The 56,311-nt window shown below is 58.5% G+C and carries 58 protein-coding genes and 1 tRNA gene (2 of these 59 running past the window's edge); 34 read left to right on the top strand and 25 right to left on the bottom strand.

Annotated features, from left to right (window positions below; genetic code table 11):
- The 5 genes in view from cheR to G6L97_RS00815 are tightly spaced (at most 16 nt apart) and all read right to left on the bottom strand, a layout consistent with a single transcriptional unit that may run on beyond the window.
- Positions 1-125, bottom strand: the start of a protein-coding gene (gene cheR, locus G6L97_RS00835) for a protein-glutamate O-methyltransferase CheR (RefSeq protein ID WP_019564320.1). It extends 784 nt beyond the left edge of the window; only the first 125 of its 909 coding nucleotides appear in the window; the start codon lies at positions 123-125; its stop codon lies off the left edge, out of view.
- 13 nt (positions 126-138) lie between these two features.
- Positions 139-2,406 (bottom strand): chemotaxis protein CheA, encoded by a 2,268-nt coding sequence (locus G6L97_RS00830; protein WP_025592437.1) that lies wholly within the window; start codon positions 2,404-2,406, stop codon positions 139-141.
- A 16-nt stretch (positions 2,407-2,422) separates the two neighbouring features.
- The gene (cheY1, locus tag G6L97_RS00825; protein WP_003493773.1) at positions 2,423-2,788 is read right to left on the bottom strand and encodes a chemotaxis response regulator CheY1; all 366 of its coding nucleotides are present in this window, start codon (positions 2,786-2,788) and stop codon (positions 2,423-2,425) included.
- Positions 2,785-3,084 carry an STAS domain-containing protein gene (locus tag G6L97_RS00820; protein WP_013635450.1) on the bottom strand — a complete coding sequence of 100 codons (300 nt, stop codon included), beginning with the start codon at positions 3,082-3,084 and terminating at the stop codon, positions 2,785-2,787. Before G6L97_RS00820 ends, cheY1 begins: the two co-directional genes overlap by 4 nt.
- Positions 3,084-4,691, bottom strand: a complete 1,608-nt coding sequence (locus G6L97_RS00815) for a globin-coupled sensor protein (protein WP_111782823.1) — start codon at positions 4,689-4,691, stop codon at positions 3,084-3,086. Before G6L97_RS00815 ends, G6L97_RS00820 begins: the two co-directional genes overlap by 1 nt.
- A gap of 504 nt (positions 4,692-5,195) precedes the next feature.
- Between G6L97_RS00815 and G6L97_RS00810 the strand changes: the two genes are divergently transcribed.
- The 16 genes from G6L97_RS00810 to G6L97_RS00735 all read left to right on the top strand — a co-directional run bounded on the left by G6L97_RS00810 (position 5,196) and on the right by G6L97_RS00735 (position 19,180).
- Complete coding sequence (locus G6L97_RS00810) at positions 5,196-5,573, top strand: hypothetical protein (RefSeq protein WP_065703800.1); 378 nt, start codon at positions 5,196-5,198, stop codon at positions 5,571-5,573.
- Positions 5,574-5,679: 106 nt separating this feature from the next.
- Positions 5,680-8,598, top strand: coding sequence for a monovalent cation/H+ antiporter subunit A (locus tag G6L97_RS00805; protein WP_065658358.1), 2,919 nt, complete (start codon positions 5,680-5,682; stop codon positions 8,596-8,598).
- Positions 8,598-8,933 carry a Na+/H+ antiporter subunit C gene (locus tag G6L97_RS00800; RefSeq protein WP_003514993.1) on the top strand — a complete coding sequence of 112 codons (336 nt, stop codon included), beginning with the start codon at positions 8,598-8,600 and terminating at the stop codon, positions 8,931-8,933. The genes G6L97_RS00805 and G6L97_RS00800 overlap by 1 nt, the downstream gene beginning before the upstream one ends.
- Complete coding sequence (locus G6L97_RS00795) at positions 8,930-10,576, top strand: monovalent cation/H+ antiporter subunit D (protein WP_003514992.1); 1,647 nt, start codon at positions 8,930-8,932, stop codon at positions 10,574-10,576. Before G6L97_RS00800 ends, G6L97_RS00795 begins: the two co-directional genes overlap by 4 nt.
- Positions 10,573-11,061, top strand: a complete 489-nt coding sequence (locus G6L97_RS00790) for a Na+/H+ antiporter subunit E (protein WP_003514990.1) — start codon at positions 10,573-10,575, stop codon at positions 11,059-11,061. The genes G6L97_RS00795 and G6L97_RS00790 overlap by 4 nt, the downstream gene beginning before the upstream one ends.
- Positions 11,058-11,339: a K+/H+ antiporter subunit F gene (locus G6L97_RS00785; RefSeq protein ID WP_003514989.1), complete on the top strand. Its 282-nt coding sequence runs from the start codon at positions 11,058-11,060 to the stop codon at positions 11,337-11,339. The genes G6L97_RS00790 and G6L97_RS00785 overlap by 4 nt, the downstream gene beginning before the upstream one ends.
- On the top strand, positions 11,336-11,680 hold the full coding sequence (gene mnhG / locus G6L97_RS00780; protein WP_003514988.1) for a monovalent cation/H(+) antiporter subunit G: 345 nt from the start codon (positions 11,336-11,338) through the stop codon (positions 11,678-11,680). Before G6L97_RS00785 ends, mnhG begins: the two co-directional genes overlap by 4 nt.
- Before the next feature lie 264 nt (positions 11,681-11,944).
- Complete coding sequence (locus G6L97_RS00775; protein WP_174002628.1) at positions 11,945-12,643, top strand: hypothetical protein; 699 nt, start codon at positions 11,945-11,947, stop codon at positions 12,641-12,643.
- A gap of 653 nt (positions 12,644-13,296) precedes the next feature.
- Positions 13,297-13,809, top strand: coding sequence for a hypothetical protein (locus G6L97_RS00770; RefSeq protein ID WP_174002626.1), 513 nt, complete (start codon positions 13,297-13,299; stop codon positions 13,807-13,809).
- Positions 13,810-13,855: 46 nt separating this feature from the next.
- Positions 13,856-14,203, top strand: coding sequence for a hypothetical protein (locus G6L97_RS00765; RefSeq protein ID WP_174002624.1), 348 nt, complete (start codon positions 13,856-13,858; stop codon positions 14,201-14,203).
- The gene (locus tag G6L97_RS00760; protein WP_174002622.1) at positions 14,200-14,721 is read left to right on the top strand and encodes a hypothetical protein; all 522 of its coding nucleotides are present in this window, start codon (positions 14,200-14,202) and stop codon (positions 14,719-14,721) included. The genes G6L97_RS00765 and G6L97_RS00760 overlap by 4 nt, the downstream gene beginning before the upstream one ends.
- Positions 14,718-15,749, top strand: coding sequence for a head maturation protease, ClpP-related (locus G6L97_RS00755; protein ID WP_174002620.1), 1,032 nt, complete (start codon positions 14,718-14,720; stop codon positions 15,747-15,749). Before G6L97_RS00760 ends, G6L97_RS00755 begins: the two co-directional genes overlap by 4 nt.
- Before the next feature lie 12 nt (positions 15,750-15,761).
- Positions 15,762-16,136: a head decoration protein gene (locus G6L97_RS00750; protein ID WP_174002618.1), complete on the top strand. Its 375-nt coding sequence runs from the start codon at positions 15,762-15,764 to the stop codon at positions 16,134-16,136.
- 6 nt (positions 16,137-16,142) lie between these two features.
- Positions 16,143-17,177 carry a major capsid protein gene (locus tag G6L97_RS00745; protein WP_174002617.1) on the top strand — a complete coding sequence of 345 codons (1,035 nt, stop codon included), beginning with the start codon at positions 16,143-16,145 and terminating at the stop codon, positions 17,175-17,177.
- A 171-nt stretch (positions 17,178-17,348) separates the two neighbouring features.
- Positions 17,349-18,599: a hypothetical protein gene (locus tag G6L97_RS00740; RefSeq protein WP_174002615.1), complete on the top strand. Its 1,251-nt coding sequence runs from the start codon at positions 17,349-17,351 to the stop codon at positions 18,597-18,599.
- Entirely contained in the window at positions 18,596-19,180 is a 585-nt protein-coding gene (locus tag G6L97_RS00735) for a hypothetical protein (protein ID WP_174002613.1), read from the top strand. Before G6L97_RS00740 ends, G6L97_RS00735 begins: the two co-directional genes overlap by 4 nt.
- Before the next feature lie 164 nt (positions 19,181-19,344).
- On the opposite strand, the gene G6L97_RS00730 is transcribed toward G6L97_RS00735, so the two are convergent.
- Positions 19,345-19,716, bottom strand: coding sequence for a hypothetical protein (locus G6L97_RS00730; RefSeq protein WP_174002611.1), 372 nt, complete (start codon positions 19,714-19,716; stop codon positions 19,345-19,347).
- A 50-nt stretch (positions 19,717-19,766) separates the two neighbouring features.
- Here G6L97_RS00730 and G6L97_RS00725 point away from each other — a divergent pair, with 50 nt between their 5' ends.
- On the top strand, positions 19,767-20,270 hold the full coding sequence (locus G6L97_RS00725) for a hypothetical protein (RefSeq protein ID WP_174002609.1): 504 nt from the start codon (positions 19,767-19,769) through the stop codon (positions 20,268-20,270).
- Positions 20,271-20,567: 297 nt separating this feature from the next.
- Here G6L97_RS00725 and G6L97_RS00720 read toward each other — a convergent pair whose 3' ends face one another.
- Both G6L97_RS00720 and G6L97_RS00715 read right to left on the bottom strand, forming a co-directional pair.
- Positions 20,568-20,933 (bottom strand): type II toxin-antitoxin system PemK/MazF family toxin, encoded by a 366-nt coding sequence (locus tag G6L97_RS00720; RefSeq protein ID WP_174002607.1) that lies wholly within the window; start codon positions 20,931-20,933, stop codon positions 20,568-20,570.
- Positions 20,934-21,316: 383 nt separating this feature from the next.
- Complete coding sequence (locus G6L97_RS00715) at positions 21,317-21,676, bottom strand: Arc family DNA-binding protein (RefSeq protein ID WP_174002605.1); 360 nt, start codon at positions 21,674-21,676, stop codon at positions 21,317-21,319.
- Positions 21,677-21,773: 97 nt separating this feature from the next.
- Between G6L97_RS00715 and G6L97_RS00710 the strand changes: the two genes are divergently transcribed.
- The 5 genes from G6L97_RS00710 to G6L97_RS00690 are packed head-to-tail and all read left to right on the top strand — an operon-like array spanning position 21,774 to position 24,473.
- Positions 21,774-21,944: an Arc family DNA-binding protein gene (locus G6L97_RS00710; protein ID WP_174002603.1), complete on the top strand. Its 171-nt coding sequence runs from the start codon at positions 21,774-21,776 to the stop codon at positions 21,942-21,944.
- Positions 21,945-21,987: 43 nt separating this feature from the next.
- The gene (locus tag G6L97_RS00705) at positions 21,988-22,659 is read left to right on the top strand and encodes a hypothetical protein (RefSeq protein WP_174002601.1); all 672 of its coding nucleotides are present in this window, start codon (positions 21,988-21,990) and stop codon (positions 22,657-22,659) included.
- The gene (locus G6L97_RS00700) at positions 22,656-23,153 is read left to right on the top strand and encodes a hypothetical protein (protein WP_174002599.1); all 498 of its coding nucleotides are present in this window, start codon (positions 22,656-22,658) and stop codon (positions 23,151-23,153) included. The genes G6L97_RS00705 and G6L97_RS00700 overlap by 4 nt, the downstream gene beginning before the upstream one ends.
- Before the next feature lies 1 nt (position 23,154).
- Complete coding sequence (locus G6L97_RS00695; protein WP_236773607.1) at positions 23,155-23,391, top strand: helix-turn-helix transcriptional regulator; 237 nt, start codon at positions 23,155-23,157, stop codon at positions 23,389-23,391.
- Positions 23,391-24,473 carry a tyrosine-type recombinase/integrase gene (locus G6L97_RS00690; RefSeq protein WP_174002597.1) on the top strand — a complete coding sequence of 361 codons (1,083 nt, stop codon included), beginning with the start codon at positions 23,391-23,393 and terminating at the stop codon, positions 24,471-24,473. The genes G6L97_RS00695 and G6L97_RS00690 overlap by 1 nt, the downstream gene beginning before the upstream one ends.
- A gap of 73 nt (positions 24,474-24,546) precedes the next feature.
- Here G6L97_RS00690 and G6L97_RS00685 read toward each other — a convergent pair.
- From G6L97_RS00685 to G6L97_RS00665, 5 genes are all read right to left on the bottom strand, one after another.
- Positions 24,547-24,622, bottom strand: a tRNA-Phe gene (locus G6L97_RS00685).
- A gap of 285 nt (positions 24,623-24,907) precedes the next feature.
- Entirely contained in the window at positions 24,908-25,330 is a 423-nt protein-coding gene (locus G6L97_RS00680; RefSeq protein ID WP_111782825.1) for a hypothetical protein, read from the bottom strand.
- A gap of 169 nt (positions 25,331-25,499) precedes the next feature.
- On the bottom strand, positions 25,500-27,716 hold the full coding sequence (locus G6L97_RS00675) for a 3-hydroxyacyl-CoA dehydrogenase NAD-binding domain-containing protein (RefSeq protein ID WP_174002595.1): 2,217 nt from the start codon (positions 27,714-27,716) through the stop codon (positions 25,500-25,502).
- A gap of 187 nt (positions 27,717-27,903) precedes the next feature.
- Entirely contained in the window at positions 27,904-29,112 is a 1,209-nt protein-coding gene (locus G6L97_RS00670; protein WP_025592421.1) for an acetyl-CoA C-acetyltransferase, read from the bottom strand.
- Between the two features lie 32 nt (positions 29,113-29,144).
- The gene (locus G6L97_RS00665; RefSeq protein WP_111782828.1) at positions 29,145-30,941 is read right to left on the bottom strand and encodes an acyl-CoA dehydrogenase C-terminal domain-containing protein; all 1,797 of its coding nucleotides are present in this window, start codon (positions 30,939-30,941) and stop codon (positions 29,145-29,147) included.
- 376 nt (positions 30,942-31,317) lie between these two features.
- Between G6L97_RS00665 and podJ the strand changes: the two genes are divergently transcribed.
- From podJ to G6L97_RS00645, 4 genes are all read left to right on the top strand, one after another.
- Positions 31,318-35,091 carry a cell division protein PodJ gene (gene podJ / locus G6L97_RS00660; protein WP_111789078.1) on the top strand — a complete coding sequence of 1,258 codons (3,774 nt, stop codon included), beginning with the start codon at positions 31,318-31,320 and terminating at the stop codon, positions 35,089-35,091.
- A gap of 263 nt (positions 35,092-35,354) precedes the next feature.
- Positions 35,355-36,281 (top strand): sulfite exporter TauE/SafE family protein, encoded by a 927-nt coding sequence (locus G6L97_RS00655; protein WP_003514964.1) that lies wholly within the window; start codon positions 35,355-35,357, stop codon positions 36,279-36,281.
- Positions 36,278-37,102, top strand: a complete 825-nt coding sequence (locus tag G6L97_RS00650; RefSeq protein WP_013635439.1) for a TIGR02186 family protein — start codon at positions 36,278-36,280, stop codon at positions 37,100-37,102. Before G6L97_RS00655 ends, G6L97_RS00650 begins: the two co-directional genes overlap by 4 nt.
- A 160-nt stretch (positions 37,103-37,262) precedes the next feature.
- Complete coding sequence (locus G6L97_RS00645; RefSeq protein WP_003514961.1) at positions 37,263-37,700, top strand: universal stress protein; 438 nt, start codon at positions 37,263-37,265, stop codon at positions 37,698-37,700.
- Between the two features lie 18 nt (positions 37,701-37,718).
- On the opposite strand, the gene pdeM is transcribed toward G6L97_RS00645, so the two are convergent.
- Both pdeM and G6L97_RS00635 read right to left on the bottom strand, forming a co-directional pair.
- On the bottom strand, positions 37,719-38,447 hold the full coding sequence (pdeM, locus tag G6L97_RS00640; protein WP_111782830.1) for a ligase-associated DNA damage response endonuclease PdeM: 729 nt from the start codon (positions 38,445-38,447) through the stop codon (positions 37,719-37,721).
- A 34-nt stretch (positions 38,448-38,481) separates the two neighbouring features.
- Positions 38,482-41,073: a ligase-associated DNA damage response DEXH box helicase gene (locus G6L97_RS00635; RefSeq protein ID WP_236762562.1), complete on the bottom strand. Its 2,592-nt coding sequence runs from the start codon at positions 41,071-41,073 to the stop codon at positions 38,482-38,484.
- Positions 41,074-41,123: 50 nt separating this feature from the next.
- Between G6L97_RS00635 and G6L97_RS00630 the strand changes: the two genes are divergently transcribed.
- Both G6L97_RS00630 and G6L97_RS00625 read left to right on the top strand, forming a co-directional pair.
- The gene (locus G6L97_RS00630; RefSeq protein ID WP_013635435.1) at positions 41,124-41,627 is read left to right on the top strand and encodes an RrF2 family transcriptional regulator; all 504 of its coding nucleotides are present in this window, start codon (positions 41,124-41,126) and stop codon (positions 41,625-41,627) included.
- Between the two features lie 100 nt (positions 41,628-41,727).
- On the top strand, positions 41,728-42,189 hold the full coding sequence (locus G6L97_RS00625; RefSeq protein ID WP_111782831.1) for a carboxymuconolactone decarboxylase family protein: 462 nt from the start codon (positions 41,728-41,730) through the stop codon (positions 42,187-42,189).
- A gap of 26 nt (positions 42,190-42,215) precedes the next feature.
- Here the strand turns inward: G6L97_RS00625 and G6L97_RS00620 are convergent, their stop codons facing one another.
- The 3 genes from G6L97_RS00620 to G6L97_RS00610 all read right to left on the bottom strand — a co-directional run bounded on the left by G6L97_RS00620 (position 42,216) and on the right by G6L97_RS00610 (position 44,618).
- Positions 42,216-42,857, bottom strand: a complete 642-nt coding sequence (locus tag G6L97_RS00620) for a YitT family protein (RefSeq protein WP_003514952.1) — start codon at positions 42,855-42,857, stop codon at positions 42,216-42,218.
- Positions 42,858-42,930: 73 nt separating this feature from the next.
- Positions 42,931-43,542, bottom strand: coding sequence for a YitT family protein (locus G6L97_RS00615; protein WP_025592410.1), 612 nt, complete (start codon positions 43,540-43,542; stop codon positions 42,931-42,933).
- A 134-nt stretch (positions 43,543-43,676) separates the two neighbouring features.
- Entirely contained in the window at positions 43,677-44,618 is a 942-nt protein-coding gene (locus tag G6L97_RS00610; RefSeq protein WP_162686716.1) for a class I SAM-dependent DNA methyltransferase, read from the bottom strand.
- A 169-nt stretch (positions 44,619-44,787) separates the two neighbouring features.
- On the opposite strand from G6L97_RS00610, the gene G6L97_RS00605 reads away from it, so the two are divergent.
- Both G6L97_RS00605 and G6L97_RS00600 read left to right on the top strand, forming a co-directional pair.
- The gene (locus tag G6L97_RS00605; RefSeq protein WP_003514949.1) at positions 44,788-45,054 is read left to right on the top strand and encodes a DUF6460 domain-containing protein; all 267 of its coding nucleotides are present in this window, start codon (positions 44,788-44,790) and stop codon (positions 45,052-45,054) included.
- 1 nt (position 45,055) lies between these two features.
- Entirely contained in the window at positions 45,056-45,553 is a 498-nt protein-coding gene (locus G6L97_RS00600) for a CAP domain-containing protein (RefSeq protein WP_013635432.1), read from the top strand.
- 124 nt (positions 45,554-45,677) lie between these two features.
- On the opposite strand, the gene G6L97_RS00595 is transcribed toward G6L97_RS00600, so the two are convergent.
- Positions 45,678-46,769 carry a quinone-dependent dihydroorotate dehydrogenase gene (locus tag G6L97_RS00595; protein WP_013635431.1) on the bottom strand — a complete coding sequence of 364 codons (1,092 nt, stop codon included), beginning with the start codon at positions 46,767-46,769 and terminating at the stop codon, positions 45,678-45,680.
- Positions 46,769-47,122, bottom strand: a complete 354-nt coding sequence (locus tag G6L97_RS00590) for a DUF952 domain-containing protein (protein ID WP_003514946.1) — start codon at positions 47,120-47,122, stop codon at positions 46,769-46,771. The genes G6L97_RS00595 and G6L97_RS00590 overlap by 1 nt, the downstream gene beginning before the upstream one ends.
- Before the next feature lie 244 nt (positions 47,123-47,366).
- Here G6L97_RS00590 and G6L97_RS00585 point away from each other — a divergent pair, with 244 nt between their 5' ends.
- Positions 47,367-48,017, top strand: coding sequence for a response regulator (locus G6L97_RS00585; RefSeq protein WP_003514945.1), 651 nt, complete (start codon positions 47,367-47,369; stop codon positions 48,015-48,017).
- A gap of 111 nt (positions 48,018-48,128) precedes the next feature.
- Complete coding sequence (locus G6L97_RS00580; RefSeq protein ID WP_003514944.1) at positions 48,129-48,779, top strand: S24 family peptidase; 651 nt, start codon at positions 48,129-48,131, stop codon at positions 48,777-48,779.
- 74 nt (positions 48,780-48,853) lie between these two features.
- On the opposite strand, the gene G6L97_RS00575 is transcribed toward G6L97_RS00580, so the two are convergent.
- Positions 48,854-49,606 (bottom strand): polysaccharide deacetylase family protein, encoded by a 753-nt coding sequence (locus G6L97_RS00575; RefSeq protein WP_111782832.1) that lies wholly within the window; start codon positions 49,604-49,606, stop codon positions 48,854-48,856.
- A 27-nt stretch (positions 49,607-49,633) separates the two neighbouring features.
- Positions 49,634-50,929, bottom strand: a complete 1,296-nt coding sequence (gene uppY, locus G6L97_RS00570; RefSeq protein ID WP_111782936.1) for a Wzy-type polysaccharide biosynthesis protein UppY — start codon at positions 50,927-50,929, stop codon at positions 49,634-49,636.
- Between the two features lie 350 nt (positions 50,930-51,279).
- Here uppY and uppX point away from each other — a divergent pair, with 350 nt between their 5' ends.
- Entirely contained in the window at positions 51,280-52,506 is a 1,227-nt protein-coding gene (uppX, locus tag G6L97_RS00565; RefSeq protein ID WP_236759557.1) for a Wzx-type polysaccharide biosynthesis protein UppX, read from the top strand.
- Between the two features lie 40 nt (positions 52,507-52,546).
- Here the strand turns inward: uppX and G6L97_RS00560 are convergent, their stop codons facing one another.
- Complete coding sequence (locus G6L97_RS00560) at positions 52,547-53,308, bottom strand: transporter substrate-binding domain-containing protein (protein WP_019564339.1); 762 nt, start codon at positions 53,306-53,308, stop codon at positions 52,547-52,549.
- Between the two features lie 170 nt (positions 53,309-53,478).
- Here G6L97_RS00560 and G6L97_RS00555 point away from each other — a divergent pair, with 170 nt between their 5' ends.
- Positions 53,479-55,416, top strand: a complete 1,938-nt coding sequence (locus G6L97_RS00555; RefSeq protein ID WP_162686715.1) for a glycosyltransferase family 2 protein — start codon at positions 53,479-53,481, stop codon at positions 55,414-55,416.
- A gap of 135 nt (positions 55,417-55,551) precedes the next feature.
- Here the strand turns inward: G6L97_RS00555 and G6L97_RS00550 are convergent, their stop codons facing one another.
- Together G6L97_RS00550 and aqpZ are read right to left on the bottom strand one after the other, a co-directional pair.
- Positions 55,552-55,845 (bottom strand): hypothetical protein, encoded by a 294-nt coding sequence (locus G6L97_RS00550; RefSeq protein ID WP_065703781.1) that lies wholly within the window; start codon positions 55,843-55,845, stop codon positions 55,552-55,554.
- A gap of 90 nt (positions 55,846-55,935) precedes the next feature.
- On the bottom strand, positions 55,936-56,311 hold the 3' portion of the coding sequence (gene aqpZ, locus G6L97_RS00545; RefSeq protein ID WP_111782833.1) for an aquaporin Z. It continues 311 nt past the right edge of the window; the window shows 376 of its 687 coding nt (coding positions 312-687); the start codon falls outside the window, past its right edge; its stop codon occupies positions 55,936-55,938.

Below are 56,311 nucleotides of genomic sequence, written 5' to 3'. Positions count from 1 at the left end.
ATGCCCGCATCCGCGTAGATCATCGCAGCGATCTCCGACAAATCGCGTCTCGTCAGCGGATATTCGCCGCTGGCAAGAACGTCATCGGGAGACTGTCGCTGATCGCTGAGATTAAGTGCTGCCATTGGATATCCGCCTTCAACCCGTCGCCGCGAGTGACATTTCCTGTTTCAGTGGCTGCCCGCGCGAAGCGCTGACGATGGCGTCGACATCCAGAATGAGCGCAACGCGTCCGTCACCCAGAATGGTGGCGGCGGCAATGCCTGGAACATGGGTATAGTTGGCTTCCAAAGACTTGATGACGACCTGGCGCTGTCCCTGGATCGCATCGACCATCAGGGCGCGCTGGCCGCCGCCTTCCGATTCCACCAGAAGCGCCACGCCTTCCACAGGATCGGCCTGGGTCGGACGGAAGTTCAGAACGCGTCCGACATCGACCAGCGGGCAGAAAGAGTTGCGGATGGAAATCAGCCGCTGGTTGGCGCCGAAGGAGTGAATGTTCTTCGCTTCCGGCTGCAGGGTTTCCACGATTGCCGTCAACGGAACCACAAGCGTCTGCCCGGCCACGGTTACCACCATGCCGTCGAGAACGGCAAGCGTCAGCGGCAGGCTCATGGTGAAGGTCGAGCCAAGACCGGGGCGCGAGGAGATGTTGATGCGGCCGCCGAGCGCCTGAATGGAACGCTTGACCACATCCATGCCGACACCACGGCCGGAAATGTCGGAAATCTTGTCTGCGGTAGAGAAGCCCGGCGCGAAGATCAGATTGTCGATCTCCTCGTCCGTGAGGTTCGCATCGGCGGCGATGAGATCGTTGTCGATCGCCTTCTGGCGAACGCGCTCGCGGTTGATGCCCGCGCCATCGTCCTGAAGCTCGATCAGGATGCGGCCCGACCGGTGCTTGGCCGAAAGCTTGATGGTGCCTTCCGGGTTCTTGCCAGCGGCTTCGCGTTTTTCCGGCGTTTCGATGCCGTGGTCCACCGCATTGCGGATCATGTGCGTCAGGGGTTCGGCCAGCTTGTCGATGACCGTCTTGTCGACTTCCGTGTTCTCGCCTTCGGTAACGAGGCGGATCTGCTTGCCGATCATGTCGGCAACTTCGCGAACGATACGCGACATGCGCTGGAAGACAGGCTTCACCGGCTGCGCACGGATCGCCATGACGCTGTCCTGGATTTCGCGCGTCAATTGCTGGAGTTCGTCGAGACCCATGTTGACGGCAGACGTGCCGCTCGCATCGTTTTCGATGACGCTCTGCGACAGCATCGCCTGATTGATGACAAGCTCGCCGACGAGGTTGATCAGGCGGTCAACACGGTCGAGATCGACACGGATGGTCTGGCCGGCGCTTGCATTGGCCGCGGCATTGGCATTCGCCTGCGCTGCGGCCGGCGCTGCCGCAGCCTCACGCTTTTCGATGGCGGCGTTGACGCTCTGGGCGATCTGCGTCGTTGCGACGGCAGCCTCGACGACTGCGGCAACGTAGGGCTCTTCCGCCCCGGCGGTCACAACGGCCGGTTCCCCTTCCGCATCACCGTCGAGAGCCGACAGGTCGAACGGAACCGGGATCATCGGCAGCTCTTCCGCATCCGCGGCAGTTTCCGAAAGAATCGGGGTGATTTCGAGATCGCAATCCCATTCGGCGAATTCGAAGACGCTGCGGATACCCTCTTCACCCTTGTCGGTCGAGATCGAAACCGTCCAGGAGAAATAGGACGCTTCTGGATCGAGCTTGTCGAGCGAGGGCAGTTCCGACAGGTCGCAATTGACGCTCATCTCACCGATGCGCGAGAGATCGCGCAGGAGAAGGGCTGCTTCATTGCCTTTCGAATAAAGCGATGCGTGCGGCTTGAAGGTTATCTGGAAAGACGGCGTCTCCATCAGCGGCGTCGTTTCATCGGCAAAGTCCGAGAAGGAGAACGGGATCGGCTCGAAACCGCTATCGTCCGTCGGCTTTGGCGCAACGGGTTCCGGCATCTTTGCGACAACCGGCGCTGCCACCGGCGCGGATGCGTGGACGGTTTCGCCGTTGGCCAGGGCTTCCAGTTCCTTGACGAGGCCACGGGTGCGGCTTTCGTCGACGCTGCCGCCGTCTCTTGCCGCATTGGTCAGGTCCGCCAGCACGTCGGCGGAACGCAGCATGACTTTCAGGACGTCCTGTGTCGGTTCCAGCTTGTTGGAGCGAACGCAGTCGAGGGTCGTTTCAAAAACGTGGGCGAAGGCCACGAGATCATCCAGACCGAAGGCACCCGCCCCGCCCTTGATGGAATGAACGGCACGGAAAACGGCGTTGACGGTTTCCGGATCACGGTCACCGTCATTCAATTTAAGAAGCCCCGATTCCAGTTCCGCGAGTTGTTCCTCGCATTCCTGGAAAAAGATTTCCTTGATTTCGTTCATATCCATCGTGAAATGTCCCGTATCAGGCAGTTACGCGTTCAATGGCATCGATGAGCTTCGCAGGATCGAACGGCTTGACGATCCAGCCGGTCGCACCGGCCTGACGGGCGCGGTTCTTCTTCTCTGCGTCGCTTTCGGTCGTCAGAACGAGGATCGGTATGGCCCGGTACTTCTCGTTGCGACGCACACCCTCGATGAAGCCGAAACCGTCAAGACGGGGCATGTTGATATCGGTCACGATAACGTCGGGGTTGCTCTGCTCCAGCACTTCGAGACCCTCAATGCCGTCTTCGGCCTGAATTGTCTCGAAACCGGCATTGTTGAGCGTGACCAGGAGCATGTTCCTGATCGTTCTGGAATCATCCACGGTAAGAACTTTTTTCTTCACTTCTTGATCTCCTTCAGGAGCAAATGATCGATTTCGACGCCTATCAGTTTCATGGTCTTGTCGAATGCATCGGACACTCTGGCAAAACCGAACGGCTTGCCGTCCTCTTCCCAGGACTTCGCACCGGCCATCAGGACCTGGGCGCAAAGCGCACCGATACGTTCCACCTCGGACGCATCCACCGACAAAGGTGCTCCTCTCAGCGTCATCAGCTTGCCGTGCAGCGCCGATGCCTCGTTGAGATCCAGCACCGGTGACAGTTTCAGCGTCGCCTCAGCTGCTTTTCTGGCTGCCATTACATGACTCCTTGGCGTCTGAATTGTTGGTAATCCTGGCCGTAATCCGTGCGGTTATCCGCACGGGCCACAAATGATGTGTCCTGCCGAGCCGTAGCGGCGACAGCTGCCGCGTGTCCCTGACGGGCAATGCGGAATTCGCGAATGGTGCGGCCGAGTTCCAGAATGACAGTGTGAAGCGTATCGGCCTCCGAGGAGCCATTGCCCATATCGGCAAGGTTCCGGTCAGCCTGTCTTTGCTGTTCACCGATGTCGGCAGCGACTGATTGCAATTCGCCGGCGTGCTCTGCCGCGTGCCGGGAGACCTCAGTGATCATGTCGTTGATGCCGGATACCTGCCGGACAACACCGCCGATTGCGTCCTGCGTGCGGTTGACCATGTGCACGCCGCCTTCGACCTGCTTTTTCGTGGAGCCAACGAGGCTTTTGATCTCTCTTGCAGCGTCTGCGGAACGCTGGGCCAATGCCCGGACCTCCTGCGCGACAACGGCAAAACCGCGTCCGCTGTCACCGGCGCGTGCTGCCTCGATGCCGGCGTTGAGGGCGAGAAGGTTCGTCTGGAAAGCGATCTCGTCAATCGTGCCGATGATCCGTCCGATCTGCTCGGCGGATTGCTCGATATCCGACATGGCGTTTATCGCCTCGCCGATTGCCTTGCCGCTTTCGACCGCCGCCTCACGGGCATGGGAAACCGCCGTCTCCGCCGCCGAAATGCGGGCGCCGTTTTCGGCCACATCCCCGATCATCGTCTGGATCGCACGGGAGGTGTCGGCAAGGGCTGCGGCCTGCTGGCGGGAGCGCTCCGCCATGGAACGGCCAATGTCGGCAAACCGCGCGCTCAGCGCCTCGGCTTCACCGATGCTGTTTTGCGCCGATGTCAGTGACGCGCCAATCGTCTCGAGTGCCGCATTGAAAGTGGCAGCAACGTCGCGGTAGGCGTCGGGCACGTCGCCGCCGATGCGGGCCTGCAAATCGCCTGCGGCAAATGCCGTCAACGCTTCGCCCAGCAACCTTGCGGCTTCAGAGCGGTCATTGTCACGCTGTTCTGCCAGTTCCCGACCATGGCGCAGGCGCAATTCATTGAAGCGCAACGATACGGCAATCTCGGTATCGACCATCACCAGACGGACGACGTTCTTGACGGCTTCCGCCAGTTCGCGGCTCTTTTTCCGGTTGCCGGGCAGGATGGAGCGCGGCGCGTGCTCAGTCACCAGACCGCCCAGCAGATGTTCCAGAACGACGGCATGGCTGGCGATCTGCCAGCGCGGATCGAGACCCATGCGACCGGCATTGTCGGAAAGCACTTTCACCCGCTCGGCATAAAGCCCATCGAAACGCGCATCGGTCAGCACGCTCCAGTGCGAGGATTGCAAATCGTGCAGGCGGTCGAGCTGGTTTTCGCTTTCGAAAGACGGCGAACAGTCCGGCATAGACTGGAAACGGTTCATCACATCGCGCAGGCCGGCCTTAACGTAAGGCTCCAGCATGCTGCGATAATTGCGCAGGAAATCGGATTGCGTCTCGTCGAGGCCGGCAAAGCGCAACCGCCCCGCCAGGCTTGCGCCTGCCGATCTCCGCGCTTGTTCTGATGGCAAGTCCTGCCCCAACCGACGACCCCAATAATATGACGGCCGGTAAAACCCGGCCAAATGGCAAGGTTCAGAACGCCAGCACCCTTAAGGGGGATTTTTGAACGAACATACCCATCGCGGACGATGCGGCATCGACGCTTGCCTGACCTTCTTGAACCAAGAAACGAAATACCGGATCGGGCCCGGTACGGCAGTGCGGCGTCATGCCTGGAAGGGGAGATAACCCCATTCCGCCGTGGAAATACCATCAATCTTTATGGTTAATTCCTTGCTTGAAAGTTAAGAAACATCAGCACCGGCGTCAAACGGTAAAATTTGTAAAAGCTTTTAGCCATTGTCGCCCCTACTTTGCCGCAAACGGGCAAAAACGAAAAGGAATCGGACGCGACGGGCGGTTTTTCCAGCCTGTGCGCTGGACAAGCGTGTCCGCCTTCCCCTAAAACAAATCAACGGGATATTCGCTCAGCGGTGATGCTTTAGAGAGACCTTTACGATCAAGGAGACGCCAACTTGTTACGGATGGAGAAATGCCGCTGTTCAAGGCGCCATCCGCAAGTGTTGATCGGTCTTGTGGTTGCGAGCCTGCTCGTCATCATCGGCTTTCAGGCGCCATCCGGCATCAAGGCAATCTCAAAGATCAGCCGTCTGGAACGATTGCAGACGGCTGACCTAAGCCACTCCCCCTCGCTTCGCGATAAGGACTGCACCACCGGCGACGATCACGGCTGCAAGGCTCACAACGGTGCTCCGGGGCTTCGCCCCGTCGGTTTTCCCTCGACCATCCTGCGGATCGTGGCTGACGCCAAACCGGCCGTCACGCCTGTTGCCATCGCGCCACAAACTTTCCGAGACTTTGCGAACGTGGTTCCAAGAGCACCTCCGCATATTATCTCTTAGTCATTCCGGCGGTCCTCATCATTCGGTTCCTTGCGAACCTTGAGGGATCGGAGTCGTCGGAAACCCGCCGTAGGCTCCAATTCCAGAGAGAAAACCGCCGCCGCATATGACACTTGCAACCGTTCTACCATTTATTATCGCATTGCCGTTCGTCGGCGCTCTCATAACGGCCTTCATGCCGCGCGAAGGCGCGGCCGCAAGCGCGGCCTACGTAGCTAGCGCCGTAGCCCTCTTCGGCCTGGTCGGCAGCATCCTTCTTTATCCAAATGTCAGTGGCGGTGGCGTGCTGAAATACGATGTGGAATGGCTGCCGCAGCTGGGGCTTAATTTTACCCTGCGGCTGGATGGCTTCGCCTGGATTTTCGCGATCCTCATTACCGGCATCGGCCTGCTCGTGGTTCTCTACGCCCGATATTACATGTCTGCCCAGGACCCTATTCCACGGTTTTTCGCCTTTCTGCTCGCCTTCATGGGCTCGATGCTCGGCATAGTGCTGTCCGGCAACGTCATTTTGCTGTCGATCTTCTGGGAAATGACCAGCATCTTCTCGTTCCTGCTGATCGGCTACTGGCACCAGAACGCCGGCGCGCGCGATGGCGCCCGCATGGCGCTGACCGTGACCGGCATCGGCGGCTTCAGCCTGCTCGCCGGGCTTCTGATCCTCGGCCACATGGCGGGAAGCTACGATCTGGACAAGATCATCGCGGCCGGTGCCGATATCCGCGCCCATTCCCTTTATCTGCCCGCACTTATTCTCATCCTTGGCGGCGCGCTGACGAAAAGCGCACAGTTTCCGTTTCATTTCTGGCTGCCCAATGCCATGGCGGCGCCCACGCCCGTTTCCGCCTATCTGCACTCGGCCACCATGGTGAAGGCCGGGGTTTTCCTGCTGGCGCGGTTCTGGCCGGTGCTGGCAGGCACGCCGGAATGGTTCTGGCTGGTGGGTGCTGCAGGCGTCATCACCCTGCTGCTCGGCGCCTATTTCGCCATGTTCCAGCAGGACCTGAAAGGCTTGCTCGCCTATTCGACCATCAGCCATCTGGGGCTCATCACCACGCTTTTGAGCCTGGGCAGCCCGCTTGCGGCGGTTGCAGCGATCTTCCACATGGTCAACCACGCCACCTTCAAGGCATCGCTGTTCATGGCGGCCGGCATCATCGACCATGAAACCGGCACGCGCGACATGCGGCGGCTGAGCGGGCTTTACACCTATATGCCGGCAACCGCGACGCTCGCCATGGCGGCGAGCGCTGCAATGGCCGGCGTACCCCTGTTCAACGGCTTCCTCTCCAAGGAAATGTTCTTTGCCGAGGCCGTCGAAACCCACGCAGACTCGCTACTCGACCGGGCTTTGCCATACGTCGCGACGTTGTCAGGCGCCTTCGCCGTCGCCTACTCGCTACGCTTCATTCACACGGTCTTCTTCGGCCCCAAGCCGGTTGACCTGCCGAACCCCAATCCGCATGAGCCGCCGCGCTGGATGCGTTTCCCGATCGAGTTCCTGGTTTTCGCCTGCCTGATCGTCGGCATCGTTCCAAGCCTGTCGATCGGCCCGTTCCTGCATTCGGCCGTGCTTTCCGTTCTCGGTCCGCAAACGCCCGTCTACAGCCTGTCGATCTGGCACGGTTTCAACCTGCCGCTCATCATGAGTATTGCGGCACTCGGCGGCGGCGTTGCCATCTATGCCCTGCTCGGCGGCTATTTCTCCCGCTGCGACGACGGCCCGCCGATCTTCCGGCATCTTCGGGGACAGCGCATCTTCGAGCGCATTCTCGTCACCGTGTCCTGGAAGTGGGCGCGGTGGCTGGAAAGCACGCTCGGCACCCGGCGCCTGCAGCCGCAGCTGAGGCTTCTGATCCTCGTGGCGATTCTTGCCGGTTTCTCGCCGCTTTTCCTCTCGGAATTTTCATTGTCGCTGCCGCGCGTGACGTCCTTCGATCCGATCTTTGCCATTCTGTGGCTGATCGGCATGATCGCCGCGCTGGGTGCCGCCTGGCAGGCGAAATATCATCGTCTCGCCGCACTCATCATGCTCGGCGTCTCCGGCCTTGTCACCTGCCTCACATTCGTCTGGCTTTCTGCACCCGATCTCGCGATCACCCAGTTGCTGGTCGAAATCGTGACCACCGTTCTGATCCTGCTCGGTCTCAGATGGCTGCCGAAACGCTTCGAGAAGGTGGACAGCAGCGATGAATTGCCGGCGCAGCTTCGCCGCGCCCGTGACTTCCTGCTGGCCGCAGCAAGCGGCATTGGCATGTCCGTCATCGCCTATGCGGTCATGACCCTGCCCGTGCCGAACGCCATCGCGACCTATTTCCTCGAGCGCGCTTATTCGGAAGGCGGCGGCACCAATGTCGTCAACGTCATCCTCGTCGATTTCCGCGGCTTCGACACGTTCGGCGAAATCGCGGTGCTGGCGATCGTGGCGCTGACGGTCTTTGCGCTGCTTCGCCGTTTCCGCCCTGCGCATGAAAGCATCGGGGTGCCGGAACAGCAGCAGATGCAAAACGCCTTCGATGCGGAGCGGCCCGACCGCAGCAAGGGCGATACGGTGCGCGATTATCTCTATGTACCGTCCATCGTCATGCAATGGATGTTCCCGGTTATCGTCACCTTTTCGATCTTCCTGTTCATACGCGGCCACGATCTGCCCGGCGGCGGCTTTGCGGCCGGCATCACCATGGCAATCGCGTTCCTGCTGCAATATCTCGCCGGCGGCGCGCGCTGGGCGGAGGATCGCATCCGCATCCTGCCGCTGCGCTGGATGGGCTTCGGCCTTCTGATGGCGGCGGCAACCGGCATGGGGTCATGGTACTTCGGCTATCCGTTCCTGACCTCTTATTTCCAGTACACGGAGATACCCTATATCGGCAAAATGCCGACAGCATCCGCCTTGCTGTTCGACCTCGGCGTCTTCTCGCTGGTCGTCGGCTCCACCGTTCTTATTCTTATAGCACTGGCACACCAATCGTTGCGTAACTACCGCGTTCGCACGCCTGAAGCCGCAAAAGCGGAGGACGTGTAATGGAACTCATTCTTTCAATCGGCATCGGCATCATGACTGGCTCCGGCGTCTGGCTGATCCTGCGCCCGCGCACTTATCAGGTCATCGTCGGGCTTTCCCTGCTGTCCTATGCCGTCAACCTGTTCATCTTCGGCGTCGGCGGCATCAAGACCAATGCGCCGCCGGTGCTGGTAAACGGCGTCGACAGTTCCACGCTTGCCGACCCCGTGCCGCAGGCGCTGGTGTTGACGGCAATCGTCATCGGCTTTGCGACGACTGCGCTGTTCCTCGTCGTGCTTTTGGCCGCCCGTGGGCTTACCGGCACCGACCATGTGGACGGGAGGGAATCGAAATGATGTCGTTCCCCTTCCACATCGTCATCGCGCCCATTCTGGTGCCGCTGATCACCGCAGCCCTCCTGTTGTTCTTCGACGAGCGCCAGCGCGTGGCGAAGGCCGCCATCAGCCTTGCCTCGACCGTGATATTGCTTGTTGTCGCCATCCTGCTGTTTCGCGAGGTGAACTCGACGGTCAATACCGAGATCGCGGCGGTGGTTTCGAGCGGGGTCTATCTGCTCGGCAACTGGCCGGCGCCCTTCGGCATCGTGCTCGTTGCCGATCGCCTCTCCGGGCTGATGGTGCTTTTGACGGCACTGCTTGCCATTCCCTCGCTGATCTATTCGCTGGCGAAATGGCATAAGGCAGGCGCGCATTTCCATTCGCTGTTCCAGATGATGCTGATGGGCGTCAACGGCGCTTTCCTGACCGGTGACCTCTTCAACCTCTTCGTTTTCTTCGAGGTTATGCTCGCGGCATCCTATGGTTTGCTGTTGCATGGCTCCGGTCAGCAGCGCGTCAAGGCGGGGCTGCATTACATCGCCATCAACCTCGTCGCCGCATTGTTCTTCCTGATCGGCGTTAGCCTCATTTATGGCGTCACCGGCACGCTGAACATGGGTGACCTTGCCCACCGCATCGACGGCCTCAACCCGGACCAGCGCATGCTGCTTGAAACCGGCGCTGCGGTTCTCGGCATCGCGTTCCTGGTCAAGGCTGGCATGTGGCCGCTGAATTTCTGGCTGCCTTCCGCCTATGGCTCGGCTTCAGCACCTGTCGGCGGGCTGTTTGCTATCATGAGCAAGGTCGGCATCTATGTCATTGCCCGCCTGTCCTTCCTGCTTTTCGGGCAGACGGCCGGGGAATCGGCCGGTTTTGGCCATGATGCCCTGCTTGTCGGCGGGATCGCCACCATCATCTTCGGCGCAATCGGCGTACTCGCCTCGCAGGCGCTTGGGCGGCTGGCCGGGTTTTCGGTTCTGGTGTCCTCGGGAACGCTTCTCGCGGCCATGGGCACCGGCAATCCCACGGTTGCAGCCGGCGCGCTCTATTATCTCGTCAGTTCCACACTCACCATCAGCGCTTTCTTCATGCTGATCGAACTGGTGGAACGCGGGCAGGATGCCGGCGCGAACGTTCTTGCCGTAACCATGGAAGCCTATGGCGAGGGCGAAGAGGAGGAAGAGGAAGAGGAAGTCGGCGTGACCATGCCCGGCACCATGGCGGTGCTCGGGGCGTGTTTTGCAGCCTGCGGCATTCTCCTCGCCGGTCTGCCGCCGCTCTCGGGCTTCATCGCCAAATTCTCCATGCTGACCGCCATTCTCAACCCTTCAGGGCTGGGGGCCAATGACAGCGTCTCCACCCTTTCCTGGTGGCTGGTCTTCCTGATTGTCTTTGCAGGTTTCGCCTCGCTGATCTCGATGACCCGCGCGGGCATCCGCACCTTCTGGGCCTCCCTCGAAGGCACAGTGCCGCGTGTTCTCGTCATCGAAATAGCGCCCATCATGCTGCTGCTGGGACTGACACTCGCCATGACCGTGCAGGCGGGGCCGGTGATGCGCTACATGCAGGAGACGGCGCGTATTCTCGATCTGCCGGCCAGCTACATTCAGGGCGTCATTTCCGCCCCAAGAGCGGGAACCAATCCGGAGGCGCAGCCATGATAAGCCGTGTCCTGCCCTACCCGCTGCTGACGGTTTCGCTGATCATCTTCTGGATGACGATCAACAGCTTTTCAGCCGGACATCTGCTGCTAGGCACCGGTGTGGCCCTCATCGCCTCCTGGGCTATGGCGTCGCTCCGGCCGGCAAAACCGCGCATCCGCAACTGGCACAAGCTCGTCAAGCTGATCGCGATCGTGCTTTACGACATCGTCCTGTCCAATATTTCCGTCGTGAAGATCATTCTGTTCCAGCGCGAGAGAGATCGCAAATCCGGTTTCCTCGCGGTGCCGCTCGATATTCGCGATCCGATGGGATTGGCCGTTCTGGCGACAATCCTCACCTCGACACCGGGAAGCGCCTGGCTCGAATATAATTCCAGCCAAGGCACGCTTCTGCTTCATGTTCTCGACGATGAGGATGAGGCGGCCTGGATAAGCCTCATCAAGAACCGATATGAAAAACTTTTGATGGAGATATTCGAATGAGTTCGATTATCCTTTTCTGGTCCTTTTCGCTCGCGCAGCTGATGCTCGCCATTGCCATGACGATTTCCGTTTACCGCATCGCCATCGGCCCACGCGCCCAGGACCGGGTGCTCGGCGTCGACACGCTCTATGTCAACGCCATGCTGCTTCTCTTGACCTTCGGCCTGCGCACCGGCAACGACATCTATTTCGAGGCCTCGCTGCTCATTGCGATCCTCGGCTTCGTCTCCACCGTTGCCCTTTCCAAATTCATGATGCGTGGCGAGGTGATTGAATGAACAATGCCGCAGAATTTCCGCTCTGGGCCGCCATTCTGGTGGCGTTCTTCGTCCTTCTGGGCGCCTCGCTGACGCTGATCGGCACCATCGGCTTTGCCAAGCTCAACAGCTTCTACGAGCGCCTGCACGCACCGACGCTCGGCACCAGCTGGGGCACCGGCGGCATCGTCATGGCCTCCATCATCTATTTCTCCGTCTCCGGCGACCGTTTCGCCTTCCACGAGATCTTCATCGGCATCTTCGTGACGGTGACGACGCCAGTGTCGCTGATGCTGCTGGGGCGTGCCGCACTTTATCGGGACCGGGCGGAGCAGAATACGGATAACCGGGAGCATCTGTAGCACCGCGGACTCAGACAAGTTTTGCGTGAATTACCTTCCTGAAGGTCAAGGAAACTCTCCTGCGACGGGTCTTATCCGATGATCCACTTGCGGGCGGCTTTCCGATTGTTGGACAAGTAGGCAGACGTAACGCATCGAGTTACATCGTCCGCGCTAAAAAACTGATGACAACGGAAGCAATCTGATCTCGCCAGCGCGGGGGAGGCAACACGCATTCAATTCAGGAAAAAATGAAATTAAGAATAATGGTGCCCGGAGGCGGATTTGAACCACCGACACGCGGATTTTCAATCCCCGCGTGAAAAGCCGAAAACAAGAGCTTACCGGAAAAAAACTGTCAAACCCGACATCGGAAGTCAAGCACTTAGCGAGGATTTGTCAAACCTTCAGGAGCTCCCCGAAAACGATAGAGTGACCCTTTTTCCTTCCAAACCTTCGGTGGACACGCTGGACATGTTCACTGAAGCTGGCGTTTGTGACGCTGCGCGTGGGGTCCGGGGGAATACAAATCGGCCATCTGTATCAGATGGTGCTTCGCCTCAAGAGACAGGCGACGAGATGGGGAGGCCATTCCCTACACAATTCGACGCTGACAGCTTCAAGATTGATCTCGTGCGGCTCGCGCTAGACATCCATGGGCAAAAGGTCGCGCGAGCGCTTTGGCACGAAATGGGCTTGCCTATGCCAACGCCGCCGCCACCCCGCACACTGCCGACTTCCGAAGCAGCCGAGATGGTATCTGTGTTCCTCAAAGAGTGCACGATCCCGGACCCTCGGTGGCAAATGTCAGCAACAGAGCTTCATAGGCGATACGAGCGCTGGATGGCCGGTCGAGACGGCACACAATTAGGTCTGCACGCGTTCGGCAAGGTGGCGATCAGGTGCGGCGCGAAGCGGCGACGAAGCAACGGCTCAATGTACATCGGCATCCGTCTTTGTGATGAAGGCGGGTCTAATGGTTGAAACCCGGACCCTTTGCTTATACGATTATGCAAGACGCTGCATGTCTGTCTTTCGCTATGTGGCGAGTTGCGGGGGTGTTTGGACAGCTAGGACAGCAAGCTATTCGAGACGGACACGAAGCCGTTCCTATAACAATCCAGAATCGCCATATTTTCCAATATCTTATTTGCGCTGGACAGGAAGGACAGCAATTTCCGGGTTTTCCGTGATGCGCGAACATGCGCTAGTGATAACTCTAGAGTTAGCAATCTCCACCTCTTCTTCCTCGCGTCATATAAAACCCGGAAATTGCTGTCCTTACTGTCCTTCCTTTGATTTCATTGAAGAATATAGACCTGTTTCTGTCCTTCTTCATGTCCGTTTATTTTTAATCTCTGTCCTACCTGTCCAAAACAGCCTCAGAAGCATTGCTTTTTTAGTGAATGTTGCTTTTCCAACGGGGTTGGAAGGTAGAAATTGGAGAGGTTGGAGCCAAATACTGTCAATTCGGCTGACGGTATCGGTGGCGTGCCGTAAACCCACCCCCCTGGGTGTAGGGACCGTACCTGTTTCTTTCCCAGTGCGGGCCGGGACGACCCCGCGAAGTCGGCAGTCAAACAGCCCCAAAATTTGGGTTAACGCAGTTAACGCGGTTAACGGTGGAGTTAACGCCCATGGTTGATGTTAACGCGTGGACTGAAGAAGAGAACGCCGAGTGCTTTTCTGTAGCCGATCAGGTGGCGGCGCTACGGGCAGTTTTCGAATTCCTCGAACATGGAACACCGGTACCACCAGATGCGAAATCCCGTGTTTGTCCTGGCCTCAAAGTTTATCTTTCCGATCTAGAGCGTGGCTGCCCTGCCTCGCTGGATTTCGCACTGGGCCTTAAGAGCCATGGCGGGGTTACGGCTCACAAGGCGGTCGTAAAAGCCGAACGAGACACCCTGTTGCAATCGCTTGCCCGGAGCCATTGGCCTGGGCAGCCGGTCGCAACAGTCGGCCGGCAGATGTACGCGGAGTTTTGCCGGTACGAAAAAACCCGTTGGCAGCGAGAGCGCGAACGTCAGCAAGCCCCATCCTCAGAACCGCATCGCACGTTCTGGCAGTTGCTCCAGATGCGCTCCCGCGTTCCCGGCCCGGACCATCTTCGCAAAATTCTCGCCGTGGTTTTTCAAGACCCCATTTGAAAAACCACGACTCGGCGGGATCATCGCTGCATCACAGGAGTTTTCGATGCAGCAACCGACAATCGATCCGGGCCGACTGGATGCCCTTCAGACGATCAGCCATCGCGAGAAATCCGCGATGCAGGCGGCGCAGGATGAGGTTAGTGCCAAGATGGACCGGGCCGCCACGCTGCGCCGGGACATCCAGAACATCCAGCGTCAGATTGACCGCGCGCCGGGCGAAAACCTCGCAAAACGTCTCGTTGCGCTGAAGGCTGATCAGAAGCGCCTCGATAAAAAAATCGAAGAAGCGAACTATCAGGCCGAAATCGCCCGCGAGCGTTACGTGTGTTGTTCACGGCTCGCGAAAAACTGCGCCGACTTCCTTTCGAACCAGCAGGAGGCATCGCGTTGACCGCTGACGCCAAGAAATCCGTTTCCAAGTCCAAGCGCGCCGGCGCTGACCTGTTCGAAGGTCTGGAAGATATCCGCCTCAAGGTTGTTCTCACCCGTGCCGCCATCGGGGAGCTAGAGCGTGCGCCGGTGGCATTGTCCATCGCGAGCGATCGTGTGGATACCTGGCTTGCCGATCTGCACAAGGAAGAAACCCTGAAACTCTTCGTTCGGCGGTTCATGTTCCCGTCTTACCGCGCTCCTCAGCCTGCCGAGGCGCTGGATTTCATGATGGGTATCCTGTCGCAGATGGTGCGCGGCGAAATGCTGAAGCTGCTTACAGCCAACTATGGCGATATCGAGGGACTGACCGAGGCCGACCGCAAAAGCCAAATCGAGGCAAAGACAGCGGAAGCGCTGGCTTTGGAACTGTCAGAAGAGGCGATTATCCGTCATCTCGAAGATTTGGGCCTCGATATTCTTCGCCGCTTTGACGCGGATCCTCTCGCGGTTCTCGCCAGCAAGGAGAGCCTCGAATGAGCGCGTTCGTTTCCAATGGCAAGCTCTACCTCAACGGCATGGTTGGTGACTACACATGGTTCACCAGCGACTGTTTCACCTTCGAAGACGTGATGGCAGCGCTTGATCAGACCGACCGCAGCAAAAAACTGACGGTCCACGTCAACTCGGCTGGCGGCGATGCGATTGACGGCGCTGCGATCTACTCGGCGCTGGCGGCCCTGCCGAACGGCGTCGATATTGTCATCGAGGGGATTGCGGCCTCTGCCGGTTCCCTGATCGCCATGGCGGGCAAGACCGTCACCATGACGAACTCGGCGGTGATGATGATCCACGATGTCATGCAGTTCACGGATGGCAACTCCGACGATCACAAGCGGGCGCTCAGCGCGCTTGAGGCGATGTCCAACGTTTACGCCGGCGTCTATGCCGCCAAGTCGAAAAAATCCGTCACAGCCTGCCGCAACCTGATGAAGGCGGAAACGTGGTTCGAACCGGATCAGGCCGTGGCGGCAGGATTTGCCGACAAGGTTTCTGGCCCCGGTCGTGGCATGATGGTTGCCGCCTTCGATTATTCCCTGTTTCAGCATGCGCCGAAAAAGCTTGTCGATCTTGCTGCGGCGAAGAACTGGAAAGCTGAAACCACACCCCCAGTCCCACCGAAGGAAAAGACGATGACGAACACACCCGCCGCGACGGCACGGGCCGAAGCCGCTGCGCGTATCAAGGCCATCATGATGCATGCTGAGGCCGAAGGCCGTACCGCTCTTGCCGAACACCTCGCCTACGAAACCGACATGGAGCCGGAAGAAGCTGCGAAGATGCTGGCGCTGGCTGGCAAGGAAGCCTCCAAAGAAGCATTGACGTATGAGCAGCGTCGGATGGCGGACATGGGTCTTACAGAACATGATCGCCGCCGCGCTGCGGCTTTGCCGGATGGTTATGTTTCGCCGGCCGCCCATCTCGCTCGTCCGGACTATCGCGGCGGTGGCGACCCGAAAACCAGCGGCCTTGTCGCCAACATGAAACGCCGCAACGGCATCAAGTAAGGATCGTCCGCCATGGAACATTACAGCATCAAAACCGACAGCGATATCGTCAAGGATGAAGGCAAGAACCGCTTTTCCCGCGATACCGATACGCTGGCATCCGGCTCCGGCGCCGTCATCGTCGGGACGGTTCTCGGGCAGGTGACGGCATCCGGCAAATTCAAGCCGCTTGCGCCTGCCGCCAGCGACGGCACCCAGACCGCCGCCGCCGTCATCCTGCAGTACTCCGACGCCACAAGCGCCGATCAGTCGGTTGTCAACCTCAAGCGACGCGCACAGGTCGTTCTGCAGGCACTGGTTTGGCCGGCCGGTATTACCGACACCCAGAAATCCGCCGCCATCGCGCAGCTTAAGGCGCTTGGCATTGTCCCTCGCATGGGAGTGTAACCCCATATGTCCACCGTACTCGATTATCTTAACGCTCCCGAATTCGCAGACGACAATCTGACGGAAGCAATCAACGTCGCGCCCTACACCACGGGTCGCGCCGCGCAGCTGAGTATCTTCACCGATACGCCGATCCACACCACCTATGTCCGCCTCGGCATCGAGGAAGACGAACTGACCGTCATCCCGGCCCGTGAGCGCGGCGGTGAGAGCAATCTCAACATGCGCAGCGACCGCAGCGGCGTTCAGTTCAACATTCCGCATTTCCCGCTCGATGACGCCATCACGCCTTCCGATATCCAGAACCTGACGGTCTGGGACGGCCACGTAATGGCGTCGCTGGAAGACGTCTATAACGACCGTCTGACGGCTATGCGCGGCAAGCACGACCTGACCCACAGCTATCTCGACTGGGGCGCGCTGAACGGCCTCGTCATGGACGGTGAAGGCAAGGTGCTGCTGAACCTCTATGACAAATTCGACCTCACGGAAAACGTGGTGGATTTCAATCTCGATGACGTCAACACCGCCGTTTCGGATAAGAACCGCGAGGCGAAGGGCATCATCCGCAAGGAACTGCGCGGCACGGCATCCACAGGCGTCATTGCGCTGGCCGGCAAAAACTTCTTCGACAACTATGTGAAGCATCCGAATGTTCTGTCGGAACTGCGGGCCTATCCCGGCGCGACGCCCAATCCCGGCCGCGATGACATTCAGGACCGCTTCAGCTTCGCCGGCGTCACGCTTGAGCGGATCGACGAGGAATATAAGGTCCGGCAGGCGAACGGCACACTGATCAGCAAAAAGGCCGTTCCTGACGACGAAGCCATCCTGTTGCCGCTCGGCACGCCGTACTTCAAGCGCTATGTGGCTCCGCCCGATACACTGAGCGGCGCGAACCGCAAGCCCGCTCCAGATGCCAAGATTTTCGTTTCGACGGACGATCTGCCGCATGACAAGGGCCGGGAAATCCACACAGAGTCGAACGTCCTGCCGATTTGCGTTCGCCCGCCGCTTCTGGTCCGTTTGCGTCTCACCTGACTAGGTTCTCCTTCCCGGTCACGTGCAGGGGGTGGCGTCGGGACGACCCCTCCGTCGCCCTAGTCTGCGGCTAAAACTAAAGCCTAAAGCCTAAACTAAAGCTACGAGAAACTATTCCTAATGTGCACGCTGCACATTGCAGGGACCAAACCAACGAGGAAATGGCTAGATATGAAGTACCATCCCCCTTACGGAGCTGTTGACCCGAACGCCTCTTATGTTGACAAAAATGTGCCTGGCGCGGTTCGCGGCTCGGCTGTTCCGGCCGCCGCAATCGAGAATCCTCAACGCGAACTGGTTAATCTCATCACGAAGTCGGGACTCTTTCCTGACGACGAGCTTCAGCTGTCAACCGCAGTGGATCTCGCGATACAAGGCGGAAAACCAAGTTTCGCTGTGGCCGCCGGTACTGCTAATAACCTTTCTGTCTCCTTGTCGCCAGAACCTCCATCGCTGGTCGTCGGTATGGTTGTGCGCATCAAGATCACGGCCAACAATTCAGGCGCCGCCACTCTCAATGTGAACGGTTTGGGCGCGGTCCCTATCATCACCTTGTTAGGTAGTGCGCTAAGCCGTGGAGACTTGCCGTCCGGTGCTGTGATGTCTCTTGTTTACACGGGGACCGCCTGGATGCTCGCGGGTCTGGCGTACAGTGAAATTCCTATTATTGGCACAAGAACAATCTGGGTCAGAACTGACGGAAATGACAACAACAGCGGTGAGGCAAATAACGCAGGTAGCGCGTTGGCGACGATTGCGGAGGCATTCAACCGGATAAAGGGTGCGGGTTCATCTGCCACTATTACTATCCGACTTGGCAACCCTGGTACCTACGCCGCGCCTGGGGTTCTAGGGTCGTTTTCGGGAGATGTGACTATCCTTGGCGACCTTGCGTCACAAGGTAGTTACATAATTTCTGGGGTTGCGGCTCCTGCTATAGTCGGGATGAACGCTTCGGCTATTCTGAGGGTGTATGGCGTTGAAGTACGCAACACCGGTACTGCACTTGACAATATCCGGTGCGTCAATGGCCTCATGTACCTCAAGAATTGCACGATGAGTATTCCATCTGGCTCGAGCGGAAGGCATATGTACTGTGTCGACCTTGGATACATAGCTATTGATGGCGGCTGCATTATCTCAGGAAACGCCGACAGCGCGATCTACGCCTATAATGGTGGCAAAGTTCAGGGGACGGCAGCCCTCGCAGTTTCAGGAACTCCAAATTTCGCAACCGCTTTTGCTCGTGTCGCGATTCTCGGTATCATCAATAACAACGGCAGCTTTTCGGTCACTGGCTCTGCCACAGGCGTGCGCTATAGCGGCGTCCTGAATGGTGTCATCAATACCGGCGGTGGTGGAGCGAACTTCTTCCCTGGAAATGCGGCAGGAGCTACTGGAACAGGAGCGCAATATTCATGACCTATGATGTATTAAACTGGTACTGGCAGGCTGAGGATGGCCGCCTCTTCTCTTCTCAGAAATCCATGTTGGTCAAAAAGACTGACAAGGATTTTCTCGCTTGGAACGAGAACGATAACCTCCCGTCGCTGTGGCCAAAAGACGAAGAAGGCAACGAGACGGACGCGGCATTGCAGTGGGTTTTTGATAATGCCGGCGCCCGCGTACATGTGAGCCTTGACGCCCTAAAGGACGCTCTCAAGCAATCCATTGACGACGCGGCGGAAACTGAACGCCTCAGGCATATCACGCCTGGTCACGGTCAATCGATGACTTACATGCAGAAATCCGATGAAGCGCGGCGATATCTTGCTGCGGACGCGGGCGACTATCCTCTGTTGTCCGCAGAGGTCGGCATTACTGCCCCAGACATCGGTGGCGTAGCGACCGTTGTTCTGGAGGCCTACAGCCAATGGCAGCAAATCGGCGCGATTATCGAGGCGGTGCGGCTTGGTAGTAAGGCCGCCGTAGCATCTTCCGAGTCTCAGCCCGCCGCAAAGGCAGTATTTGACGCTATCGCTTGGCCTTCAGGAGCGCCCTAATAAATATGACCCGCATGGGCGTTGAACAGTCCCCTCAAGGCAGACGACTGGGCAGGATTAAGGCCGTCAACCACTGCTGAGTGTCGGCTGGTCTCTGCCGGCCGCAGGGAGATATACTGCGCCTTCGCGTTCCGGCAATGCCAGCGTGTGCTTCGCTTGGCTGTTTAGCGGGAAGGCGCCAAATAGCCATTCTTCTCGACCAAGCGCAAATTCGAACAGGCAATTGACGCCATGGTGAGCGAAGGGTGATCTCGGTTTTTTATCAGCGCGAAGGGGCGAGGCTTGGCGTTGGCTGTCACAGGCTGGAGGCATGATCGAGTTTCAGCCTTAATAATGGCGATGAGCTTGATCGTCAGCTTCGCGAGATTGACGAAAATCTTGTCCGGGCCTATCTGCCGATAATGTGCGCCCTTTTTCCTCGATGTGCGGCTTGAACAGTCCGGCGACCATATAAACGAGGTTGAGCGACCTGTGCTTTCGGTGCTTTTTTTCAACGCAACAAAAGCGGCCTTCCGATGCGCTCCGATAACGTTCATTTCATCATTCTGTGCAATCCTTAATAGAACAACAAGCTTTTGGGGCTCACATGTCGTTACGAAAAATTAGCATCACCGCCACCGCCTGCATTATTGCGTCGGCCAGCGCGGCCTTCGCGGAGTGGTTCACGAAGTCTGAAGAAGATGTATTCAGCGGGAAACAAACTGCCACAATGATTGGTGCCAGCGGCCCAGCCGGATCGGTCTACCTCAACTGTGACGCCGACCGGAATGTTAATATCTCGATCATTTTTCCCTTCAAGGAAGACATTGACACATCCCTGAAAGGCCTTCTTGTTATCAAGGTCGACAGTGGCGAGGCGCTGCGGCTCGATGCCGAGGCCTATCAGCACAACGACAAATACGCCGGTTTCAAAGCTAGGTTAGATGATGCGCAGAAAGTCAGCCTGCTCAAATCCATTGCGTCCGCAAAAAAGAAGATCCTCGCAGGGCTGTCCGTCGAAAGCATCGATTCTAAACACTCGATCGATATCGCGCCTGGCGGATCGACGAAGGCCGCTACCAGCTTCATGAAGGCGTGCGAGATTTCGTAAGACGGTCCAACCAAATTGTATGCCGAAACGCGGCGGGGGTGTCATGCTCCCGCTTTTTCTGTTTTCATATTAGAATGGTCAATGCCTGATACCGGACGAACCTTTCTACTAGAGATCAGCAATTCAGGTGGGCGGCGGCTGGTAAGCTTACCGCTAAAAATGATTTAGGCCTGCCAGCGCTTTCACGCTGGACAGGCCCGCAAGCCCCTTTCGGGAAGTGACCTTGATATAGTCTGTGAACGCAGAAAATTCAAGTCCAATGTGAAACCATGCTGTCGCATGATGTTACATGCTGTTTCATTCGGCTGGAAAACCCAGTGCATGTTTGAGGGCATTTTCTATGCTCTCTAGGTCATCTGCCGTGATGCTTTCGGACAGGAATTTTTTGCCAGATGCCACACGATCGAGTCTGGCATGGGAAACGTGTGCCACCATTTCACAGATTGCCCACACCGGCTTCGTGATGCTTGCGTATCGATCGTCAGGAATAGCGACGTGCGATGGTTGAGGCGTGCGGGGTTCGGTCGCTGACAGTGGAACCACGATGCATTTGCCCGGCACGGCCATGCTCGGCCGCTTATTATAGGATTTTGGGGAAAGGACGACGACGCGGCGACGCTTGCGCATCTCGGGCGGTACCGTTGCCATATCGAAATCGCACATGAGGATGTTGCCCCGCGAGGGCGTGAAAGTTATCAATAGAATCTTGCCTGGATTTTCTGCCTATGCAGGATATCAGGGAACAGATCGGGAATAGTCAACTCACTTTCGGATTTCGTTTTCCCTCTCGCGATCCCCGCTCTCCCTTCGCTCTGCAGCAGCGTCCCGCCTCGCATCTGCTCTCGCCAGCGCCCTGACGAAATTTATCATCTTTTTCTTGGCTTCTTTCGGATCGTAGTTTTCAGGCTGGCGAAAACTTGCAACGTATTCTCTTTCCGTCATGGCGCACCGTTGTTGAGAACTGCGAAAGACTGACAGTTTGTTTCATCTGACAGTTTGCGTCTAACCCTGTGAGGGGTCGGTTCCGGTAAAACGGTTATCCACACTCAGGATTCTTTGCGACTGATATGCATTTTTTCCAACAACTCGGATGCAACATCCATGAATCGGCGTATCGCTCGAGCTTCTGTCTGTTTTGCTTCCTCGTAGCTGTCGTAAAACTTATTACGATCATTTTCCGACAAGGGGTGAGTCGCCGCTATCATCCTGTTTGCGAACGCGGTTGCAATCGCGTCCAGAGACGAATTGCTTTGGCTGCCGACAAGAGAGTTTTCCAGACGTGTGACGATTTCTGCATTCATAGATCGGCCGTTGCGTTCGGCTGCAATCTTGATCTGTTCACGCATGCCATCAGGGAAGCGCAACATAAACTTATCTTGTAAGGTTCGGTTTTGATCTTCGGCCATGAAGTCCTAATGACATCATATTTTCCTTGACTGCAATAGTGTCCTTAGGACATATTAACAATGCGTCCTAAGGACACCATCAATCGGGAATATTTCCATGAGCCGTGAAAGTGACAAGTTCATGCTTCGCTTGCCGGATGGCATGCGAGATCGTGTCAAGGCAGAGGCTGATCAGAATTTCAGATCAATGAACGCTGAGATTGTTTTCCAACTCAACCGCGCATACGTGCAAACAGAAACGAAAAAAGCCGACGCTCAGGCCTCGTAAACCAGCGTCGGCTTTTTGTGATTTACCCACAAGGAGCAATCCAATGCAAATGAACTTAAACCAGAAATGCGCCTCTGGCGCAAGTGCTGTTGGCGCAATCGACTCTCGAGCGCGACTGCTAGAAATTGTCAACCGTGCGGATAATCTCGCTATAGATGTCTCCAATGCGGTTCTCAGCGCCGATATCGCACGTCGGCATGCGGATGACAGCCGGCTTTTTAAAGATGATGGCAAGGGAGACAACATTTACTTCCCCCCACACGAGCGAAGAATCCTCAACTTCATCATGAGCGATGTCGTTGATCGGCTTTCGAAACTCGACGAAATGGCAGACGAGTTATCTAACACCCTTTCGGATTTTCATGGTTTGATGCGCGAGGCGAACGCCTCCGCGTCGGCTGCTAGCGAAAGCAACCCAGCTCTTCGCGGTATGTCTCTCGCCGCGAACATCGACCGTTTCCGCTTCTACTGCGAGCGCTTCGCCAGCACGGAGTACCGAACCGTCGAAGAGACAAAAGCAGGCTGCGTTGCGACGTGGCGGCCTTGGTTTGATGTCTTGCTTGCATGGGACACGCCCGCAGAAAGCATGGATGAGGCGATTGCAGCGCTGCGACTGGCGAGAGAAGAGTTACAGGAAGATCCTGAAAGCCCGTTGGCAAAGCCGATGGTGAATGCCGCGCTCTCCTATTTTGAGACGGTAGGAGGTGCAGCATGAAACTTGTTCACCGCCGCACATTCCTCACCTCGGTTGGCGCCGGCGCTGTCGCATCGGCCGCGCTGGCATCGCCGACACCAAAATCCGATCGCTTGCCTCGAAGCCTCGATAGCCAGCTTGAGGAATGCGTGGCCCAGTTGCGCGATATCCTTGAGCAGATGCACCCCGAAGTCACCAGCGTTGACGATCATTTCCGTCGTCATGAAGACGGCACGTTTCGCCTTTCCATCAGGGGCCAGCGACGCTTTGAGGACTATGACGGCCCAGGGGTCTACCTGGTCAGCGAGCGCGAATATCTAATGGAGTATTATCTGGAGAGATTCGAGCATTGCAACGTCTCCACAGGGGAGCCGCTGAAAGGCTGCTTCTATTATGAAGCGGTAATGTGTCTCAACTGCATGCCCGTCGGTGAAGTTCTCACCCTGAATTCTCCTCAAATTGTGCGAAAACTGGCAGATACCCTTGTCTGCTCCGACTTTCCTATCGAGGTGTAAAATGGCAAGCGCAACGCTCAACATTCGGGTTGCGCCTCGGCGCATGCTGACGCTGAAGGAGGCCGCAGACTATTGCGGCCTCTCAGCAAAGCGTTTTCCCGTCGATTGCCATGTGACGCCAGTGGCAATGCCATCCGGGGCCAAGGTCTACGACATGCACGATCTCGACGCATTCCTTGACGCCCTGAAAGGTGGCGAGGCATCGAGCGACGATGCGATTATTGCAAAGCTCGGATAATGGCAGACCGTAAGCGCCCCAAAGGCTTTCAAATTTTTCAGGATAAGAAGCCGCCGCACAAGTGGCGCTGCTACCACCGGAAAACAGGCTCCGTCATCGATCTCGACAAGTTTCCGCTGTGGACGATGGAATTTTATGGCGAGTGCTACCGAATAAGCCAGCTTCACCAAAAAAGCGATAACACGCGGGCCGGGACACTCGGCGCGCTGATCAAGAAATATCGGGCCAGCCCCGCATTTCAGAAAGACATTTCCGACCGAACCCGCTCGGATTACCAGAAGTGCTTTGACTACCTGAAAAGCATCGAGGACACGCCGCTTACGAGCTTCACCCCGCCGCTGATCGTCAAGATCCGAGACAAGGCCGGAGAGAGCAAAGGTCGGAAATTCGGCTCCTATGTGCGGACCGTCCTTTCGCTACTGTTCGCCTGGGGGAAGGAGCGCGGCGAAGTGAAAGACAATCCCGCTGCGGGCATCAAGGCGATCAAGCGCCCGAAGAACGCCCCTCAAGCGAATCGACCATGGATGGACGCCGAGCGTGACGCGGTTCTTGCGGCCCTGCCGGCGCACATGCTGCCCGCCGTCACTTTGATGATGTTCTACGGCCTCGATCCGCAAGACGCTCTCGCCCTGCCCCGGACGGCCGTGCAGGCTGGTGTTATCGACACGCGGCGGGGGAAGACCGGCGAGGCTGTTTATTTGCCACTCCTGAAGCCTGTCGCAGATGCTCTCGCAGCTGCGCCGCTTCACTCGGCAATCACGCTTTGCGCCAACATGCACGGCAAGCCGTGGACCGTCTCCGGTTTTCGCGCCTCGTGGCGGCCGATCCGCCTCAAGCTTGAAGAGGCTGGCAGCGTTCAACCTGGCCTTACCCTGAAGGGTCTGCGCCATACCGTCGCGACGATCCTGAGAGAGATGAACATGGACTACGGCACCATCGCCAACGTTCTCGGCCAGCGGACCGAAGCGATGGCAAAGCACTATTCCCGCCGTGCCGACATGTCGAAAAACACCATCGCCGCGGTGAAGAATTTTGAGGCCGAAGTGAACAGACGAAAAACGAAAATTGTCAAACCGTCTTGAAAAAAGTGTCAAACCCGGATGTATGAACGGATGCTAAATTATGGAAAAAGATAAGCACAATAAGGGCTTAGAATGGTGCCCGGAGGCGGATTTGAACCACCGACACGCGGATTTTCAATCCGCTGCTCTACCAACTGAGCTATCCGGGCACTTCAGGTCCTTGAAGAACCTCCGCTTTTGGCGGGCGGGGCTGTTTGGTGCCCCGAAAGTGAGCGGGGTTATAACATCTTGTTCGGACATGGCAAGCGCCATAGCGAAGTTTTTTGACAGTTTTTTCACGGCGCCTGTGGATGGCTTGAATACGTGCGCTGTGAAGGCCATATCGTGGCTGAAAACGCACTATCGGCAATCCGCCAGACCTGATCAACATCAGTCAGGTGGCGGGTTCAGGCGCGGCTGATCCGGGCGAGCGGCGGTTGGGCGGCTTGGGGCAATTATGCCCCTTCCCCGCGCCGTGCGGCAAGTCCAAGCGCAAAAGGCACCACAGCCACCAGAGCCGCCATGACGGGTGAGGACGCGAAGATGCGGCTGGCAAGCGAGGTAACGGCAACGGAGCGCACAACCATCATCAGGCGCGAATTCTCTTGGTCTTTCTCGTGCCTGAGATCTGCGGGTTTGTGGCGGGTCGGATGGGATGCGGATTCCAGCTTTTTCACATCGCGGCGCAGCTTTTCCAACTGTTTGCGGAGTTCGTCCAGTTCCGCGCGTATCGACTGGTCCACCGTAGCGGAAGCACGCGCCTCTCGGACAGCGGGCTTTTCTGCCTCTTTCTCCGCAGCTTCTTCATCAAGTTCAGCCAAGTGGTCGTCAAGGTCCGATGGTTTGTCGAAACCATGGGATCGCAGCGATGTCTTCATTGCAGTCTCCTGAAGTGTCCTGAATTGCGGCACCGGGCGCGCATCGCCCGTTCACGCCTTCTCAACGCCCCAGCCGGGCAAAGGATGCACATAAAGCGACGGTATCGGCACGATAGGCCGATAAAAAAACAGGCCCCGAAGGGCCTGTTCATTTGTGTGTCTTGAAGGCTTATGCCGCTTTCGCGGTGCTGCCATAGGGATCGAAGCGACCGTAGAAGGTCTCGCCCTTGGCCGCCATGTCCTTCAGAAGCGGCGTCGGCTTGAAGCGTGGGCCATAGGTCTCGCTCAGCTTCTCGGCCAGCGCCACGAAGGTCTTCACGCCCATGCCGTCGATATAGGAGAGGGCGCCGCCGGTGTAGGGCGCAAAGCCGAAACCGAGGATGGAGCCGACATCGGCCTCACGCGGGTCGGTGACGATGCCTTCTTCCACGGTGCGAGCGGCTTCCAGCGCCACGGTGACCAGAAAGCGCTGTTTCAGCACTTCCATATCCACATCCTCCGGCTTCTGCTGAGGATAGAGATCCTTCAGGCCGGGCCAGAGGGACTTCTTGGCGGGCTTTGGCGGGTAGTCGTAAAAGCCCTTGGCGTTCTTGCGGCCCAAACGGCCCTCGCCTTCCACCAGCTTCTTCACCAGTTCCATATGGCGCGGATCGACAGCCTTTTCACCGAGATCGGCGACGGTTGCTTTCAGGATCTTGTAGGAAAGATCGATTGCCACTTCGTCGTTCAGCGCCAGCGGGCCGACCGGCATGCCGGCGAATTTCGCGGCATTCTCGATCATGGCGGGCGGCACACCCTCGATCAGCATGTCGTAGCTTTCCGCCATGTAACGCAGCACGCAGCGATTGACGAAGAAGCCGCGCGTATCGTTGACGACAATCGGCGTCTTCCTGATCTTGGCCACATAATCCAGCGCGACCGCCAGCGCCTTGTCACCCGTTTCCTTGCCGAGGATGACTTCCGTCAGCATCATCTTCTCGACCGGCGAGAAGAAGTGGATGCCGATGAAATCCACCGGGCGCTTGGAGTTCTTCGCAAGCCCGGTGATCGGCAAGGTGGAGGTGTTGGAGGCGAAAATTGCGCCTTGCGGCAACACGGCTTCCACGGCCTCGATGACGGCCTTCTTCACGTCGCGGTCTTCAAAGACGGCCTCGATGACGAGATCGGCGTCGGAGAGCGCCGCGTAATCCGCTGTCGGGGTAACGAGGTCGAGCAAGGCCTTGCCTTCATCCTGCGTCAGCCTGCCCTTGCCAATGGCGGCCTTGACGCTTTCCTCGCAATGGCCCTTGCCCTTGTCGGCGGCTTCCTGATCGCGGTCCACCAGCGTGACGGGGATACCGGCTGCGGCAGTGACATAAGCAACGGCGGCGCCCATGAAGCCCGCGCCGACGACGCCGACCTTTCTGAACTCCGTCTTCGGCTGACCGGCCGGGCGGCGCGCGCCCTTGCCCAGTTCCTGCATGGAAACGAACAGCGAGCGGATCATGCCGAAGGCTTCCTTCGAACGAAGGATTTCGGTGAAATAACGCTGCTCCACCTTCAACGCCGTATCGAACGGCAATTGCAGACCCTCATAGACGCATTTCAGGATAGCAAGTGCTGCCGGATAGTTGCCGGCGCTTTCACGGCGCAGGATCGCCGGAGCGGCCGGCCAGAGCTGGGCAGCGGCCGGCGTCCAGATGCCGCCGCCGGGGGCCTTGAAGCCTTTTTCATCCCAGGGGGCAACCGGCTTCAGGCCGTCCTTGATCATTTGCTTGGCAGCGGAAATGAGCTGATCCGGCTCCACCACCTGATGAACCAGCCCCATGGCCTTGGCGCGCGCGCCGGTCAGCGACTGACCGGTGGTCATCATCTGCAATGCTGATTGCGCATCGGTCAGGCGCGGCACGCGCTGGGTGCCGCCGGCACCAGGGAAAATGCCGACCTTGACTTCAGGAAGGGCTATCTTGAGGCTCTTGGCATTCGACGCGACGCGACCGTGGCAGGCAAGCGACAGCTCGAAAGCGCCGCCCATGCAGGTGCCGTTGATGGCTGAGACCCAGGGCTTGCCGTTGGTCTCCAGCTTGCGGAACAAGCCGGTCATGCGGCCGACCGGTTCGAACAGCTTGGCGGCTGCCTGATCCGGGTCCTTCGCCTTCTCGTCATTGTAGAAGGAGAACATCGACTTGATCATCGAAAGATCGGCACCGCCGGAAAACGTGCTCTTGCCGGAGGTGAAGACAACACCCTTTACGCCAGCGTCGGCGACAGTTGCGTCAACGATGGCGTTCAGTTCGTCCATCACCTCGGAAGTGAAGACATTCATTGACTTTTCCGGCATATCCCAGGTGACAAGGGCAATGCCGTCTGCGTCCGTATCGATGGTGAAATTGGTATAAGTGCTCATCTTGGGATTCCTCTTCCCTGAATTTCGTTTCGCCGGACTTCCCGATCCCTCATTCCCGTGCCTGTCACAGGAACCCAGTCAGCCCAAGTCTTTGGGCTGGAAGACTCTCGCGCGCCGCAGACGCGGCGCTGCTGGGATCCCTGTGACGAGCACAGGGATGAGGAGCCTGGGGTTAGCCCTCCGTAACTCAAACACGCTCGATAACGGTCGCTGTGCCCATGCCCGCGCCGATGCAGAGCGTGACGAGCGCGGTGTTCAGATCGCGCCGCTCCAACTCGTCAAGCACCGTGCCGAGGATCATCGCTCCTGTCGCACCCAGCGGATGGCCCATGGCGATTGCCCCGCCATTGACGTTCATCCTGTCGTGGCTGATGTCGAAGGCCTGCATGTAACGCAGCACGACGGCGGCGAAGGCCTCGTTGAGTTCGAAAAGATCGATATCTGCAAGCGACATCCCGGTCTTTTTCAGAAGCTTCTCGGTCACATCCACCGGGCCGGTCAGCATCAGCGCCGGATCGGAACCGATATTGGCGAACGCCCTGATGCGGGCACGCGGTTTCACGCCCATAGCCTCGCCGCCCGCCTTGGAACCAACCAGAACGGCGGCCGCGCCATCGACGATACCGGACGAATTGCCCGCATGGTGCACGTAGTTGATACGCTCCACTTCCGGGTGCGCCATGATGCCAACGGCTTCGAAGCCGCCCATTTCACCCGGCATCTGGAAGGATGGGTTGAGGGAAGCCAGCGCCTGCATGTCCGTACCGGGGCGCATATGTTCGTCGCGGTCGAGGATCGTCAGGCCGTTGCGGTCCTTCACGGGGATAACGGACTTGTTGAAATAGCCCTTTTCCCAGGCATGCGCGGCGCGCTTCTGGCTTTCGACAGCATAGGCGTCGACATCGTCCCTGGAGAAACCGTATTTCGTGGCGATGAGATCTGCCGACACGCCCTGCGGCATGAAGAAGGCGGGGAAGTTGACCGAAGGGTCCATGTACCAGGCGCCACCAGACATGCCCATGCCGACGCGCGACATGCTTTCCACGCCGCCGGCAATGACGATATCGTCGGAGCCTGCCTTGACCTTGCCGGCCGCGAAGTTGATGGCATCGAGACCTGAAGCGCAGAAGCGCGAGATCTGCATTCCCGGTGCCTTGTTGGAATAACCGGCCTCGAAGGCGGCGGCTTTCGGGATAACTGCACCGGCATCCATGACAGGATCGACACAGCCCATGATGATGTCGTCGACAGCAGACGTATCGAGCCCGTTGCGGTCGCGGATGGCTTCCAGCGTCTTGGCGGCAAGGCGAACGGAGGGCACCTCATGCAGGCTGCCATCCTTCTTGCCGCGTCCGCGCGGGGTGCGGACATGGTCATAAATGTAAACGTCGGTCATTAACTCTCTCCCTCGGCGCGTGACACGCCCTGTCAGAATGCTTCCGCAGCCAGTTCCATCATGGTGTCCGCACCGGTTTCGATGCGGGCCTTGCGTAGCGCCGTTTCCGGCATGATGCGCTCCATATAAAACTTCGCCGTGACAAGCTTGGTCTTGAGGAAATCCTCGTCCGAAGTGCTACCTGCCGCAAGGGCTTCGCTCGCCGCCTTCGCCATGCGGGCCTGCATGTAACCCAGCACCACGGTACCGAAGAGGTGCATGTAATCGGTCGAACCGGCACCGGCATTGTCTGGCTTGGCCATGGCGTTCTGCATGAACCACATGGTTGCGGCCTGTAGATCGTTCAAGCCCTTCTTCAGGCCCTTTGTGTAAAGGCTGAGCTTTTCGTCGGCGCGGTTTTCCTCGCAGAAATCGCCGATTTCCTTGAACAGCGCCATGACGGCACGGCCGCCATTCATGCCGAGCTTGCGGCCGACCAGATCGAGCGCCTGAATGCCGTTCGCACCCTCATAGATCATGGTGATGCGGGCATCGCGGACATATTGGCTCATGCCATGTTCCTCGATATAGCCGTGACCGCCGAAGACCTGCTGCGCCATGACGGCATGGTCGAAGCCCTTGTCAGTCAGCACGCCCTTGAGGATCGGCGTGACGAGACCGAGCAGGTCATCTGCCGTCTGACGCTCTTTCTCATCGGTCGACCGATGGGCGATATCGGATTGCAGCGCGGTCCACAGAAGGAAGGCGCGGCCAGCCTCGTTATAGGCCTTGATAGTCATCAGCGTACGGCGGATATCCGGGTGCACGATGATCGGATCGGCCTTCTTATCGGGGAATTTCGCCCCGGAAAGTGAACGGCCCTGAATGCGCTCGCGGGCATATTCGACCGCATTCTGATAGGCGATCTCACCCACGGACAGGCCCTGAAGGCCGACGCCGAGGCGGGCTTCGTTCATCATCACGAACATGGCGGAGAGACCCTTGTTCTCCGCACCCAAGAGATACCCCGTCGCATCGTCATAGTTCATGACGCAGGTGGCGTTGCCGTGGATGCCCATCTTGTGTTCGATCGCGCCGCAGGTGACGCCGTTGCGCTCGCCGAGCGAACCGTCCTCCTTCACGAGGAATTTCGGCACGATGAACAGCGAAATACCCTTGGTGCCTTCCGGCGCGCCCTCGATGCGGGCAATCACCAGATGGACGATATTGTCAGTCATGGAATGTTCGCCGGCCGAAATGAAGATCTTCTGGCCGGAAATCTTGTAGCTGCCGTCGCCCTGCGGAACTGCTTTTGTGCGCAGCAGGCCGAGATCGGTGCCGCAATGGGGTTCTGTCAGGTTCATGGTGCCGGACCATGTTCCCTCGACCATCTTCGGCAGATAGGTTTCTTTCTGGTCCTGCGTGCCATGGACGAGGACGGCAGCGATGGCGCCCTGCGTCAGGCCGGGATACATCATCAGCGACAGGTTGGCGGACGACATATACTCGCCAATCGCCGCATGCAGCGTATAGGGCAGGCCCTGCCCGCCGAATTCCGGCGGTACGGCGAGGCCGATCCAGCCGCCTTCACAATAGGCGTCGTAAGCCTCCTTGAAACCATCAGGAACGGAAACCGAACCATCATCTGCACGCTTGCAGCCCTGTTGATCGCCAGACAGGTTCAGCGGGAAAAGCCGCTCCTCGGCAAGTTTCGCCGCCTCGCCGGTAATAGCCTCGATCATGTCAGGGGTTGCATCCTCGAAGCCGGGCAGGTTGTTATACCGCTCGAGGCCAAGAACGTCGTTCAGAATAAAAAGCGTGTCTTTAACTGGGGCCTTGTAAACAGGCATTACCGATGTTCCTCCGCATCGTGAAAGCCGGAGCCGATCCGGCCGATATGGGATGACAATATTTGACGTGCGCGTAAACGTCAAATAAATTCCGGTCGAATGTCATGGCCCTTTTTCCGCGCAATGCTTGGCCAGCCCCACGCGAAAGCGTTACACGCCGCAAAAGTTAAAAAATTCCAACCATAGTTAACCACTTCTTTACCACGTTTCGTGAATTCTCCGACACGAGGTAACTGCTTCGTCAATCGAAGCATTTTCCTCCATGGGGGCAAATACCGGCTCTAGAATTGCTGCATGTTGTGCGACGGCATTATCAGGCGGGTAGCCGTTGCAACAAACACCGGGCACGCCGGACGGAAGCGAAGCGAGCGAGAAGATGAACGGATTGCGATCGAAAAACCAAAGCCCGAGCGACAGGTCGTCTCTTGATGCTCTCAATCGCACCATTGAAGGCCTTGAAGCCCGCATCGAAGGGCTGATGAGCCAGAAATTTCCGCGCGACCCCCGGGCCACGACAGCTGAGCCGAAAAACGAGGCCCATGCCGCGCCGCGCGAGCCACGCGCCACCGTCACCCCGCCGCAACTCGACCCGGTCAACGAAATCCGCCAGCGCCAGCGCCTGCTTGAGGCAAGCTTCCAGCGCCCGCAGGAGCCCGTTGCGCGCCCGGAACGAACCATCACCAGACCGCTTGCGCCTGAATACCGGCCGAACGACGTGCAGAACGCGGCGGCCAACCCCGCACCGCGCGCGCGCTCCATCCCGCCCTATCAGGAGCAGCAGCGAAACGACGCGGCCTTGCAGGAGATCGCGCAGGCGCTCGTCAACCTGCGGCATGAGCTGAAGCACGATATTTCAGAAGGCGTGGCGCGCGAAGCGCAAGGGCTGCGAGCCGAAATCCGAAACATTCGCGCGATCGCGGAAGACCAGCAGTTCATCGGCGACCTGCGCGACGATATTGCAAGGCTTGCCGGCAGCATCGACCAGCTCGGCAATCTGGCCTCTCCCGATGCCTACGGGCTGCGCAGTGAATTCGATGACCTGCGCCTCACCATCGATCAGCTTGCGCGTGAAGACAGCGTACATCGGATCGAAAGCCGCTGGAACACCGTGGAAGACACGTTGCGCGGTTTCGACACGGCCTCGCTGCAGGATGAAATCGTCTCGCTCGCCTATCGTCTCGACGACATCAAGACCCAGCTCGGCGGCATGAGCAACAATCCCGCCGTGCGCGTGCTTGAGGAAAAGCTGATCACCATCGCAAGCGCTGTGGAGCAGCTCGGCAAGCATATGCAGCCGAACGAGGCTGCCTTTACCGAACAGTTTTCCGGTCTGGACCAGCGACTGGATGAAATCAGCCGCGCCATTGCCGCTACTGGCGCCCGCTCCAACAATGCACAGGCCACCGACAACGCACTGGCACAGCGGCTGGAAACCCGCCTGAACGGCCTTGCCGAACAGCTCGGTGATATCAATCGTATTGCCGCCGCAAAGCCCGATCCTGCTGTGGATCTCACCGCCCGTCTTGAAACGCTGGCCGCCAAGATCGACGAATTGAGCACGGCGCGCGACGCGGCACAGCTGCACGAGCGACTGGACCAGCTTTCCCTGCTTCTGGAGCGTTCGCAGCGCCCCTCACAGCAGGCGGAACTGACATCGTTCCTCAGCGACATTTCCCGCAAGATCGACGCGCTGGATCACGGCACCGTCAATGACGGCCTGGCGGAACGGCTCGACACGCTTTCCCGGCGCATCGAAGACCTTGACTATCGCTACAGCCAGCCGCAGCCCGTTGCTGGTTTCAACGAAGGCACTTTTTCGCGCCTGGAAGAACGGCTTGGCGATATCGCGGCCCGTCTGGACGAGACCGCCCATGCCGCACCCGCCGACAGCGGCGCTTTGCTCAGCCTCGAAAATCAGATCGCCCATCTCTCCTCGCTAATCAGCCAGCCGGGTCATCACCAGCCGGCGGGCATGTCGCCGGAACTCGATGCCCGCATGTCGGCGATCGAGGACTACATGGCGTCCAACGATGAATATATCATCGAAGCGGCTCGACAGGCGGCCGAGGCCGTTCTGGACGCCTTTACGCGCAACAATGTCTCCTCCGGCGCAAACCTCGCCGATATGACGATGCTGACCGATCTTGCCACCGATCTTCGCAGCCTCGAGGCGCTGAGCCGCAACACGGAAGAACGCACGCACCGCACCTTCGAGGCGCTGCACGAAACGCTGGTGCAGATTGCCGGTCGACTGGACAGCCTTGATAATCGCGCTCCCGCTCCCGCCTATCGCGAAGAGGCAGCGCCACGCAACGTCGCGCAGCATATGATTACGCCCGCCCGCGAAGACGTGGCCATGCCGGCCGCCATCTTCCCGCAAGAGGGCTACATCGCCGAAGAACAGCTTATTCTCGAAGACACGCGCGATGCCGGCGAAAACGGCGCGGATGCGATGGCAATCGTGCCGCCCGCCGCTGCAAAACCCGCAAAAGCAGAGAACAAGAGCCTGCTTGCCGGCCTGACCAAGCGTTTCAAAACCGGCACGGCGAAGACCGCCAAATCGGCAGAAGAACCCGTATCGGCAACCACCACCCGCACGCAGGTGGAACCCGCCCCTTCGCTCGATCCGATCGACGTGCTGCCCGCGGGCCAGGAGAACGAACTTCTGGAGCCCGGCTCTGGCGCACCTGATATCAAGAAAATACTGGAACGGGTGCGCGCCAGCCAGGTCGCTTCCAGCGGCAAGGCGGCGGACGCAGAAGGCCGCACGGATTTCATCGCCGCCGCCCGTCGCGCAGCGCAGGCTGCCGCCATGGAAACCTCACCGGAGAAGCTTGAGACCGGCAAGAAAAATCGCAAGCCAGACGCTTCGGCGCTTTCACGTTATCGTCGCCCGCTGCTGCTCGGCATCGGCGCCATTCTTCTTGCGATGATGGCCATGCCGCTCGTCAAGACGATGATGGGCGGCGCGGAAGCCCCGGCACCGGTCATCGAAGAGAAGATGGGCGATGCCCCGGTCTCCGCACTTCCCGAGACCGGCGACAAGGCCGTGACCATTCCGTCCGAACTGGCTATCGATCCGCAGGAGGCGGCATCCGCCGACAGCATCGAAAACGCAGCACCGTCGGAAAACACCATCGATCCGCGTACCATTGGCGGCGCGCCGCTTGCCAATGAACCGCCTGTTGCCGATGCGCCCGCCGTGGATGCGGCGACATCAGGCACTGTCGCACAGAGTGAGCCGCAGGCACCGGTGCAGGCCGCTACCACGCCTGCCGCCGCCCAGGGCGCGATTGCGGTTCCCGCCGGTATCGAGCCAGCATCGCTGGCGGAAGCCGCAGCGAAAGGCGACACGCAGGCGCTGTACGAGATCGCAGCACGCTACACCGAAGGTCGCGGCCTTGCCGCCGATCGCGCGGAAGCCGCCAAATGGTACAAGCTGGCTGCGGATCGCGGCCTTGCTCCCGCACAATATCGTCTCGCCAACCTTTACGAGAAGGCGAATGGCGTCGAGCGCAACCTTTCCGAAGCGAAGCGCTATTACACGCTGGCAGCCGAACAGGGCAATGCAGGCGCCATGCACAATCTCGCCGTCCTGCTCGCCTCCGATGCGGCCGGCCAGCCGGATTTCACCACCGCCGCGCAATGGTTCATCAAGGCTTCCGAACTCGGCGTCCGCGACAGCCAGTTCAACCTTGCCATTCTCTACGCGCGCGGAAGCGGCGTGAAGCAGGATATCGAGGAATCCTACAAGTGGTTCTCCATTGCGGCCAAGGATGGCGACACGGACGCTGCCCAGAAGCGTGACGAGGTTGCGGGAGCGATGAACCCGCAGCAGCTTCAGAGCGCACGTGCGAAAGCCGACGCGTGGAAGGTCAAGCCGCTTTCGGAAGACGCCAACAGTGTCAACCCGCCCGAGGAATGGGCTGGCAAGGAGGGCGTGAAGACTGCCTCCGTGGACATGGAAAAGGCGATCCGCAACATTCAGGCAATCCTGAACAAGAACGGTTTCGATGCCGGCCAGCCCGACGGCAAGCTTGGCAAGAACACGGTTACCGCCATCAAGGATTTCCAGAAATCCGTTGGCCAGACGCCCGACGGGCGCATCACCAACGAGCTGGTGACAGCGCTGCTCGCCCGCAACAAATAACCGTTTCGCAACGGATGAGGCGGCCTTCCCGGCCGCTTCCCCACAGTTTGGCGCCGGAATGTGGCGCTGCTCCCACGCCTGATCGCTATCTTTCCAAATTATCAACGTATTTACCGTTGAATGTTGACACGTCGGACCCTCGCGGGCATGACGGATGAAGGCTGGGCATGCCCGGTCTTTTCAGACAGAAAATGTAAATCGCGGCGCGGCCCCACACCCGGACAAGCCCTGCCGCCCGGAACCATTTGCCCGAGGTCCGAGCCGTGACTGTCTATCTGCCGATTGCAGAACTGTCGGTGAACATTTTCATCATTCTCGGCATGGGCGCGGCCGTCGGTTTTCTTTCCGGCATGTTCGGCGTGGGGGGCGGTTTTCTCATCACCCCCTTGTTGATTTTTTACAATATTCCGCCCGTAGTGGCTGTGGCGACGGGCGCAAACCAGGTGGTGGCCTCTTCCGTCTCCGGCTCGATCACGCATTTCCGGCGCGGAACGCTGGATGTGAAGCTTGGGAGCGTCCTGCTGGTCGGCGGCCTTGTGGGCGCTACGGTGGGCGTGTGGATATTCTCCTTCCTGCGCAGCATCGGCCAGCTCGACCTCATCGTTTCGCTGCTTTATGTCATCCTGCTCGGTACTGTCGGCACCTTGATGTTGAAGGAGAGCATTTCCGCCCTGCGCCGTGCTGCCCGTAATGAGACGGTGACGCTGCGCCGCCCCGGCCATCACAACTGGGTTCACCGCCTGCCGCTGAAAATGCGGTTCAAGAAGTCGAAGATCTATCTCAGCATCATTCCCGTTGTCACGCTGGGTTTCGGTATCGGCATCCTGACCTCGATCATGGGTGTCGGCGGCGGCTTCATCATGGTGCCGGCCATGATCTATCTTCTGCGTATTCCGACCAACGTCGTTGTCGGGACCTCGCTGTTCCAGATCATTTTCGTTACCGCCTATACGACCATCGTTCAGGCCGCGACGAACTATTCCGTCGATGTGGTGCTGGCCTTCATCCTGATGGTCGCGGGCGTCATCGGCGCGCAATATGGCGTGCGCGTCGGGCAGAAACTGCGCGGCGAACAGCTGCGCGCGCTTTTGGCGCTTCTGGTGCTTGCAGTCGCCCTTCGCCTTGCCGTGGCACTGGTTGTTCGCCCCGAAGACCTGTTTTCGGTCGCCGTCGGAGGGTTAGGTTATTGACCCACCGCCTGCTGCTTTGCGCCTTTCTGCTTATCGGTTCCTGCCTTGCCTTTACCGCTTCGGCGCAGACACCGCCGCTTGCCCTGCCTCCCGGCACACAGCAGCGGTCCTTGCAGGAAAATATCGAAATCGGCGCATCGACGACGGAGATTCCGATCACCTCCGATTTTCGCGGGGCGGATTTCACGCTTTTCGGCGCTCTCAACAATACCGACCAGTTGCTGCTCGCTATCGGCCAATATGATATCGTCGTCACCCTTGAAGGCCCCAGCGACTACATGACGGTGCGCAAGAAGGAGCGCGTGGCCGGTATCTGGATCAATACAAGCGCCATCACCTTCACGCCGCTGCCGGAATCCTATTCCATGGCCAGCACGCGCGATATCAGCGCCGTCGCTTCGCCTGGCACCTTGCGGGCAATGGGGCTTGGTGTCGAACATCTGTCGCTCAAAAGTGCGGTGTTTTCCGGCGTGCCCGACAATGTCTTCGATTTTCAGGAGGCCTATCGGCGCCTGCGGCTTTCAAGCGGCATCTATCGCAACGACACGACCGGCGTGCGGCTTGAACGCACCGGCCTGTTCTGGGCAACCCTGCGCCTGCCCGCCAACGTCCCGAACGGCGTGCATACCGCCCGTGCCTATCTCTTCAAGAGCGGCAATTTCATCGCCCAGCGCGAGCTGAAACTGCGCGTCGTCAAGACCGGCATGGAACAGGCAATCACCGATGCCGCGCATCAGACACCGCTTGCCTATGGCGCGCTGTGCGTTCTCCTCGCCGTCGTCACGGGCTGGAGTGCCAGTATTATTTTCCGCAAGGACTGAGTGTTTTTCATTCCCGTAAAAGAGCGCGTCTTTCGCCTTCGGCGTAAAAGATAGCGTTCGCTTCCTTCAATGGTTTGCGGTAAAATTCAAGACGTTACAACCACGTACGCAGCTTATGGCGGCAAGTGCGGTTGTGACCGGGATGAAAAGGAGAAATGTCATGTTCAAGCACATTCTCATTCCCACCGATGGCTCGCCGCTGGCGCAGATCGCAATCGACCAAGGGTTCGCTCTCGCCAGAGAGGCAGGCGCAAAGGTGACCGTCGTGACGGTGTCCGAACCCTTTCACGTGATTGCCAGCGATGTCGAGGACATTGCCGCCATTGCCGAAGAGGAATTCCACCGTTGCGAGGAGGCGGAGCATTTTCTGAGAGATACGCAGGCGCACGCCGCATCGATGGGGCTGGATTGCGAAGCGCTGCTGGCGCGGGCGGGACGGCCCGATGAGGCGATTGTCGAAATCGCCAACAGGACCGGCTGCGACCTCATCGCCATGGCTTCGCACCGGCGCAGAAGCTTCGTCGAGATGCTTGTCGGCAGCGTTACGGCCAAGGTGCTGAAAAACTCGAAGATACCGGTGCTGGTATACCGCCAATAGACGGGCGGAGCGATGCGCTCAGCCGAGCAGATTTGAAAACCGTACCGAATAGATGCGGTCCCGCCCCATCAGATGCGCGACGAGTGCAGCGTGGTCAAAGAGACCGCGCATGGCCTTGTGCCGCAAATCCAGTCCGCCGCTCATCACCCCGAAGGCCGGCATCAACAGGCGGGAACCATCGGTGGCGAAACAGGGGCGCCGCACCGTTTTTTCGCGACGGCGAACAGTGGCGGAGGGATGCAGATGGCCTGCGATTTCACCCGCGGCATCTCCTACCTTAGGCTCGTGGCGGAAAACGAGATTGCCATAAAACATCTCATCTACCGAAGACCCCGGCAGATCGACCGTGCCATCCGGATCGTGATTGCCGTTGATCCATATCCAGTCACGGCCACGGGCCATCTCGCTGATCAGTTCGCGCAGCATAAGCGGCAGATGCTCGGACCCGACCCGATCGTGGAAATTGTCGCCCAGGCTGACGACGATCTTCGGATCGTAACGGCTGACAAGGGAAGACAGGATTTTGAGGGTAGCGATCGTGTCGTAAGGCGGCAGCATGCGCCCGCGCCGGGCAAAGGCCGCACCTTTTTCCAGATGCAGGTCCGAGACAACCAGCAGCGATAGATCGGGCAGGTAAAGCCCACCCAACGGGTCACACCAGGCGGCGACGCCGTTGATGGCAGTTTCGCTGCCGAGGCATTCGAAGCCATTGGAAAACCTGTCGCTCAATGTCAGTCGGCTCAGCACTTTTGTGGTCGTTCCTTCATTCCAGTTTGATGCCTCAGGACATGGCTTCGGCGATAAGCTCGTCTGCGGCCTCGGCCAGCACCTGATCCATCGCCTCGCCCGCCACCGTCTCGCGGCCGATTTCCAGCATGACGGGAACGGCAAGCGGCGAGACGTGCTCCAGCGCACGATGGGTGGTGTGACCCTTGATTCGCTTCAGCATATCGCCAAGACGGCCAATGTCCAAAAGTCCCGCCGCCGCATCACGTCTGGTTGCCTCCAGCAGAATATGATCCGGCTCATGGCTGCGAAGAACGTCATAAATAAGATCGGCGGAGACCGTGACCTGACGGCCCGTCTTTTCCTTGCCGGGATGGCGGCGTTCGATGAGGCCGGAAATGACGGCACAGTTGCGGAAGGTCCGCTTCAGCATGAAGGATTCGTCCAGCCACGCCTCCAGATCGTCGCCCAGCATGTCCTCGTCGAGAAGTTCCGCCAACGACAGGCGGCGGGATTTGAGCCGCCTGCCAATATCCTCCATGGCCCAGATGGCGAGCGAATAATCGGTAGCAACGAAGCCCATGGGCTTTGCGCCCGCCCGTTCCAGCCGCCGTGTCAGAAGCATGCCGAGGGTCTGGTGGGCCAGACGCCCTTCAAAAGGATACATGACCATGAAGAAGCGTTTGCGGAAGGGAAATGTCTCGACCAGCAGCTCGTCGCGCTTGGGAATGATCGATTTTTCCTTCTGGATTGCCAGCCAGTCGCGCACCTGATCCGGCAGCGACTGCCAGCGGGCGGGATCGGACAGCATGGAGCGCACCTGGTCCGCAAGGTAGGTGGAAAGCGGAAACTTGCCGCCGGCGTAGGAGGGTATCTTCGGGTCCATCGAAAAGGCCTGCGACACCAGGCATTCATTCTCCCGGATGCCTTCGAAGCGCAGAACCTTGCCGGCAAACAGGAAGGTATCGCCCTGCACCAGCTGCTCGAGGAAATATTCCTCGACCTTGCCGAGCGACATGCCGCCGCGTCCGACCGAGCCCTTGGCATTGCGCTTGACCATGCGGACATTAAGTTCCGCAGCCTCGACGATGGTGCCGAGGTTGAGGCGATATTGCTGCGCGACCGCCGGATTGGAGACACGCCAGCGGCCGTCCTTCATCTGGCGGATGCGGGCGTAACGTTCATAGGTACGCAGTGCGTATCCACCGGTAGCGGTAAAATCCACGACGCGGTCGAAGGTAGAACGCGGTAGATCGGCATAGGGTGAAGCGCTGGTCACTTCACGGTAGAGATCATCCGCATCGAAAGGTTCGGCGCAGGCCATACCGAGCACATGCTGGGCAAGAACATCCAGTGCGCCTTGCGCGATGGGGGGCGTATCCTGCGCGCCGATATAGTTCGCATCGAGTGCGGCCCGGCACTCCATCACCTCGAAACGGTTGGCGGGAACGAGGATTGCCTTTGACGGCTCATCCATGCGGTGATTGGCGCGGCCGATGCGTTGGGCAAGGCGGCTCGCCCCCTTTGGCGCGCCGACATGCACGACGAGATCGACATCGCCCCAGTCTATCCCGAGATCGAGCGTGGAAGTGGCGACGACCGCGCGCAATTTGTTTTCAGCCATCGCGGCCTCCACCCGGCGGCGCTGTCCGGCATCCAGCGAACCGTGATGCAAGGCGATCGGAAGATTATCGTCGTTTACATTCCAGAGCTCCTGAAAAATCCGTTCCGCCTGCGAACGGGTGTTAACGAAGATGAGCGTCGTCTGGTGCGCCTTCAGAGCAGGATACAAATCCTTCATGGCGTAGCGCGCGGAATGGCCGGACCACGGAATACGCTCCTCCGTCTGCAGAATGGCGATGTTTGGCCTGGCTCCGCCTTCCACTGTTATAAGACCTGCGGGCGGTTCTCCCTGCCCCTGCGGTGCCAGGTAACGGCGCAAATCCATCGGCTCCGCCACCGTGGCGGAAAGGCCAATGAAGCGGACATGCGGCGCGTGCCTGCGCACCCGCGCGAGCGCGAGCGACAGCAGATGGCCACGCTTGGAGGTGACGAGCGAGTGCAGCTCATCCAGCACCACATATTTCAGGTCGCGGAAAAAGCGCTCGGCTTCCTTGTTGGCAAGCAGCAGCGACACCTGTTCCGGCGTCGTCAGGAGAATATCGGGCGGTTTGACCTTCTGGCGCTGGCGTTTTGCCTGCGGCGTATCGCCGGTGCGGGTTTCGATTGAGATCGGCAGGCCCATTTCCATGACAGGCTTGGTGAGATTGCGTTCGATATCCACCGCAAGTGCCTTGAGCGGCGAGATGTAAAGCGTGTGCACGCCGACAAAGGCGGAGCCCGGCGGCACCTTGCCGCGTTCAGCAAGATCGGTGAGCGACGCCATGAAGCCGCCCAGCGTCTTGCCGGCACCCGTCGGTGCAATCAGCAGCATGTTTTCGCCGCCACGCGCCCGAGCCATCAGCTCCAATTGATGCGCGCGCGGGGACCACCCTTTTTCGGCAAACCATTTCTGGAATGAAAGGGGCAAGGTGCCGACATGCGTGCCGGAAATGGGAGACTCAGCGTGTTTCACGCTTTCAAGGTAGTGAGAAACCTTGAAAAAAGAAGAGCGGAACAGAGCTGCTTGACAGGAATGCATAATCATGGATAAATAATATCCACGATACTAAAGCAAACCAAACGTGAGCAAATCGGATGAAACTCGGCGACGGCGTTGAACAGGCCATTCACAGCGTGGGCATGTTAGCGGGACTTTCCGAAGGCGGCGTGCTTTCGGCGGCGGCGCTGGCAGAATTCCATGGCGTTTCCACGAGTTATCTCTTGAAGCACCTGCAATTGCTTTCCGGTGCCGGAATAGTTTCCACCGTACCAGGGCCGAAGGGCGGTTATCGTCTGGCCCGGACAACCGACAAGATTACCCTGCTTGATATTGTTCTGGCCGTGGAGGGACCACAGCCTGCCTTTCGCTGCGCGGAAATTCGCCAGCGCGGGCCGAACCCCCTGCCGGGACGTTATTTCACCAAGCCCTGCGGCATCAACGCCGCGATGCTGAAGGCGGAGAAAGCCTATCGGGCGGAACTCGCTAAAACCAGCATTGCCGACATTCTGGGCGACCTTGCCGCCACTGACGACGGCGGCATTGCGGCACGCGGTTGCGCCTTTCTGGAGCTGAACGAGCGCAGGACGGCGACGCGCTAGAACCTAAAAGACCCAACCATCTGAAATACCGGAGAGCTTCGCAGCTTCCCGGAACGATGACACATGCCCCTCAAACTGAACCACGAATGGAGAGAGACACATGAAAACCCGTTTGAACTATGCCAAGGCATCCCCCGAAGCCTTCAAAGCCGTGATGGCGCTCGAAACCTACGTCCAGAGCAGCGGCCTCGAGCGCCGCTTCGTTCATCTCATCAAGCTGCGCGCATCAATCATCAATGGCTGCGCGTTCTGTGTGGACATGCATGTGAAGGAAAGCCGTCACGACGGTCTTTCCGAACAGTGGATCAACCTGATGAGCGTTTGGCGGGAATCCCCGGTATATACCGAACAGGAACGGGCGTTGCTCGGCTGGGTGGATGCGGTAACGAAGATTGCCGAAACCGGCGCTCCGGATGACGCCTTCGAGACCCTGAAGGCGCATTTCTCCGATGAGGACATCGTGAAGATCACCGTTGCCATCGGTGCCATCAACACCTGGAACCGCATCGCCGTCGGCTTCCGTTCGCAGCACCCGGTCGAAGCGGCAGCAAAAGCAGCCTGATCCGCTTTACCTGCACCGGACGACCGTTACATGGCGATGTAGCGGTCGTTTCTATGATTGATGGCGAGCGCGAGGTTCATGACCAGCGCGCCGAGGATGGAGCAGAGGATGACGAAGGGTGTCGCCACGAAGAATGAGCAGGCCAGCACCATGCCATCGAAGGCGAGCTGGACGAGACCGGCGCGCCAGCCAAAACGGTCCTGGAGATAAAGCGCCAATATGCCGAAGCCGCCGAGGCTGGTGCGATGGCGGAACAGTGCCAGCATGCCTGCCGCGACCGTCAACCCGCCGAAAAGGGCGGCCGCGACGGGATTGATGCTTTCGAAAGCGAAGAAGCCCGGCATATATTCCGAAAGCAGCGCCGTCATGGCAATGGCGCAAAAGGTCTTGACCGTGAAGGCAAGGCCGAGACGGCGGAAGGCGAGATAATAAAACGGCAAATTGACGAGGAAGAACACCGCGCCGAAGCTAAAGCCGATCGAATAGTGCACCAGAAAGGCAATACCCACCACACCCCCGGTGAGGAGGCCCGCAGCGGAAAGCAGTGTCACGCCGAGCGAGACCAGCATGCTGCCCGCCAGAACGCCCTGGGCATCTTCCAGCAGCGAATGGCGATCGGGCGCGGAAGCCCAGATATTCACGCGCTTTCGCGTAGTCGTATCGCCCATGCCTGTTCCCCTGATTTTCCCGCCTTGATCGAGCTATTGCGCCCAAGCGCGAGAGATTTCAAGCGTACTTTATTCAGCGCACAACGATGTATCTGTCCGAGCGGTGGTTGATGGCGAGAAACATGTTGAGGACGAAAGCGCCGACAATCGAATAAATAACGGTGGCCGGATCGATGACGAGGAAGGCGCAGAGCATCACGAATGCATCGAAGGCAAGCTGGATCAGGCCGGCGCGGATGCCGAAGCGGTCCTGAATATAGATGGCCAGAATGCCGATGCCGCCGAGGCTGGCGCGATGGCGATAAAGCGCCAGCAACCCGTAACCGAGGAGCAGGCCACCGAGCAGCGCCGCCCAGAGCGGGTTGATGCTGTCAATGACCATCCAGCGCGCTTCCACTTCCGTCAGCACCGAAACAAGACCGATGGCAATGAAGGTCTTGATGGAAAAGGCAAGACCGAGGCGGCGGAACGAGAGGTAATAAAAGGGCAGATTGACGAGGAAGAACAGGAGGCCGAAGCTGATGCCGAAGGCATAGTGAATGAGGAAGGCGACGCCGGCGGTGCCACCGGTCAAAAGGCCGACCTTGTTCAGCAGATAAAAACCGAGCGCCGATACGATAGCTCCGGTAACGATGCCCTGCACGTCTTCCACCGGCGCATGTTTGGCCGGATCCGAACTCCACATGCTGTAAACGCTTCTCGTTCTGCTCACGCTTTTTCCCTCAGGTTTCCGCGCATTTTGCACTGCAACAAACACGCGATCAAGATGGATATGTAAGGACGACTGACCTATCGTGAAAAAGGCAAGAAACGAAATGTTCAGGCTTTGGCGCGGGCAAGAAAAAGAATGCCGGAAAGGGGTTTTCCGGCATCCTTGCGAATGGTGGTTTTGCGGATTTCGATAAGAGAATAGCCTGCCCGCTCCAGAAGGCCGGTCACATAGCTTTTCGAATGTGCGTAACGCAGCGATTCCCGCAGCACGAAACCATCTTCATCCCCCGCGTCCTCCACCGAAAAGGCGAAGAAACCGGAGGGCGCAAGCAGGGCCGAAACCAGGGGCATGACGGTTTCGAGACTGCCGAGATACATCATCACGTCGGCGGCGGCGACGAGGTCTGCGCGGTGGTGCGGCATTGCCGGCGCGAACAGTCCCGAGGCGTCAGCTTCGAGCGATAGATCGGCCTGGCCGAGATGGTCGTAAAGTCCCTTTTCCTCCGCCTTGGCGAGCATGTTCTGGGAAATGTCGAAACCTTCCAGCCGCTTCGCCAGGGAGTGGATTTCAACGCCGAGAAGGCCGGTGCCGCAGCCGATATCGACAATGGTGTCGAAGACGCCGCCTCCCGCCGCCTTGCCGATCAGCTCCGCCAGCTTCTGCGGTACGCTGTAATCCAGTTTCTCGACGAGCGACGTTTCGAAACGGTCTGCATAATCGTCGAACAGCCCTTCCACATAACGGCTCGGCGGCTGCTCCGGTGTGTCCGCGGCGCCGAGAACCGCGAGTTTCAGTTCGGCTGCAAACAGCCCTTCCGTATCCAGTTCGGCGACTTTTTCGTAAGCCGCCACGGCTTTGTCCGTTTCCTCCGCCTTTTCATGATATTCCCCGAAGCGAAACCAGCCCGCCGTCCACCGTGGCGCAAGTTCAAGCGCCTGCTCCATGAGTTCGGCGGCGGCGGGATAATCACCGCTCTCCGCCAACATGCGGGCATAGTCCGCCCGGCGGTCGGCAATGACGTCACCGGAAGAAAACTGGTTTGGGGCCATTCAAGATTTCCTGGAGAAGATGTCGGCTGTCATTTATCAAGCCATAAAAAAACTCAAGTCCTATTTCATGGCGCACTCATGGAATTGCGAATATGACGCGATATAGTGCACCGAAACTTGCATCGAAGCAGCGTGCTTCATATGTCAGGACAAAACAGGAGACTTGCTGATGGCCGGTGAGGTCAACAAAATGCTGGGTGATACGGTGGCCCGCACCGTGGTGAAGCTGCTGGTGGTTTCATTGCTCGTCGGCTTTCTGATGGCGATCTTCGGATTGACGCCATGGAATATCATCTATGGCGCACGCGACTTCGTGGTCGATCTGTGGCGCAGCGGTTTCCACGCGCTTGGCGCAATCGGCGACTATCTGATCCTTGGCGCGACGATCGTCATACCCATTTTCATCATCCTGCGCCTCCTGAGCTATCGCCGCTGACATGACCGACACATCTTTCCAGACGCTTACGCGGCGCGGCTTCGTGCTGATTTCCGCCGGTTCCGTTCTTTCCGCCTGTGTTTCCGTGCCTACAAACAAGGGCATGCCGTCAGGCACCCGCGATGAGACCGCGGCAGCGCTTCCAATGGTCAACGAGTTGCGCCGCTCGAAAGGGCTTTCGCCACTCTCCTTCAGTAGTGCGGCAAGTGGTGCGGCCGCTTATCAGGCCGGACGCATGGTCAAGGCGCAGAAGATGGCGCATCTGATCGGCCTGACCGACAGTTTCCTCATCCGCATGAAGGACGGCAATGTGCCGCTACCGGCAGCGGAAAACGTGGCGGCCGGGCAGGACAGCGTGGAGCGTGTCGTCAAGGCCTGGATCGGCTCGAAACATCATCTCGAAAACATGCTCGGACCCTATAATGGCCTTGGCGTCGCGGTTGCCTATGATGCCGCAAGCCGCAACCGGCCCTATTGGGCGATGGTGCTCTGCGCGTGAGATAACGGGGGGCGCCCCCTCCACCCTCATTCCTGTCCCTGTCACAGGGATGAGGCAGGAGAGCACACCACCACGATAAGCACTTATCTTAACCGACGCAGCGTCTCGACCGTTCAGGTCATCGTCATCCAAGCTTGCGGTCGGCCCAGCGGTCGACCGTGCTGTCGCGTAGGTCACGAATGGACTGTACACCTTCGCGAGAGACCAGCTTCGACAGGCCTTTGACGATGGACGACGGCAGGCCGGGGCCTTCATAGACCATGCAGGAATAGAGCTGAACCAGATCCGCCCCTGCCCTTACCTTTTCCAATGCCGTTTCCGGCGAAGAAACGCCACCCACGCCGATGATGGGCAGATTGCTGCCGACGCGCCGGCGCATTTTGGCGAGAACAGTGGTCGACAGCTCGAATAGCGGCTTACCGGACAATCCACCCGCCTCACCCTTATGCGGACCGGGCCGCAGGCCTTCACGCGAGAGCGTGGTGTTGGAGACGATCAGGCCATCGAGATCATGGGCCAGCGCCTCTTCCGCCACGTCATCCAGCCCTTCCTCGGTCAGATCGGGCGCGATCTTCAGAAAGATCGGAATGCGTTTGCCAAAGCGTTCGGCTTCTGCCCTGCGGCGCTCCAGCACGGCGCCAAGAAGTGCCGCGAGGCTTTCGCGCGCCTGCAAGTCACGCAGACCCGGCGTATTGGGCGAAGAGATGTTGACGGTGAAATAGGATGCGACCGAATAAAAGGCCTCGATGCCCTGCACATAATCGGCGATGCGGTCTTCGCTGTCCTTGTTGGCACCGATATTGACGCCGACGATACCGCGTAGCTGCGCCTGCTTCAGGCGCTCCAGCGCTGCGGCATGGCCTTCATTGTTGAAACCGAGGCGGTTGATGACGCCTTCATCCTCAACCAGACGGAAGATGCGCGGTTTGGGATTGCCGGATTGCCCACGCGGCGTGACGGTGCCGATTTCAGTAAAGCCGAAACCGAGCCTCAGAAGTGGTCCCGGGACTTCCGCATTCTTGTCGTAACCCGCCGCCATGCCGAGCGGATTGGGGAAAACGAGGCCTGCAACGGTCTGCTGCAGCCGCGGATCGTGCGGCACCATGCAGGTGGGCAGAAAGCCGCTTTTCAGCGCCGCCACGGACAGGCCGTGTGCCTTTTCCGGATCGACAAGAAACAGGCCCTTGCGGCCGATTGAGGAAAATAATCCGCTCATCACAAAATCTCCGGAAACTGGTGCTGGCCATCGTGGCCAAGTGAAAGCGGCGTTTCCCAAAGCACGGCGGTCAAGGGAAGAGACGCATAGAGATGGGGGAAAAGATCGCCGCCTCTCGAGGGTTCATAAACCAGCTTGTCGCCAAGTGCTGCACCATCAACAGCGATCAGAAGCAGGTCGGTCTGGCCGGAAAAATGCCGGGCGGCAGTCTCGGCCGCCTGCTTTGCCGTTGAAAAATGAATGAACCCATCCGTCAGATCGATGGCGGCGCCTTCGAAGACGCCTTGTGCCCTGGCTGCATTCCACAACGTCTCCGGCACGATTTTGTAAATGATCGCGGGCGTTTCGTGCATGGGGCTCTCCGAAGGCTTTCCAAGGCTTTTCAGTCTGGGCGGTTTGCCGCAAAGCGGGTCGATTGTCCACAGTTTCCACGGCATTTTTATTGCCGCGACGGCTGTTCCTAAGCTTTTTCTTGTAATACGCAACCGATTAGAGCAACCTTTCAGCAGAGGAGCCGGAAGCAGTCTAGACTGCCGGCAAACGGGAGTGCGCCATACCTTTAAAAGAACCGCATAACGCCCTTGGGAGGGGGCCAGAATGTCGGAACTTGTCATTATCATTGCAGACGACCACCCGCTTTTTCGCGGTGCCCTCAAACAGGCCGTATCCGGTCTCGACGGGCAGCAGACAATCATGGAAGCCGGGGATTTCGAGGCTGCCAGAAGTGCCGCGACGGCATGCAACGACGCCGATCTGATGCTTCTGGACCTCGCCATGCCGGGTGTCAGCGGATTTTCAGGCCTGATGGCGCTGCGGGCGGAATTTTCCAGCCTGCCCATCGTCATCGTTTCGGCAACGGACGACGCGACCACTGTTCGCCGGTCCATCGAACTCGGCGCTTCCGGTTTTATTTCCAAATCCTCGGGCATCGACGATATCAGGGATGGCATTCGCGCGGTTCTTGAAGGCGATGTGTGGATACCGGCAAGCTGTCAGGGCGAAAAGGAGCATGATCCTGACGTGGCTGATCTCATCGGCCGGCTCAGAACGCTGACGCCGCAACAGAGCCGGGTTCTGGGCATGCTGGCGGAAGGCCTGCTGAACAAGCAGATCGCCTATGCGCTGAATGTTTCGGAAGCCACCATCAAGGCGCATGTCTCCGCTATTCTGTTGAAGCTTAAGGTCGATAGCCGCACACAGGCGGTGATACAGCTCAGCAAGATAAACACATCGGCCATGGTGGCATAATCGAGGATTTTATTCCTTTCTTTTCTTTACTCCTGACGGGATATGGTCTAGATTCCGCGGAGTAAACGACAGGAGCTTTTACGCCACGGGCTCCACCTGCGGGCTTTCATCATGCTTTCACACGAGACGATCTGGAGCGCCATCGATACGCTTGCCAAACGTCACCAGCTGACGCCTTCGGCCTTGGCGAAGCGTGCCGGTCTCGATCCCACCTCGTTCAACAAATCGAAGCGTTTCGGCCCGGATGGCCGCAAACGCTGGCCTTCGACGGAATCGGTATCCAAGGTGCTGGAGGCGACGGGGGCAAGCGTCGACCAGTTTTTTGGTTATGCTTTCGGCAGGACGCAGACAATGCAGCCTTCAGGTGCGGACAATGCCATCCCCCTGCTCGGTTTTGCGCAGGCGGGCTCCGGCGGCTTTTTCGACGATGGCGGTTTTCCGGCCGGCCAAGGCTGGGATGTGGTGGAGTTCCCCTCTTCTCCCGAACGCAAGCAGGGCGTCTACGCGCTGGAAGTGCAGGGCGAAAGCATGATGCCGCTTTACCGCGACGGCGATATCCTGATCGTGGAACCGGGCGCGCAGGTGCGGCGCGGCGACCGCGTGGTGCTGAAAAGCCGAGACGGCGAAGTGATGGCCAAGGTGCTGGCGCGGCAAAGCCCCAAGAATATCGAGCTTCTTTCGCTCAATCCCGAACATCCGAACCGCAGCTTCGACATGGCCGATGTGGAATGGATCGCCCGCATCATCTGGGCCAGCCAATAGACACCCGCCATTGCGAAGACAGGCGTCCTACTTGCCCGGGCACAACTCAGAGAGCAGGCGTCGATACTATCCCTTTACAGACCGAGTGACGTTGCCGCGGCATCAACCGTCATGATCTTCGCACCGCCAGAAGCTGCCCTGCGGACAAGGCTCTGAAGTTTGTCTTCCGGGCAACCGTAAAAGCTCGGTGTCTGCGAAACATCATGGGTGAAAATGATGAGCCAGCCGCCATTTTGCAAAACATCCTCGAGCCAACGATCGGCGGCATCGAGATAGTTTTGGTCCGCGCGCAACTCCACCCCGGCAAGATTGTACGGATCGATGCTGCCCCGGTTGATGCCAGGCATGATGCCGCGAGCGGTCTTGAACCTTCGTCGTAACAGGGGCTGCATGACGGGCGAGGCCATGCCGAAAGGAACGGAGAAATTCCGCCTGCCTCGGTTTTCGGCGAACGATCCCAGCACGGTTTCGTTGTGATCAAGATCCTCTTCAAGCCCGCGCCGTGAAAAGCTCGAGAGTTTGCGATGGGAAAAGGTATGGCAGGCAAGCTCGTGGCCGGCCGCTGCAAGTTCCGAACAGCCTTCGGTTGAAATCATGTCCTGCTGTTCATAGTGCTTGTCGATAAAAGTACCTGCGAGATAAAATGTCCCGCGAACACCCTCGCTTTCCAGAATGCGGGCGCCCTTTGTCCAGGCGGTCGCCGGCACATCATCGAATGTGAAGGAGACGATTGGTTCGGACGTTTTGATCAGCGCCGCCGGTCCTGGAAAGTACTGCACCAGCCGGTTATTGATCCTGTCTGCAAATGTCCCGATTTTTTGTGTCATGCATAAGCCCCCCGGCCTGTCTGCAAATTACTGCCCCTGCTCAAGTATGTCGTACGCCTGATGCCTCAAACAATAGATTGCAATCAGTAGAGAAGACCAGATAGGCCCGGTTCCGGTAAAGAAATTACTCTCAAGACACGAAGAAAGCAGTGCATACACCCAAATTCGTGCAAAAAGCCGCGTTAATGCCGGATCGGTACCCTTGTTCACAGCTATATGAAAATCGTTTGCGGGTATGATGACGAGCCATATGACGATGAGAACAAAGGCCGGCAGGCCGCCATTCAGCAGGCTTTCGACAAAGCCGTTATGGGCATGGAAGGCGGTGACCGCCCAGGTGCCGGCAGTATCGGCCTGCGCCAGAAGCCGGTCACTCGTCCAGAATGCCTGAAAACCCTGCCCGAAGATCGGCGATTGCGCAAACGTGTCGAAGGACAGGCGCCATATATCCGTTCGGCCGGTAAAGGTGGAATCGATCCCCAGACTATCGACCACATGCCGTATGCTCGGAAAATAGGTGGAGCCGACCGCGAGGATGTTGAGGAAAGCCAGAAGACCTCCGATCATCAGCAATGTCCGACCGGCATGTCTTTCCATGACCCAGACCAGCGCGACAGTGACGGGCAACAGCATCGCTGCGGTTTTCCCGTTGGTTTTCCAGAGGAAGAACCCTGCCAGAAGCGTGATGACAATGCCGCCAACCGTCGACCAGCTATTGCGCAGGTAAAGCCCGATCATGACGAGAATGATCATGGCCGGAGCGGCGGAATTCTTGTGATTGAAGATACCGCGCCAATCGCCGGCGAGCGCCGTTTCATCGAGATCGTAGGGCTGGTGGATCGAGCGCGAGCGCAGGAAGATCACCCCGAAGTAGCAGAGCGCCAGCAGGATGACGGCGAAGATGGCCATCATCCGGTCGAACTGCCGCCTGTCGCGCGGCATGACGACGAGGACACTGGTGATGAAGCACAGAAGGCCCGTAAAGAGCAAACGTTGCAGCGAAGTGCTAGGCTGGGAGCCAAGCACCGAACAAATCACCAGCCAGGAAAACAACAGCAGAATTGGCAGACGCGGCCGCAACAAAAGCCCCGTCAGCCGATGACGCAGGGCAAAAACACCCAGCATCAGCGCAATCACCAGCCCGGTCAGCTGGTTTGCGGCGGCGTGCGGCACGGGTGCAGCCGCAAGATTTTCGAAAGGCGCAACGGAAATCCAGATATAAAGCATCGTGACGACGAAAAAAATCGCGTCGCGACGGCCGCCCGTAAGCGACATGCTGTTGCTTTGTACAGGAATGGACTGCGTATCAGTAAAAGGCGGCATCGTCGGCCACATCGAAAAAGGATAATCGGATCATTGGCCTGCCTTGTGACGAACAACGAAACCCTTTTTGAAACCGGGCCATGTCCAAATAACCATAACAGTCATTATCATCATTATTATACAATTGCTTTAACCCTCTCTTACCTCAAGAAGGCTAAGACTGGGCAACTGCCATTCATAGAGGTCAACGGCCTTCGAATTATTGCCCCCTTGCCGGGTTTTTCAGTTCATCAAGTTTAAAAACACGGCAGTTATCTTGAATTCGCCCGGCGACGCCGGAAAGCACGGAGAATAAGGTGTCGTTGAATACGCCGCGGTTCAGCCATCTAGTCAGACTCGGATTGACCTATATGGCATCCGGCGGGGCGCTTTTGATGTCCAGCGCCGCCCAGCTTTTGACCTTCGCCCTGCTTGCCCGCCATCTCGGCGTGGAACAATTCGCGCTCTATGCCTCGATCACGGCCGTGACCAATCTCGGCGTACAGATTTGTGGTTTCGGTTCGCAGGAATCGCTGATCCGCCGCGTGGCGCAGGATCGCAGCATGTTTCCCGTGATGCTCGGCCACAGCTATCTCTTGAGCGCCGCTACCGGCATTGTGCTGACCATCATCGGCATGGTCACGATCCCGGTGTTTTTCCCGACGTCGGAAACATTGCTGCATACCCTCATCACCACTTTCGTGATCCTGGTCACGAACCTCATCCTTCTGAAAGTCATTTCGCTTTCCACCCAAAGCTTCATCGCCCATTCCGACTTCGCCTCGGCCAACAAGCTGGAAGTGATGTTCGCCGTTGCCCGCACAATTGCCGCCGTGGTCGCCTGTCTCATCTTCAAGGTGGAGACGGTGGAGGCCTGGGCCCTGTGGAACCTGGCTGCCCATACGATTGCGGCAGTGATTTCGCTGAAGGCGATCAGCAGGCTCGGTCGGCCGGTCTTCCGGATCGTTCGCGATGAAATCCGCATCGGCATCCTGTTTTCCACCCAGTTCCTGTTCAAGGCCGTGCGTGGCAATGCCGATATTCTCGTTCTCGGTGCCGTTGCCAGCGCCGAGGTTCTGGGCAGCTACTCCATTGCCCGGCGAATTCTCGACAGCTCCTACCTCTCCGTCGAGGCTCTCAACCGGCTGATCTATCCGGGGTCGGCCTCAGCCGCCCTGCAGGGTATCGGAAAGACTATAGAGCGCGCTTATAATGTACTGAAGGCAGCGCTTGTCATCGCAGTCGGCAGCGCGCTGGTCATCTTCATCATCGCACCCTTCCTGCCGCTACTGTTCGGCGACGAATACGTCTCGCTGCCGATCATCACCCGTATCCTTTGCTGGGTCGTGCTGCCGATGGCCGTTGCGGCGACCGCGCTTGAGGCGCTTGGCGCATCCGGACGGCAGGATATCCGCGCCAAGATATGGAACAGCGGCAATCTCATCGGCTCCGTTATCGTCGCCTTCCTCACCTGGTCCTTCAGCATTTCGGGAACGATCGGCAGCTATTTCTTCGTGGAAGCCGCCATCGCCGCCGCCGTTTGGATCGCGCTTTTGCGATTGCGGCGCAACGAAGAAGCCTTTGCGCCCGCCAAATAGAACGTCATCCGGGCGCAGATCGGAGTGAAACCGGATTTCTCTAATAAAGCCCGTAGGGGAAATAACGCCGGTAGATTTCTTCCAGCCGGCCATTGCGCGAAAGTGCGGCAAGCGCCTGATCAAAGGCCGGTACAAGCACATCGTCCGGATCAACTGCCATGATGGAAAGGCCTTCACCAAGAAATCTGTCGGATAAATAAGGTCCGCCGAAAAGCGCACAGCAAGCACCGGACGCGCTTCCCGAAACCCAGAAAGGCAGGCGCAGACCATCCGCAAAAACCGCGTCCACCTTGCCCGTCTTCAACGCCTCATACATGGGTTCGTAACCATTAAAGCCTTCGGCCGAGGCTTTGGGAAAAAATGCCTTGAGCATCTGTTCGTGCCGCGAGCCCGTGACCACACCCACCTTCTTTCCCGACAGGGCATCTGCGCCGGAGCCAGTGAATTTCGCCGCCTTGTTGACGGCAAGACGCGCGGGCAACAGCAGATAGGGTCGCGAGAAGGTGAAACTCTTTCGCAGATCGGCGGTGGTGGCAATGCCGGAAATCACCGCTTCGCCCTCTCCCATTTCCAGCGCTGCCTCCAGCTCGTCAAACGGCAGTGCCTGCACCTGGCATTTGCTCTCAACCTTCAGCTGGGCACAGATTTCGCGCACCAGATCGACATGAAAACCGGCAAGCCGGCCTTCCTGATCGGTAAAATTGAAGGGTGGGAAATCGACCGACATCAAAAACCTGATCCGGGGCACGGAGGACAGATCGCCACCCGGAAACCGCTCCTGCGCATCAAACAGCACCGGCATGCGGTTTCTGTCCGAGAGACCTTCCGCGTGAAGTTCTCCCAAATTACCACCGAATTGTAAAGCGACAGCTAAAGTAAAACCAATAACTATATTTCGCGTTACATTCATCATTCTCATCTATACTGTCCGTAGCAAGAAGCAGGGCGTTACCATGGCGGCGGCGGCGATGCATGGATTATTTTAGGCACTATACACGAGAATCGTTCCGCACGACGTCAGCGGGGCGAAAAATTGCGTTTTCGCTCATCGGCGACAATCCGCTTTGGACAGCGCCCGAACCGGACGAGCACGGACCAACACGCTTTCTCTCTTCGCTGGGGTTCGGCAAGCCTTACATCGCTGCATTCGAAGAGCAGGCCCTCAAAAACGGCTCAACCGTGGAAGACGAATTGCTGGCGAGCGGCCTGGTCGATGCGGATGCGTATTACGGTGCTTTTGCCAGATTGTTGCGATTGCCGTTTCGACCGGAAATCGATCCGGGTCGTGTGGCAGACATCAATCACCTGGACGCGCAACTAGCCGAACCACGGCTCCTGCGGTTGACACCGCTGAATGGTAAGCCAGTGCTGCTGATCGTGCCGGAACTGGCAAGAATGGAATTGCTGAAAGGCATCCTCGATCAGCGTCCGTATCTTCTCGAAGAACTTGCCGTGACCACGCCACAGGCCATGCGCAGCGCAATCTGGAAGGCCGGCGAAGCACGCCGCTGCCGAGACACGCGACATCAGCTTTTCAACGCGGCGCCGCAGCATTCCGCAAGGATCACGCTGCATGGCGAGCAGGGTTTTGTCAGCGGCATTTTCGTTACCCTGCTCGTTCTGTCGCTTCTGTTTTATACGCAGGCGGCCATGACCTATATTCACGTCACCCTCACGATACTTTATCTCTCCACCTTGCTTTTCAGGTTGTTTGCACTCGTCCATACGCCAAAAGGAAACGATGCGAAAACCGTCATACCACTCCAGCAGGACGGGGAGCTGCCGGTCTACACTATTCTTGTGGCGCTTTATCGCGAAGAGGCGGTCGTTGAGCAGCTCATTCATGCGCTGGAGCGGCTGGACTGGCCCAAATCCCGGCTCGATATCAAGCTCGTCTGCGAGGCAGACGACGTAGCGACGATCGAGGCCATCCAGCGGATAAATCCCGGTCCGCATATCGAGATCGTCAGGGTGCCGCCATCCATGCCACGCACGAAGCCCAAGGCCCTGACCTATGCGCTTTCCGGCGCGCGTGGCACTTTCGTTGCCGTTTACGACGCCGAGGACCGGCCGCATCCGCTGCAATTGCGCGAGGCCTATGCCGCCTTCCGCGACCAGCCGGACGAGGTGGCCTGTGTGCAGGCGCCGCTTATTATCAGCAATGCCAGCTCCTCCTGGCTCAGCGCCTGTTTCGCACTGGAATATTCCGGCCTTTTCCGCTGCATGTTGCCCGTTCTTGCAGCGTGCAAGCTGCCGCTGCCGCTTGGCGGCACCTCCAACCATTTTCGCACCGCCGTGTTACGCCGGGTGGGAGGATGGGACCCGTATAATGTGACGGAAGATGCCGATATGGGCCTCCGGCTGCACAGGCTGGGTTATCGCTGCGGTGTCATCCGGCGGCAGACACTGGAGGATGCTCCGACCTCCCTTTCCGTCTGGCTGAACCAGCGCGCGCGTTGGTACAAGGGCTGGCTGCAAAGCTGGCTGGTCATGACCCGCTCGCCCTTCACGACCGCGCGCCGCATGGGATGGATCGCCTATATCGTCTTTCAGCTGCTGATCGGCGGCATGCTTCTGTCGTCGCTGGCCCATCCCTTGCTGTTTGTTTCCTTCGCCTTCATGGCCATGGCAATCCGGGAAAACGGCGCGGATATGCTGCTTTCCTGGCAGGGCATTCTGTTTTTTATCGATACGCTGAATATTTTCGGAAGCTACGCCATATTCGTACTGATGGGCAGAAACAGGATGATAGCTCATGAGAAACAACAGGTCGGACGGCGCTGGTTGGCGATCCCGCTTTATTGGCTGATGCTGTCATTCGCCGCATGGCGCGCCGTGGTGGAATTGAAAACCAAGCCGTTCGTCTGGAACAAGACGCCGCATATGCCGTTCATCAGGAACAAGGCCTGACGACCGGATTTTATAAACGAATTCCGGTTCCGTCAGCGCCGCCACTGCGGATATTGCACAAACCAAAACGCCTTGCCGATCGAGGCTTCTCCATCGGCAAGCTTTATCGCTTCGCAAAAGATCGGCCGAGCAGCTCTATTTGGCAACAAGCTTGTTCTTGATGAGGCCTACAATGATCTGGACAATCAGGCCGCCGACGCCGCCGCCAACAAGCTGGCCGGCAAGAGCACCTATATCCATGCCGCCGGCGGCAGCAGTTCCCGCCGTCCCGAGCAGCGATCCGAGCACGGTTCCTCCGCCGATGCCGCCAATAGCGCCGGCAATCAGGTTGCCGAGCGCACCGAGATCAGAATCCTTGAGTATTTTTCCGCCGGCCGAACCACCAACCGCACCGCCGACAATTTGGGCCAATATCGAAGTAAGATCCATGTCATCCTCCTCACAGGTTTCCCCGACCATTCGGAGAAACAATGCTTCCCATTCATGTCTGTGCGGGCCGGAGAAAGCGGGCCTTGAGCCTTAGTCTTTCTCGCCGAAAAGTTTCCAGACCACGGCGCCGATTGCGCCGCCGAGGATCGGAGCGAGCCAGAACAGCCAGAGCTGTTGCAGCGCCCATCCACCAACAAACAACGCCTGTCCCGTCGAGCGGGCCGGATTGACGGATGTGTTGGTGACCGGAATGGAGATCAGATGAATAAGTGTGAGAGCAAGGCCGATTGCGATCGGCGCAAAACCAGTGGGAACCCTGCCATGCGTCGATCCCAGAATGACGATCAGGAAAAATGCCGTCAAAATGACTTCGATCAGCAGCGCCGACACGAGCGAATATCCACCCGGTGAATGTTCCCCGTAACCATTTGCGGCAAAACCGCCAATATCGGCACCGGCTTTGCCG

The organism is Agrobacterium tumefaciens, from assembly GCF_013318015.2.
Taxonomy (GTDB): domain Bacteria; phylum Pseudomonadota; class Alphaproteobacteria; order Rhizobiales; family Rhizobiaceae; genus Agrobacterium; species Agrobacterium tumefaciens.
The sequence above is the reverse complement of the archived record's forward strand: the minus strand, read 5'-3'. Positions and strand labels throughout refer to the sequence as shown.

Coding starts and splice junctions, on each gene's coding strand:
- G6L97_RS00830 (WP_025592437.1), bottom strand. CDS start 2,406: ATGGATATGAACGAAATCAAGGAAATCTTTTTCCAGGAATGCGAGGAA.
- G6L97_RS00820 (WP_013635450.1), bottom strand. CDS start 3,084: ATGGCAGCCAGAAAAGCAGCTGAGGCGACGCTGAAACTGTCACCGGTG.
- G6L97_RS00810 (WP_065703800.1), top strand. CDS start 5,196: ATGGAGAAATGCCGCTGTTCAAGGCGCCATCCGCAAGTGTTGATCGGT.
- G6L97_RS00805 (WP_065658358.1), top strand. CDS start 5,680: ATGACACTTGCAACCGTTCTACCATTTATTATCGCATTGCCGTTCGTC.
- G6L97_RS00800 (WP_003514993.1), top strand. CDS start 8,598: ATGGAACTCATTCTTTCAATCGGCATCGGCATCATGACTGGCTCCGGC.
- G6L97_RS00795 (WP_003514992.1), top strand. CDS start 8,930: ATGATGTCGTTCCCCTTCCACATCGTCATCGCGCCCATTCTGGTGCCG.
- G6L97_RS00790 (WP_003514990.1), top strand. CDS start 10,573: ATGATAAGCCGTGTCCTGCCCTACCCGCTGCTGACGGTTTCGCTGATC.
- G6L97_RS00785 (WP_003514989.1), top strand. CDS start 11,058: ATGAGTTCGATTATCCTTTTCTGGTCCTTTTCGCTCGCGCAGCTGATG.
- mnhG (WP_003514988.1), top strand. CDS start 11,336: ATGAACAATGCCGCAGAATTTCCGCTCTGGGCCGCCATTCTGGTGGCG.
- G6L97_RS00770 (WP_174002626.1), top strand. CDS start 13,297: ATGGTTGATGTTAACGCGTGGACTGAAGAAGAGAACGCCGAGTGCTTT.
- G6L97_RS00765 (WP_174002624.1), top strand. CDS start 13,856: ATGCAGCAACCGACAATCGATCCGGGCCGACTGGATGCCCTTCAGACG.
- G6L97_RS00755 (WP_174002620.1), top strand. CDS start 14,718: ATGAGCGCGTTCGTTTCCAATGGCAAGCTCTACCTCAACGGCATGGTT.
- G6L97_RS00750 (WP_174002618.1), top strand. CDS start 15,762: ATGGAACATTACAGCATCAAAACCGACAGCGATATCGTCAAGGATGAA.
- G6L97_RS00745 (WP_174002617.1), top strand. CDS start 16,143: ATGTCCACCGTACTCGATTATCTTAACGCTCCCGAATTCGCAGACGAC.
- G6L97_RS00740 (WP_174002615.1), top strand. CDS start 17,349: ATGAAGTACCATCCCCCTTACGGAGCTGTTGACCCGAACGCCTCTTAT.
- G6L97_RS00735 (WP_174002613.1), top strand. CDS start 18,596: ATGACCTATGATGTATTAAACTGGTACTGGCAGGCTGAGGATGGCCGC.
- G6L97_RS00730 (WP_174002611.1), bottom strand. CDS start 19,716: ATGAACGTTATCGGAGCGCATCGGAAGGCCGCTTTTGTTGCGTTGAAA.
- G6L97_RS00725 (WP_174002609.1), top strand. CDS start 19,767: ATGTCGTTACGAAAAATTAGCATCACCGCCACCGCCTGCATTATTGCG.
- G6L97_RS00720 (WP_174002607.1), bottom strand. CDS start 20,933: ATGTGCGATTTCGATATGGCAACGGTACCGCCCGAGATGCGCAAGCGT.
- G6L97_RS00715 (WP_174002605.1), bottom strand. CDS start 21,676: ATGGCCGAAGATCAAAACCGAACCTTACAAGATAAGTTTATGTTGCGC.
- G6L97_RS00710 (WP_174002603.1), top strand. CDS start 21,774: ATGAGCCGTGAAAGTGACAAGTTCATGCTTCGCTTGCCGGATGGCATG.
- G6L97_RS00705 (WP_174002601.1), top strand. CDS start 21,988: ATGCAAATGAACTTAAACCAGAAATGCGCCTCTGGCGCAAGTGCTGTT.
- G6L97_RS00700 (WP_174002599.1), top strand. CDS start 22,656: ATGAAACTTGTTCACCGCCGCACATTCCTCACCTCGGTTGGCGCCGGC.
- G6L97_RS00695 (WP_236773607.1), top strand. CDS start 23,155: ATGGCAAGCGCAACGCTCAACATTCGGGTTGCGCCTCGGCGCATGCTG.
- G6L97_RS00690 (WP_174002597.1), top strand. CDS start 23,391: ATGGCAGACCGTAAGCGCCCCAAAGGCTTTCAAATTTTTCAGGATAAG.
- G6L97_RS00680 (WP_111782825.1), bottom strand. CDS start 25,330: ATGAAGACATCGCTGCGATCCCATGGTTTCGACAAACCATCGGACCTT.
- G6L97_RS00675 (WP_174002595.1), bottom strand. CDS start 27,716: ATGAGCACTTATACCAATTTCACCATCGATACGGACGCAGACGGCATT.
- G6L97_RS00670 (WP_025592421.1), bottom strand. CDS start 29,112: ATGACCGACGTTTACATTTATGACCATGTCCGCACCCCGCGCGGACGC.
- G6L97_RS00665 (WP_111782828.1), bottom strand. CDS start 30,941: ATGCCTGTTTACAAGGCCCCAGTTAAAGACACGCTTTTTATTCTGAAC.
- podJ (WP_111789078.1), top strand. CDS start 31,318: ATGAACGGATTGCGATCGAAAAACCAAAGCCCGAGCGACAGGTCGTCT.
- G6L97_RS00645 (WP_003514961.1), top strand. CDS start 37,263: ATGTTCAAGCACATTCTCATTCCCACCGATGGCTCGCCGCTGGCGCAG.
- G6L97_RS00635 (WP_236762562.1), bottom strand. CDS start 41,073: ATGATTATGCATTCCTGTCAAGCAGCTCTGTTCCGCTCTTCTTTTTTC.
- G6L97_RS00630 (WP_013635435.1), top strand. CDS start 41,124: ATGAAACTCGGCGACGGCGTTGAACAGGCCATTCACAGCGTGGGCATG.
- G6L97_RS00625 (WP_111782831.1), top strand. CDS start 41,728: ATGAAAACCCGTTTGAACTATGCCAAGGCATCCCCCGAAGCCTTCAAA.
- G6L97_RS00620 (WP_003514952.1), bottom strand. CDS start 42,857: ATGGGCGATACGACTACGCGAAAGCGCGTGAATATCTGGGCTTCCGCG.
- G6L97_RS00615 (WP_025592410.1), bottom strand. CDS start 43,542: ATGTGGAGTTCGGATCCGGCCAAACATGCGCCGGTGGAAGACGTGCAG.
- G6L97_RS00610 (WP_162686716.1), bottom strand. CDS start 44,618: ATGGCCCCAAACCAGTTTTCTTCCGGTGACGTCATTGCCGACCGCCGG.
- G6L97_RS00605 (WP_003514949.1), top strand. CDS start 44,788: ATGGCCGGTGAGGTCAACAAAATGCTGGGTGATACGGTGGCCCGCACC.
- G6L97_RS00600 (WP_013635432.1), top strand. CDS start 45,056: ATGACCGACACATCTTTCCAGACGCTTACGCGGCGCGGCTTCGTGCTG.
- G6L97_RS00595 (WP_013635431.1), bottom strand. CDS start 46,769: ATGAGCGGATTATTTTCCTCAATCGGCCGCAAGGGCCTGTTTCTTGTC.
- G6L97_RS00590 (WP_003514946.1), bottom strand. CDS start 47,122: ATGCACGAAACGCCCGCGATCATTTACAAAATCGTGCCGGAGACGTTG.
- G6L97_RS00585 (WP_003514945.1), top strand. CDS start 47,367: ATGTCGGAACTTGTCATTATCATTGCAGACGACCACCCGCTTTTTCGC.
- G6L97_RS00580 (WP_003514944.1), top strand. CDS start 48,129: ATGCTTTCACACGAGACGATCTGGAGCGCCATCGATACGCTTGCCAAA.
- G6L97_RS00575 (WP_111782832.1), bottom strand. CDS start 49,606: ATGACACAAAAAATCGGGACATTTGCAGACAGGATCAATAACCGGCTG.
- uppY (WP_111782936.1), bottom strand. CDS start 50,929: ATGCCGCCTTTTACTGATACGCAGTCCATTCCTGTACAAAGCAACAGC.
- uppX (WP_236759557.1), top strand. CDS start 51,280: ATGGCATCCGGCGGGGCGCTTTTGATGTCCAGCGCCGCCCAGCTTTTG.
- G6L97_RS00560 (WP_019564339.1), bottom strand. CDS start 53,308: ATGCCGGTGCTGTTTGATGCGCAGGAGCGGTTTCCGGGTGGCGATCTG.
- G6L97_RS00555 (WP_162686715.1), top strand. CDS start 53,479: ATGGATTATTTTAGGCACTATACACGAGAATCGTTCCGCACGACGTCA.
- G6L97_RS00550 (WP_065703781.1), bottom strand. CDS start 55,845: ATGGATCTTACTTCGATATTGGCCCAAATTGTCGGCGGTGCGGTTGGT.